Consider the following 57,671-nt stretch of genomic DNA (forward strand, 5'->3'; position numbering starts at 1 on the left):
GTAGTTCAGTTGGTTAGAATACCGGCCTGTCACGCCGGGGGTCGCGGGTTCGAGTCCCGTCCGCTCCGCCACTTATTCAGACAAAGTTAAGTCTTAAAAACAACTACAGGGGTGTAGCTCCAATTGGCAGAGCAGCGGATTCCAAATCCGCGTGTTGGGAGTTCGAATCTCTCCACCCCTGCCACTCTCGAAGCCTCAGCAGTAATGCTGGGGCTTTTTGCATTTGTAGTTTCTGCAATATTGGTTTTTCTGCTCTATATCAAGCAAAGTTCAGTTGATGGTTGAATACCTGAATTTAGGCTTGTTGCTTCCCTTATTTCTCGTTAGCATCCCTTCTTGTTGATGAACTGCCTTGTTCATGACGGGTGATGGAGTTCCACCTTTAACCGCTCTACCGAGATGATGACTCCTGCTGTAGTAGGATAGATCCGTCTATGGTAGGGGCTTAGGTCATTTGTCATAGCATCTATCCTGAAGATAACCTTGATAAAGATAGATAACTGGTATGGCACACCCATTAAGCGCTAACCCCAAAATATTTGTCCAGATCTTAAGATGGACGCTCCTTATTATTCCTGTTGCCGTAATTGTCGGCTCTCTTAACGCCTTTTTCCTGTGGAGCTTAAGCTTTGCCACAGAGACCCGAATTGATAACCCTTGGCTGCTGTATCTGCTACCGTTAGCTGGGATTGTCATTGTTTATTGCTACCGGAATCTGGGTAAAAACTCAGAGGGTGGTAATAATCTGATCATGGATGAAATCCATGAGCCGGGGGCTGGTATCCCAACTCGGATGGGGCCATTGGTGTTGATTACAACGGTTATTACTCACCTGTTTGGCGGCTCAGCTGGTCGCGAAGGAACTGCCGTGCAAATTGGTGGGGCAACAACTCATTGGTTGGCTAGATGCTTCAAGTTAAATGAAGCTGATACCCGTCTGATTTTGATTGCCGGTGTGGCTGCAGGTTTCGGGGCTGTATTTGGTACGCCGCTAACAGGGGCTATTTTTGCCCTCGAAGTGTTGGCTATCGGTCGTCTTCGCTATGATGCAATCATTCCTGCCTTGTTTGCCGCTATTCTTGCTGATGTCGTCTGTAGTGCCTGGGGCGCGCATCATACCCATTACCGAATTGACTTCCTTGAGACCATTACCCTGTTCGAACATGCGGTGAAGGTTGATATCCTGATGGTCGCGAAAATTGTTCTGGCGGCGGTTGCATTCGGCTTGGCTGGTTACCTGTTTGGTGAATTGACCCATGCGTTTAAAGATATCTTCAAGGCTACACTGAAGAACCCTTATCTGATTGTCGTGGTTGGTGGTTTGATTGTGATTGCTGCGGTTCATTTGATTGGTAACCATGACTATATTGGTCTTGGTGTTTATTCAAGCCGTGAAGGTGGTGTCAGCATTCTGAGTGCTTTCCAGGAAGGTGGTGCAGAGTGGTATAGCTGGTTGCTAAAACTACTGCTGACCGCTATTACTTTGGCTGCAGGTTATAAAGGTGGCGAGGTGACACCACTGTTTTTTGTCGGGGCGACATTGGGTAATACCATGGCCTGGATTTTAGGGGCGCCGGTAGATTTATTTGCGGCTTTGGGCTTTTTAGCTGTATTTGCGGCGGCGACCAACACTCCTCTTGCCTGTACTATCATGGGGGTGGAGCTATTTGGCGCGGATCATATGTTGTATTTTGCCATTGCCTGTTATACAGCTTATTACTTTAGTGGCCATACTGGGATCTATTCTTCACAGCGAGTGGCGGTTCCTAAGCTGTTCGACTTAGATGGGGCTCCGGCAATTACCCATAAGCTGGGTGAATTGCGAGAAACTCATTCATCTTTACTGAAAAGCTTAGCGAAGAAATTCATTAAATAACGGTCAGGCCGCACAAATGTGCGGCCTGATTTGTTTTGGTTCAAGTTTAAGAATTTCTGTCATTTACGCTTGCTGGCTACAGGTTGCTTACCTATACTCAGCTCTTAACTTGTCGGAGTGCCATTTGGCTGAGACCGCATTGCGGGATCCGTAGAACCTGATCGGGCTAATACCTGCGAAGGGAACAAGAGATAACTCATCTGTATAGCTGCGCCATAATTGTATAGTGGCCATAGCTGCGGTAACAGACGACGCTGCACACCCTACGTGCACGCCTCTTGTTTATGCACCAATCCGTCAAGCAACTTCCCTTTATAGAAACAAGGAAATTGCTATGTCGAGTCGCAAACAAGCGAGACTGGAAGCTAAACAATTTATCGATTCACTCACAGCCCAACCTTATCCCAACGCTCAAAAAGTGTATGTGGAAGGTAGTCGCCCTGATCTTCGGGTACCGATGCGTGAAATTACGTTATCGGATAGCCTGGTGGGTGGCACAAAATCCCACTCTATCTTTGAGCCGAATGAGCCCGTGCGGGTTTACGATACTTCCGGCTATTACACCGATCCGAATTGTGACATTGATATATACGCTGGCCTGCCATCAATAAGAAAAAGCTGGATTGTTGAGCGCGGAGATACCGAGTTGCTTGATGAGATGAGTTCGACGTTTTCGAAAGCCCGTTTGGCGGATGAGACGTTAGATGAACTTCGTTTTGGCGAGCTGGCTCGGATCCGCAGGGCGAAAGCTGACCGTTGTGTCACCCAGCTTCATTATGCTCGCCAGGGTATCATCACACCTGAGATGGAATTCGTTGCGATCCGTGAGAATATGGGGCGCGCCAAATACCGAGATCAAGTCCTGAACCAACAGCATCCGGGGATGAGTTTTGGTGCTCAATTACTTGAAGATATTACGCCGGAGTTTGTTCGCCAGGAGATAGCCGCTGGCCGGGCAATCCTTCCATCTAACATCAACCACCCTGAATCTGAGCCCATGATCATTGGCCGTAACTTCCTGGTTAAGGTCAATGCCAATATTGGCAATTCTGCCGTTAGCTCGTCTATTGAAGAAGAAGTCGAGAAGCTGGTGTGGTCGACCCGCTGGGGCGGCGATACAGTCATGGATTTGTCGACCGGGCGAAACATTCACGAAATCCGAGAATGGATCATCCGAAATAGTCCGGTTCCGATTGGTACTGTCCCTATGTATCAGGCGTTGGAGCAGGTTAACGGGATCGCAGAGAACCTTAACTGGGATGTTTTCCGCGATACTTTGATCGAACAAGCTGAGCAGGGTGTCGACTATTTTACTATCCATGCCGGTGTGTTGTTGCGTTATATCCCGATGACGGCAAAGAGGGTGACTGGAATTGTCTCGCGCGGTGGATCCATTATGGCCAAGTGGTGTCTGGCCCACCATCAGGAAAGCTTTCTTTATACTCATTTCCGTGAAATCTGCGAAATCTGTGCTCAGTACGATATCGCCCTTTCCTTGGGGGATGGCCTACGGCCGGGGTCGGTTGCTGATGCTAATGATGAAGCTCAATTTTGCGAATTACGAACCTTGGGAGAGCTGACTAAAATTGCTTGGGAATATGATGTTCAGGTCATGATTGAAGGTCCGGGGCATGTGCCGATGCACATGATTAAAGAAAACATGGAAGAGCAGCTCACACACTGTCATGAGGCTCCATTTTATACCCTGGGCCCACTAACGACCGATATAGCGCCGGGTTATGACCATATTACTTCAGGGATTGGGGCTGCCATGATCGGTTGGTATGGCTGCGCTATGCTCTGTTATGTTACACCGAAAGAACACTTGGGTTTGCCTAATAAAGAAGACGTAAAAGTGGGGCTGATCACGTACAAGTTATGTGCCCATGCGGCAGACTTGGCAAAAGGTCATCCAGGTGCGCAAGTTCGTGACAATGCATTATCAAAAGCACGCTTTGAATTTCGCTGGGAAGACCAATTTAATTTAGGTTTAGACCCGGACACGGCTCGAGCCTATCACGATGAAACTCTACCCCAGGAATCCGGCAAAGTGGCTCACTTCTGCTCTATGTGTGGACCAAAGTTCTGTTCGATGAAGATCTCGCAGGAGGTGCGAGATTATGCAAGTAATCTTGAGCAAGATAACGACCTGGCAATCAAGGTGCTGGATGACCCGTTGAAGGGGATGCAGCAGAAAGCCTCTGAATTCCGGGACCGGGGTAGTGAGTTGTACCACCCTACTCAAGAGGATAGTCAATGAGCTCTTTATGTTTGCCCGATAGCCTAACTCCGCTGCTGATGCATGTGGAACCTTTGCTGGCTGCCGCTGATAAGTATCAGTTGGGAGAGCAGGTCAGCGTCGGATGGAGCGATTCGGAAGCGGTCGACATTCAGTTTGAAGAGCGTCAGTTCAGTTTGGCCTTTAATCCGGATGGGGCTGATATTGAAGGATATAAGGTGCTGGATCAGTGGATAGCACCTTATCCGTCGTTAAGTGAAATGCAACAGAAAGTTGCCAGAAACCCATTGTTGATCGTCAGTGGCCTACCGACAGATAGAGGTTGTGTTGATATCTGGCATCACAATGGTGAGGCTCGGGCTGTGTATTGTCATCATGCCGGAGCTAACGAGCCGCAGCGGGCGATGTTATTGGCCGCTCTGGCATTGGATTACCCGCTGGAAGATGCGGTGACCCTGGCTCGCGCTCACGCTCGAGGATACTTGGAAACCCATGTCGATGGTTATGGTGAAATTGGCTGGCCGATGAACCGTGAGTTATTTCCCCGCCCGCTGACCGCGAATCACCCAGAATTAGACGAGCTGGGATGGATTAGTAAAGAGGTGGCTGTAGCGCCGTTTGCCGCAACTGATGTTGCGAAGTTGGCACTGTATCCGGTTGTCGATTCGGCTGTATGGGTTGAACGCCTGCTTGCCTTGGGGGTGATGACAACTCAGCTGCGGATCAAAAATTCTGAAGACCCGACATTGGAAGCGCAGGTCAGGCAGGTGATCGAGGTTGGTAAAGTGCATCAGGCGCAGGTTTATCTTAATGATCACTGGCCGCTGGCTATCCAGCACCACGCCTATGGTGTTCATTTGGGACAGGAAGATTTAGAAACGGCAGATTTGGCTGCCATTCAACGGGCAGGCTTGCGTTTAGGCTTGTCTACTCACGGTTATTACGAGATTTTGCGAGCTGCTGAATTTTCTCCGAGCTACATTGCTTTAGGACATATTTTCCCGACAACGACCAAAGAGATGCCGTCGAAGCCTCAAGGGGTGAATCGCTTGGCACTCTATCAGAAGTTAATTGGGGATGCGTTTCCGACAGTTGCGATTGGCGGTATCGATCTGTCCCGGGCTGAAAAGGTTTGGCGCACCGGTGTCAGTAGTGTTGCGGTGGTAAGGGCTATCACCCAGGCTGAAGATACTCAGGCAGCCGTTGATGCCTTTAACCAGTTGCTTGTTCGCCATGAGCCAGTCAAGGAAAGCTTAGATGCTCAGTGATCAGGACTTTCTACGTTATAACCGCCAGATCATGCTGCCTGAGATAGGGGAGCAGGGGCAGCTGTTGCTGGGGCAGGCTCAGGTATTGCTGGTCGGAGCCGGCGGACTGGGCTCGGCTGCCGCATTGTATCTGGCTGGAGCTGGTGTCGGGCACCTCATCATTGCCGATGATGATGAGGTGGATAGCTCTAACCTCCAGCGACAGGTGATATATCGCGATAGTCACCAGAGTCGGAGTAAGGCTTTGATGGCGGCTGAACAAGTGACAGCACTTAACCCTCATATCCGGGTTCGTTCGGTGCAGGCGCGGCTGGCTGGACAGAGGCTGGCGATGGAAGTGGCGTTGGCTGATGTGGTGCTCGATTGCTCGGATAATCTGGCTACCCGCCATGCTGTTAACCAAGCCTGCTTTATGGCCCAAAAGCCGTTGATTTCAGGAGCTGCCATTCGCTGGCAGGGGCAGCTGATGTCATTTGATTTCCGCCAAGGTAATGGCCCCTGTTACCACTGCCTGTTTCCGTTACAGTCGGATGCCCCGCAGGAGCCGCAAAATTGCAGTAGTGCGGGCATTGCCGGGCCTGTTGTAGGTGTGATGGGAACCATGCAGGCGTTGGAGTGTATCAAGCTGATTACCGGGGCAGGTGCGGTGGCATTTGGTGCGTTGCAGCAATTTGATGGCCTGACGATGGCTTGGCACCGATTTAACCTCGCTCAAGACAAACAGTGCCCGGTATGTAGTACAGGAGAATAGAATTGTTATGACTGCCACGACGACAGTGATTCAGGTGCAGGTGAACGACAAACCTGTCGAGTGCCCGCAAGGACAGAGCCTGATTGCGCTGCTAACTACACTGGACATGCCATTGCAGGCAACGGCGGTTGCCCTGAATGATGATATTGTTGCCCGCAGTGAGTGGGACAGCACCCAGATGAAAACAGGCGATCGAATTGCCATATTTCAAGCTATTGCCGGAGGCTAAATGCTCACTATTGCTGACAAGACTTTTTCATCTCATTTATTTACGGGAACTGGTAAGTATGCCAATAGCCAGGTAATGGCCGAATCGATTATTGCCTCGGGATCAGAGTTAGTCACGATGGCACTCAAGCGTGTCGATATTGAAAATCGAGATGATGACATTTTGGCTCCGTTGTTGAAGGCTGGGATGAATTTACTGCCGAATACCTCTGGGGCAAAAAATGCCAAAGAAGCCGTGTTTGCAGCTAAGCTGGCCCGTGAAGCTTTGGGAACTAATTGGCTGAAGCTGGAAATTCACCCAGATCCTAAGTATCTGATGCCGGACCCGATTGAAACGCTGGCAGCGGCACAAGAACTGGTACGTGAAGGGTTTATTGTTTTGCCTTATTGTCATGCCGATCCGGTACTGTGTAAGCGGTTGGAAGAGGTCGGTTGTGCTGCGGTGATGCCGTTGGGATCACCAATAGGTTCGAACAAGGGGCTGGCTTCCCGTGATTTCCTGGAAATTATTATTGATCAGGCGCGGGTGCCTGTAATTGTTGATGCCGGGATTGGTGCGCCGTCTCATGCCGCAGAGGCGATGGAAATGGGGGCGGATGCGGTACTGGTTAATACTGCGATTGCGGCTGCTGCCGATCCTGTCGCAATGGGGCGGGCATTTAAACTGGCGGTGGAAAGCGGACTGATGGCGTATGAAGCTGGCCTTGCCGGGACGGTAAATCATGCGATTGCTTCAAGTCCGCTGACGGCGTTTTTGGAGCAAACCGCATGAAGGGGCGCGCATGAGTTATGTTGATGTCTGGAAACAGCTTGACTGGGATGATATCCGGCTGTCTATCTACAGCAAAACTGCTGCTGATGTCGAGCGGGCATTGCGCAAGCCCAAGCGGGATCTGGAAGATTTTAAGGCGCTGATTTCTCCGGCTGCTGAATCTTATCTTGAGCAAATGGCCCAACAGTCAGCGGCTCTGACGCGTCGCCGTTTCGGTCATACGATTTCTTTTTATGTGCCGCTGTATTTGTCGAACCTGTGTGCCAATGCTTGTACTTATTGCGGTTTTTCAATGGAGAACCGGATCAAGCGCCGGACACTGGTTGTGCCGGAGATTGAACGTGAGTGCCAGGCTATCAAGGCGATGAATTTTGACAGCGTACTCCTGGTAACAGGCGAGCATGAGCGCAAGGTGGGAATGGATTATTTCCGTCAGGCTCTTCCTGCGGTCAAGGCGCAATTCAGCTACCTGGCGATGGAAGTCCAGCCCCTGGACCAGCATGAGTACACTGAGCTGAAAACCCTTGGGCTGGATGCCGTCATGGTGTATCAGGAGACCTACAGTGCTCCTACTTATGCAGAGCATCATTTGCGCGGCAATAAGATGGATTTCGAATACCGGCTGGAGACGCCGGATCGCCTGGCAAGAGCGGGGATCGACAAAATAGGCATTGGTGCCCTGATTGGCTTGGAAGAGTGGCGGACCGACTGTTTTTTTGTCGCCAGCCATCTGGATTACCTGGAGCGAACCTATTGGCAGACGCGTTACTCCATTTCGTTTCCGCGCCTGCGTCCTTGTGAAGGCGGACTACAACCTAAGTCGGTGATGACTGACCGTCAGCTGGTTCAGCTGATTTGTGCCTACCGTTTGCTGAATCCGGAAGTGGAGCTTTCCTTGTCGACTCGTGAATCGCCGCCGTTTCGGGATAATGTCCTGCCGCTGGGGATCACCAGTATGTCGGCGGGATCTAAAACCCAGCCCGGCGGTTACGCCGATAATGAACCCGAGCTGGAGCAGTTCTCGATTAGTGATGACCGTTCGGTGGCAGAGGTCGCTCAAGTTGTGAAGCAGCATGGGTTTGAGGTGGTGTGGAAAGACTGGCATCACGCCTATTCAGGCTAGAACTGTTGTTATTTGGTTCTAAAAAACGCCCGCATTGGTGAATGCGGGCGTTTTGCTTTTAGCTTGAAAGCGGTGATGAACTTAGCGGGTAAGCGGTGCGGTTGCCTGTTGTAGCCATGTCAGATCATCGCCTTCCAGTGATGGCCTGATAACATCGAATACGGTCTGGTGGTAGTTGTTCAGCCACGCCAGTTCGGTATCGGTCATCAGTGACAGGTCGACCAGACGGCGATCAATCGGAGCTCGTGTCAGTGATTCGAAGCCCAGTACGGTCATATCGCCTTGTGTTTCAATTTCTACCACTAACTCCAGGTTTTCAATACGGATACCAAAGGCATCGGCACGGTAGTAACCCGGTTCGTTAGAAAGCACCATGCCTGGTTGCAGGGCTGTCGGGTTGTAAACCTTGGAAATACGCTGCGGGCCTTCGTGGACACTCAGGAAGTGGCCGACACCGTGGCCGGTACCGTGGTCGAAGTCAAAGCCGTGCGCCCACAGGTGCTGGCGTGCCAGAGCATCAAGCTGTGAGCCGTTGGTGCCTTTTGCGAAGCGGGCTGAAGCAAGTGCAATATGGCCTTTCAGTACCAGAGTGAAGGTTTTCTTCACGTCGTCACCCGGCTGGCCAATGGCGATAGTACGGGTGATATCGGTGGTTCCGTCTGGGTACTGGCCGCCTGAATCTACAAGGTAAACATTATCCATTTCCAGTACGCTTGGCTCTGGTTGGTTCAGGTGGTTGTAGTGGCACATAGCCGCATTGCCGCCAGCGGCAGAAATGGTATCGAAGCTGACATCTGTGCAGCTTGGGTCTAGGCTGCGGATTTGCCATAGCTTGTCGGAGAGAGTGCCTTCATCCAACAGGTTACCGGCTGCAACTTGGCTATCTACCCATGCCAGGAATTTGCTGATCGCGACGCCGTCGCGGATGTGACTGGCTTTCATGCCGGCGATTTCAGTCGGGTTTTTCGCCGCTTTTGGTAACAGGCAAGGATCGGCTGCAGCGATCAGGCGAGCACCTGCAACGCTTAGTACCTGGCTGGCCCAGGCATTGCTGGTCGCCGGATCAATCAATACATCTTTTCCGCCAAGGGCTTGAAGGCCGGCTTCAAGTGCTTCTGGCTGGTGGATGCGAACGCCTTCACCGACATGAGCGGCGAATTCAGCAGGCAGACGAGCCGGGTCAATATAGAAGTCGACACTCTCGTCGGCGTGGATGATGGCTGTCGACAGCAGTACAGGCAGGCAAGGGATGTCGCTACCGCGGATATTGAGAAGCCAGGCAATGCTGTCGATTTGAGTCAACAGGGCAGCTTCCGCTTTTTGTTTTGTCAGAACGGCTGCGATTTCATGACGCTTGTCGGTGCTGCTCTTGCCGACAAAATCCAGGCTCATCAGTTTGGCGTTGGATAAGGTGGCTGCCGGGCGGTCGTGCCACAGGGTATCGATCGGGTTGGCAGTGATGCAGACCAGGGCCAGGCTATCGGCTAGTGTCTCGGTCATCTGGTCCAGCCAGGCACCGCTGTGAAGGCGTGGGTCGACGGCAACACGGCTGCCAGTTGCAAGATTTTCTTGTGCCCACTGCATCGGTGGTTCATCGATCAGGTGGCGGTATTCGAACACATCGCCCGGTACTTGCTTGCGAACCTGGACAACATAGCGGCCATCAACGAATACTGCGGCCTTGTCGCGGGTGATCACTGCCATACCTGCCGAGCCCGTGAAACCAGTGGCCCACTGAAGGCGTTCGTTGTGAGCTGGGATGTATTCGCCTAGGTATTCATCTTCATGAGGAATGAGCAGCGCATCGAGCTGGCTGTCAGCCAACCATTGGCGGATCTGCTCAACTCGTTGTGAGATAACAGCTTGCATGGTTTTTTCCTTTAAGTAAGTCACCGTCCTTGCTGACGGAAGAAGAAAAGAGCGGCCTCGAAAAGGTCCGATAATGCTGCAAGGCCGTTCGATGCAGTTACGTTAACGCGTTTGTTGTCGAGCTGCAATTAAGTGTCAGACAAATCACGACATCTTGTGATGATTAGCTCTTTCAACCAGCTATGCCCCGGGTCTTTTTCTTGATGTTTATGCCAAAACAGGGTGTAGGCCATAGCAGGAAGTTCTGATGGCAGAGGCACAACCACCAAGTCGAGCTGGGCTGCGATGTGCTTGGCAAAGTGGCTTGGTGCGGTAAAGATCAAATCGGTATGAGTGCATAGGCTGGCGGCACTGTTGAAATCCGGGACATAGATCGCAATGTCGCGCTGCAACCCCTGATCGGCGAGTTTGTAGTCGAGCAGCCAGCGATCGCTGCCATCGCATCGCACCTGAATGTGCCGCTGTTTCAGGTACGTTTCCTGATCCCAGCTTTGGTTCAGGATAGGGTGGCCTTTACGGACAATACAGCGCTGGGTATCCCGATAGAGCTCCTGCCAGATAATGTCCTTGGGCGGCATCAGGGTTAGCATCGCATCGCGCGGGTTGAGATCTTTGCCGGTGATACCAAAGTCGATTTCACCCCGCTGCAGGCGCTCGAAGGTATTGCTTTCCCAAGCTTGGGTATCAAAGGTGATGTTTGGGCCTTTGCTGAATATTTCGCCAAGGAACTGGGGCAGCAACAGAGGGTAGGCACTTTCGACCAGGGCCATTCGGAAATGACGCTCACTGGTGGCGGGAATGAACTCCGAAGGTGCTGTCATCTGCTCAACTTCCCGTAGCAGATGCTCAAGCGCTGGTTGCAGGGCTTGGGCGCGCGGAGTCGGTATCAGGCCATGAGCCGAGCGGGTAAACAGCGGATCGTCGAACTGCTCTCTGAGTCGCATCAGGCTCTTACTGACCGCCGATTGGCTGAGGTTCAGTCGCTTGGCTGCATGGGTGACATTGCATTCTTCCAGTAAGACATGGAGGAAAACCAGCAGGTTGAGATCGAGACGGGTTAGTTTTTCGAAAGACACTGCAAACACCTCAATGTGAGTGATATTCCTTATGGGAAATTCTGATTTGAATATAAACCATTTCTGTTCATATCACTAAAGGCTTAGACTGCCGCCATCAAAAGAAAGGAAAGTTACATGAAGCCTGAAACCTCACAAGCAGGAACAAGATTGGTTGCCTTGATGGTACTCCTTGTTCTCTTTAGCCCGCTGGCTATTGATATTTATTTGCCGGCACTGCCGGCGATGGCGGAAACCTATGCGGTCGATAATGCCCGAGTTCAGGATACTGTTACCTGGTTTATGTTTAGTCTCGGCCTTGGCCAGTTGCTGGCCGGCCCTTTGGCTGACCGTTTGGGGCGTCGCCCGATCGCCCTTGGCGGGGTGATGATTTATGGCCTGAGCGGAGCAATGGCCTACTGGGCTAAGACCTTGGATCTGTTGTTGGTGGCGCGCCTTCTTCAGGGATTTGGGGCCTGTGCGACATCGGTGGCGGCTTTTGCGGCGGTGCGTGATAGTTTTGGTCCGGAACGCAGTAGCCGGATGATCAGTTACCTGAACGGCGCTATTTGCTTTATTCCTGCGCTGGCACCGCTGGTGGGCTCCTGGCTGACCCATGAGTTCGGCTGGCGCTCTAACTTCAGTTTTATGACGGGTTTTGCGTTGGTAGCCGGTGTGATGCTGACCGTGTTCTTTAAGGAAACCCGTCCGGCGAATACCAAAACCGACGGCGCACTGATCAGTGTTGACCGTTACCTGTCGGTGCTGCGCGAGCCTGTGTTTCTGTTCCACGCGACCCTGTGCATGTTATCGATGGCCGTAATTCTGGCATATGTGACCTCGGCTCCGGTTTGGCTGATGGTGGAGATGGATCAGAGCATGGCGCAGTTTACAGTATGGTTTGGCGTTAACGCGGCACTCAATATCTTTGGTTGTATGGTTGCGCCGAAATATATGGATCGCTTTGGTACCCGCAACACTCTGAATCTGGGTTTATTGATTCTTGTTGGCTCGGGTGCTGTCATGCTGGTGCTGAGTGATATCCGCGAAGCCTGGGCGTTTATGGTGCCTATATTTATGGCTTCGGTTGGTTTTTCTTTTGTGCTTGGCTCTGCAGCTGGTAAGGCATTGGCTCCATTTGGTGACCGTGCCGGTACAGCCGCCGCGTTGTTGGGCTTGTTCCAGATGAGTGGCGCCGGGGTGATGGTTAGTATCACTCAGCGTCTGGATCTGACACCACCGATGTTGCTGACATTACAGATGTGGCTGTTGATCCCTGGTTTGTTTATTTTGTGGTCGAAGCTGGGACATCGCTGGCACGCGGCGATAGCCAGCAGTTAATGAATCTGAATTGATAATTAGACGCCTCCCCTTTAGGGCGCCGGGTCTCGACAACCCTTATTTTATTTGCCTGCCACTCATGTGGCAGGCTTTTTTCTTTTTGTGGCGGTTATTCTGCACATGAAGAGTTGGCTGTGCCGGTTTTCTTTCTTTTCCATTGCTGGACCAGCAGGCCACAGACAATCAGAACTAATCCGGCGAGTGTCGAGGAATGGATTTCTTCGCCGATAATGGTGGCGAGCAACATCAGTGAGATAAACGGTGAGATGAAAATCAGGTTACTGATCCGAGCGGTGTTGCGGGTCAGCCTCAGGGCATTGAGCCAGAGGACGAAGGTTACACCCATCTCAAACAGCCCGACATAGCTGACGGCTGCCCATCCTTGCCACGGTACTGTCTGCCAGGTGTCGCTATAGAGGCTGAGGCCGAATGAAAACGGCAGCGAGAGCAAAAAACCGAGCAGGACACCGAGAACCGGATCAGCCTGGTTTTTGGTATTGAGGATCCAGTACATCGCCCAGAGCAGGGTTGAAAGCAGGGCCAGTGCTACACCGGCCGGGTTATCGAATTGCAATGCCATGATGTCGCCTTTGGTTGCAATAACGATGACGCCAAGGTAGCCAAGAATACAGGCAGCCCAATCCTGTTTGCGGATTTTCTGGCCCAGGAATATGGCCGCCATCAGAGTCAGAGTAATGGCCCAACTGTAGTTCAGGGGCTGAGCTTGTGAAGCCGGTAGCAGGTCGTAAGCTTTGAACAGGACCAGGTAGTAAGCAAAGGGGTTGATTAGTCCAAGCAGCAGGTAATAGAGCGGGCGGGCCATAAAAGTACGGCCGAGCAGATGCAACTTGCCCTGATAAAATGCGATCGCTGATAGAGCTAGGGCTGAAACGAGGCTGGCGGTGACCATCATCTGGAGAGGGGTGAAATACTCGAGGGTGATTTTGAAAGCTGTGGCGACGGTTGACCACAGCAGCACTGCGGCTAATCCATATCCGAGCGCATAACGTTCGTTCATCTTCTTTCCATTCTCAAGTGGCTGTCCTGGAGGAGGGAGCAGCACGGGTTATTCGTCATACTAACGTCGGTCAGTCTATTCGATTGCCGGATCCCCGACCAGAACCTGCTTATCCAAGCTGTGACCGCCAGCCCAATCCGGTGCGAATTTCTTCTGCTGATAGTTCGGCGGATAACGCTTTCATGGCTGGACATTTATCCAGTATCCACTTAGCCTGTAGCCAATACCGAACCGAGAATGATCCCGCAAGAATGCGTTTAATTTGGGGTGATAGATCATGATAACCGAATGGCTTACCGGGCCTGGGCTTGCCGTCGTTGCGGCGTTGTCTGGCGCAACCATTGCCAGTGTGATCACGGCGCAATGGATGAAAGGCCGTTGGCAGCAGCAAGAACAACTACTTACCCAGCAGGCAGATGCGGAAAACCGACTGGCCCAGAGTAGAGAAGAGCAGTACCTGGCGCAGCTGGCTGAGCGTAACCAGGAGATCGACGAGTTGGATGTCGAGCGGGATCGCCTGTCTATGGAGCTGCGGCAGATGCATGCCCGGTTGGCGGCGGCTCTGGAGAAAATGCGCCATTTTGAAGCGTTGAAAAACGAGAAGCAGTATTTGTCTGAGCAGCTGGAGAATGCCCGTTCAGCCAATGCTGGGCTGGAAGCGGATCTGCGTGAGCAGGAAGCCCGTCATTTTGAAGAGCAGAAGGCGGCAGATGAGAAAATCACCCTATTGGAAACTGCCGAAGAAAGGCTGCGGGTTCAGTTTGAGAGTCTGGCTAATCGCTTGTTTGAGCAGAAGACCCGTACTGTTGATGAGCAAAATAAGCTGAGCCTAGAAAGTTTACTTAGTCCGCTCAAGGAGCAGCTGGAAGGCTTTAAGAAGCAGGTAACGGATAACTTCAGTCAGGAAGCCCGTGAGCGCCACACGCTGGTGCATGAAATCAACAACCTCAAGCAACTCAATGAGCAGATGGCCCAAGAGGCGGTCAACCTGACTCAGGCCCTAAAGGGTGATAACAAGGCTCAGGGTAATTGGGGGGAGGTGGTATTGGCGCGGGTGTTGAGCGAGTCCGGCTTGCGTGAAGGGCATGAGTACCAGACTCAGATCAGCCTGGAAAATGAGGATGGCAAGCGCTACCAGCCTGATGTGGTGGTTCACCTGCCACGGGATAAGGATGTGGTGATCGATGCCAAGATGTCCCTGATCGCCTACGAGCGTTTTTTCAATGGTGACACTATCGCCGAGCAGGAGCTGGCTCTGAGTGAGCATGTTGCTTCAGTACGTAGTCATATCCGCGGCTTGAGCCGTAAGGATTATCATCAGCTGCATGGGATCCAAAGCCTGGATTATGTTCTGATGTTTATTCCGGTGGAACCGGCCTTCCAGGCTGCCGTTGAAGCTGACCCGAGCCTGATCCGCGATGCGATGGATCAGAATATCATGTTGGTGAGCCCGACAACTTTGCTGGTGGCGCTGCGTACGATTAACAATCTATGGCGCAATGAGCGGCAGAATCAGAATGCCAAGCAGATTGCCGAACGGGCGAGCAAGCTTTATGACAAGCTCCGTCTGTTTGTTGCTGATATGGAAGCGGTGGGCGCTTCGCTCGATAAGGCAAACCAGAGCTATCAGGGTGCGATGAACAAGCTGGTGACCGGGCGCGGCAATGTGCTTCGTCAGGCTGAGAGTTTCAAGCTGCTCGGGGTTGAGGTTAAGCGGGATATTAGCCCGGTTTTGGCCGAGCGGGCTCAGGCCAGCCTGGAGGCACCTGCAGAAAATGTACAGCCGTCATCAGCGCCGGCTATTTCTGCTGTAAATGATTTACCGTAGTGCTTTGAGCAAACCGCGACCATCAAGTACACTAAGCCGGTAATTTATAGAGATATAGGATGATGGATATAGCATGACGGACACCACACAAGACACGACCCATTTTGGCTACCGTACCGTAGCTAAAGACGATAAGGCGGATTTGGTCGCGGAGGTTTTTCACTCCGTAGCAGCGAAGTACGACATCATGAATGATTTGATGTCGATGGGCATCCATCGGGTATGGAAACGCTTTACCATTGATTGCAGTGGTGTACGCCGAGGTCATCGTGTGTTGGACCTAGGTGGTGGTACTGGTGATCTGACAGCCAAGTTCTCGCGCATTGTGGGTGAAGATGGCCAGGTTGTCCTGGCGGATATCAATAACTCAATGCTTAAAGTTGGCCGTAGCAAGTTGCGTGACAACGGTATTGTTGGCAACGTGGCCTACGTTCAGGCCAATGCTGAGGAGCTGCCATTCCCGGATGATTACTTTGATTGTATTACCATCAGTTTCTGTCTGCGCAATGTGACTGACAAGGATAAGGCGCTGCGTTCGATGTTTCGGGTGCTGAAGCCGGGCGGTCGTCTGCTGGTATTGGAATTCTCCAAGCCGGTGCTGGAGCCGCTGTCGAAAATTTATGACGCCTATTCGTTCCACCTGCTGCCGAAGATGGGTGAGCTGATCGCCAATGATTCCGAAAGTTATCGTTATCTGGCTGAATCAATCCGCATGCACCCGGATCAAGACACCCTTGAGGGGATGATGAAGGACGCCGGCTTCGAGCAGACTCAATACTACAATATGACTGGTGGCATCGTTGCTTTGCACCGAGGCTACAAGTTCTGAGGACATTATGCCATTCGATGCTTTTGTGACCGGCGCGGTAGAAACCTCGCTTAATACGTTATTGAAAGACGACGCTGAAAGTCAGCGTCGGCTGGGACGTTTGCGCGGTAAGGTGATCAGCGTCACCATCAATGAGTTCGGCAAGACGCTCATTTTCGTTTTCAGTCAGCAGATTGATGTGCTGGCCGCCTATGAAGGTGATGTGGATTGTGAGTTAGCCTTGAACCTGACCGTGTTGCCGGAGCTACGCCAGCAAGCGAATCTGACTAAGCTGATTAAAGCTGACAAGCTGGCCATGGAAGGGGATATCCAGCTGGCGCAGCAATTTTCAGCACTACTGAGTGAGCTAAAGCCGGATGTCGAAGAGAAGCTGTCACAATATACCGGTGATATCGTTGCCCATACTTTAGTGGGTGGCCTGAAAAATGGCACGCAGTTGATTCGCAATGGTGTTGAACGCCGCCAACGCGATCTTGCTGAAGTGATCACTGAAGAGTGGAAACTGGCTCCGCAAGCACTGGAAATTGCCTACTTTGCTGATCAGGTTGATGATCTGAAATCCGATGTTGCTCGTTTTGAAGCTCGCCTTAACACTCTGCTAGGGCAATGCTAATCCATGATCACATCTTCGGAATTTAAACGCTTATACCAAATCACCACCGTTAAGTTGCGTTACGGATTGGATGAATTTCTGCCGGATGACCCTCGGGTGGAATTGCCGAAAATGGCACGCAAGTCGCTGTTCTGGGTTAAGAATGAGCATGCGGATAAGCCGTTGGGCGAGCGTCTGCGCTTAGCCCTGCAGGAATTGGGACCGGTGTGGATTAAGTTCGGCCAGATGATGTCGACCCGCCGCGACTTGTTTCCCCCGCATATCGCTGATCAGCTTGCCCTGCTGCAGGATCAGGTCGCCCCGTTTGACGGTAAGCTGGCCAAGCAACATATTGAAGCGTCGCTGGGTGGTCCGCTGGAAACCTGGTTTGATGATTTTGACGAAACCCCGCTGGCTTCAGCCTCGATTGCCCAGGTTCATACTGCAATCGTGAAGGAAAACGGCCGTGAGGTGGTACTGAAAGTGATCCGTCCGGATATCCTGCCGGTGATCCAGGCGGATATTAAGCTGATGTACCGGATGGCTCGGATTCTGTCACGTTTCTTGCCCGAAGCCCGCCGACTGCGCCCGGTCGAGGTGGTGCAGGAGTATGAGAAAACGTTGCTGGATGAGCTGAACCTGATGCGTGAAGCCGCCAATGGTATCCAGTTGCGCCGCAACTTCGAAGACAGCGACATGCTGTATGTACCAGAGGTGTTTACCGACCTTAGCAGTGAAAGTCTGTTGGTGATGGAGCGTATCTACGGGATCCAGGTTTCTGATGTCGATGCGCTGGTGGCAAATGGCACCGACATGAAGCTGTTGTCAGAAAATGCGGTGAATATCTTCTTCACTCAGGTATTTCGTGATAGTTTCTTCCATGCCGACATGCACCCTGGGAATATTTTTGTTGCCCGTGAAAATCCCGAGAATCCGCAGTGGATTGCTCTGGATTGTGGTATTGTCGGTACCTTGAACCGCGAAGATAAGCGTTATCTGGCGGAAAACCTGCTGGCATTTTTCAATCGTGACTACCGTAAGGTAGCCGAGTTGCATGTCGATTCCGGCTGGGTGCCGCAAGATACCAATGTTGATGACTTTGAGTTTGCCATCCGCACGGTTTGCGAGCCGATTTTCGAAAAGCCGTTGGCAGACATCTCTTTCGGCCATGTGTTGCTGAATCTGTTCAATACCGCGCGATGTTTCCATATGGAAGTTCAGCCGCAGTTGGTATTGCTGCAGAAAACCCTGCTGTATGTGGAAGGATTAGGTCGTCAACTCTATCCGCAGCTTGATCTGTGGGATACCGCCAAGCCGTTTCTGGAAGACTGGATGTCTCGCCAGGTTGGACCACAAGCGGTGATCGAAGGTGTTAAAAGTAGGGCGCCGTTCTGGGCAGAAAAATTGCCTGAGCTGCCGGAATTACTTTACGACAGTTTGCGTCAGAGCAATACGCTCAACCAGCGCATCGATACACTTTTCGAAAGTTTCATGGAAAGTCGGCGTTATCAGAGCCATGCAAGGTTCTATTTTGGCATTGGTGCAACCCTGGTTGTATGTTCTGCCATACTTTTTAGTAATCATATTGAAACTTATCCGGCGATTTCCGCCGCAATGGGGGGCACGTTTTGGTTACTTGGATGGCGTGCTTGCCGCAAATAGCAGGTAAAGTATGCTTCCAACACATATCGTTTTTGTTATCAACCACAATAAGCTGAGGTAAAACAAGCATGGGTGGTATTAGTATTTGGCAATTGCTAATCATTGCACTGATCATCGTTCTTCTTTTCGGAACCAAGAAACTGCGCACACTGGGCGGTGACCTGGGTTCGGCGGTGAAGGGCTTCAAGAAAGCAATCGGTGACGATGAGCCAGCAGCCAAGAAAGACGCAGATGCGGATTTCGACCAGAAGAAACTGGCTGACAACCAGCAAGACGAGCAGGCTCAGAAGAGCCAGAAAGACAAAGAGCAGGTTTAACGCGTGTTTGATATCGGGTTCTGGGAGTTAATATTGATCTCGGTGGTGGGATTGGTAGTACTGGGGCCGGAACGCCTTCCCGTCGCGATCCGTTCGGTATCGCGCTGGGTGGGTGCTGCTCGTAATATGGCTAACTCGGTCAAAGATGAAATCTCGCAGGAACTGAAGATTCAGGAATTGCAGGAAAATCTGAAAAAGGCCGAGCAAATGGGGATGCAGGATTTATCTCCTGATCTGAACAACTCTGTTGATGAGCTGAAAAAAGCCGCAGCAGAGGTGCAGCGTCCCTATGCTGAGAAAAACGAGCAAACCTCAGCAACGACTTCTCAAAAGCAGGATTAAATTACATCACTATGTCTACAGTCGAAGACACGCAACCATTATTCAGCCATTTGGTAGAGCTGCGTAATCGGCTGCTGCGTTCAATTTTGAGTGTAATAGTGGTTTTTCTTGGTTTGGTATGGTTTGCCAACGACATCTATGCATTTTTGTCGGCCCCACTGGTCGAGCGTCTCCCTGAAGGGGCGACGATGATTGCAACGGATGTGGCATCGCCTTTCTTCACACCAATAAAACTCACTTTGGTTACCTCAGTGTTTATTGCTGTGCCAATGATTTTGTACCAGGTCTGGGGGTTCATTGCTCCTGGTCTGTACAAGCATGAGCGTAAGCTGATCATGCCGCTGCTGTTCTCCAGCTCGCTGCTGTTCTACGCTGGTGTGTCATTTGCGTATTTTGTGGTCTTTCCGCTGGTATTTGGTTTCTTCACCGGTATTGCGCCTGAAGGGGTGCAGGTAGCGACCGATATTGCCAGTTATCTGGACTTTGTTCTGGCATTGTTCATGGCGTTCGGTATCGCGTTTGAGATCCCTGTTGCCATTATCCTGCTGTGTTGGACTGGGGCTACAGATCCGCAGAGCCTGAAGCAGAAGCGGCCATATATTGTTGTGGCAGCTTTTGTGGTGGGTATGTTGCTGACGCCGCCGGACATCATTTCGCAGACACTGCTGGCAATACCGATGTGCTTGCTGTTTGAGGTAGGCCTGTTCTTCTCCCGCTTCTATATCCGCGATGAGGAAGAAGAGGATGAAACTGAAACGGCTGGCCATGATGAGCACTAAGCCAAGCATATAACAGAAGAACCGGCCTCCAGGCCGGTTTTTTTATGAAATTGATAATATTGACACGGATAACAAGATGATCGATATCGGGGTGAATTTAACCAATAGTCGTTTTGACAAAGATCGCGATGAGGTAGTTGCTCGCGCTAAGGAAGCCGGGGTACAGGGGCTGATTTTGACTGGTACCAGTATTGAAGAGAGCTTGCAGGCGCAGGCCATGGCTAGCCAGTGGCCGCAATACTGTTACAGCACGGCCGGGGTTCACCCCCATGATGCCAAGACCGTTGACGATTTGGCCCTGCCTGCTATTCGGCGTTTGGCCGGTGAGCCGGAAGTGGTGGCGATTGGTGAATGCGGGTTGGATTTCAACCGCGACTTCTCGCCACGCCCTCAGCAAGAGGCGGTGTTTGAGGCGCAACTGGCTTTGGCTGCCGAGCTGAATATGCCCGTTTTTATGCACTGCCGTGATGCCCATGAGCGGTTTATGGCGATTTTAAAGCCGTGGCGCGACAAGCTGCCGGCGGCGGTTTTGCATTGCTTTACCGGAACCGAAGCTGAGCTGAGAGATTGCTTAGCGCTTGATTTGCATATTGGGATCACCGGCTGGGTTTGCGATGAGCGCCGTGGAACTGAACTTCGCGATATTGTTCGCTATATCCCGGAGAATCGGTTGATGATTGAGACGGATTGCCCGTATCTGCTACCGCGTGACTACCGGCCAAAACCGAAGTCCAGTCGCAATGAGCCGAAGTTCCTGCCGCATATTGCTTCGGTGATTGCCCAGTGCCGTGAGCAGGATCCGGCTGAGCTGATGGCGGCTTCTTATGCAACTACAAGGGCATTTTTTGCAATCGGGACACCCGCACTCTGACTGAGAGTGGTATTATCAGCAAAAAGCGAATCATCCCAACAAGGAGTATGCAGTGTCTGTATCTATCCAGGGCGCGTTTCCAGCACGCCGTATGCGTCGCATGCGTAAGCATGACTTTAGCCGCCGACTAATGGCAGAAAACCAGATTTCTGTGAATGATCTGATTTACCCGATGTTCATCCTTATGGGCAAGAATCGCCGCGAAACGGTTGACTCGATGCCAGGTATTGAACGCCTGTCTCTCGATCTCATGCTTAAAGAAGCTGAGTATCTGGCGAAGCTTGGCGTCCCGGCTATCGCGCTATTTCCGGTGATCTCCCAGGATTTCAAGAGTACTTGTGCAGCCGAGGCCTACAATCCGGAAGGGTTGGTTCAGCGCGCCGTTCGCCTGCTGAAAGAGCATGTGCCACAGATGGGTGTGATTACTGATGTGGCTCTTGATCCGTTCACGATTCACGGCCAGGACGGTATCATCGATGAGACCGGTTATGTGATGAATGATGTGACGACAGAAGTGTTGATCAAGCAAGCATTGTCACACGCTGAAGCGGGTGCGGATGTCGTTGCGCCGTCAGACATGATGGATGGCCGCATTGGCGCTATTCGCGAGGCGCTGGAAGAAGCCGGTCATATCCATACCCAGATCATGGCTTATTCAGCGAAATATGCTTCTAACTATTATGGCCCGTTCCGTGATGCCGTCGGCTCGTCGGGCAACCTGAAAGGCGGCGACAAGAAAACCTATCAGATGGATCCGGCCAACAGTGACGAAGCGCTGCATGAAGTGGCGATGGACGTTAACGAAGGTGCGGACATGGTAATGGTAAAACCGGGTATGCCATACCTGGATGTGGTTCGCCGGGTTAAGAGCGAGCTTCAGGTACCGACATTTGCTTACCAGGTATCTGGTGAGTATGCGATGCATATGGCGGCGATCCAGAATGGCTGGCTGAAAGAGCGCGAGACTGTTATGGAATCTCTGCTGTGCTTCAAGCGTGCCGGTGCTGATGGTGTCCTGACGTACTTTGCTAAGACGGTTGCCGAATGGTTGGCTGAAGAAGCTGCCGAGCGTAAGGCTGAGCTGGACAACCAAGCTGAGTAACCGATAGTCGCGATGATTAGACAAAAGCGAGGCCCTCTGAGCCTCGCTTTTTGCTTTTGTAGGCCTTGCTTTTGTTATATCTAGCTTTAAGGCTTCACATTGCGGTTGATCGGGTTCTGAAGGGAGATCAGGGTTTCGGTAGACTGGACTTCGTCAATGGCCTGTAGCTTGTCGATCAGGACATACTGCAGTTCTTCAATCGACTTACACATCAGTTTGACGAAAATATTGTAGGCCCCGGTGGTGTAGTAGGCCTCGACAACTTCTTCGAGCTCGTTCAGTTTGGCCAGCGCAGAGTGGTAATCACGTGCGGCATTTAAATTGATGCCGATAAAACAGCACACGTCATAGCCGAGTAGCTTCGGGTTCACGACCACTTCGGTTCCGGTAATGATTTCGGCGGCACGCATTTTTTCTACCCGGACATGCACTGTTGCCGGGCTGACGTTGAACAGCTTGGCCATTTCAGCATAGGGGATCCGGGCATCATTCATCAGGGCCTTGAGGATATCGCGGTCTAAATCATCCATCCGAGGTTGCTGGGTCATGGTTTTATTGATTCCCTTGTTTATAGTTCACTGTTCATATCTTATACTGAGCGCGCTCAAGTACCTAAAAAATAATGACCCACTCATAGCTGCAGGGAGCGGCGGTGCCGGCTGTCTGGCCGGAATTGCAGGGGGACATCAACGATAGGATCTTCTCGACGTTTTATGCGGTTTCTTGTTTTATTTCTTGCGCTGTTGGTCGCCCCTGTTTTTGCTCAGGTAAAAGACACTTTGGTCATCCACTCCTACCATCGTGGTATGAGCTGGACGGATGCTATGCAGGCCGGACTGGAATCAGCGATTGAGCATCATAATATCCCGTTCCATGTTAGTTACATGGATAGTAAACGCTACCAGTCAGAAAGTTACCTCAACGAGTTGCTTGATATTTATCGCACTAAGCTGGCCAATAAAAAGTACCGGGCCATTGTGGTGACTGATGACCATGCCTTGTGGCTGATCAACCAGTTGGCGGATGAGATTGGTGATACCCCTGTGGTGATGGCGGGCGTCAATAATTACTTACCAGATAAATATAATCGTCTGCGTCAGGTCGCCGGTGTACTCGATACCATGGATGCCTCCGATAATATTGAGCTGGCCCGCGAGCTCCAGCCGGATCTGGAGCACATCTATGTCATAGCTGATAAGACTTATACCGGTCAGGCTTTGTGGCTGGGGGTGGAGCGTTATATTGCGATGAACCCTTCCGGTGTTGTGTTTCACCGCTTGTCGCAGGGGAGCTTCCTGGAAGTTTACGACCAGGTTGCCCAACTGCCGGAAAATTCAGCTATTATCTTTTTGAGTTACTTCCAGGACGGTACTGGTAAGTATATGTCCAGCTCTGATTTTCTTGAATCCCTGACTGAGCGCGCCAATGCGCCTATATATGTTTCCTATCGTTTTATGCTTCAGCATGGCGTACTTGGCGGCGTGATGACGGACGGTTTTGAGACCGGGAGCCTGGCTGGCCAGTTGCTGGCGGCGATCATTAACGGCGGGATTAAGGAACTGCCGGTTTTTGTCCATACCCCAGGTGAAGAGATTTTCAATTACCAGGCCCTGCAACGTTGGGAAATGACCGTTAACGGCGATGATATTGTGGTTATGAATAAGCCCTTGAGTTGGCTCGATCGCTATCAGAAGGAGCTATGGGCACTGACGGTGGCGGTGGTGATCATGGGAGCGATAATTATCTTGCTCGGTTTTATTATCCGCCGCCTGCACAAGGGAGAGCAGAAGCTGCAGCGAAGCCGGGCGTTGTTTGAAGGGGTGTTTGATCAGAGTTTCCAATATATCGGGTTGCTGGATGACAGCGGTGTGCTGATCTCCGGGAACCTTGCCCTGCAAAACCTTGTCGGACGTGCGGTGATTAAATACGACCGTCCGCTGTGGCGTTGGTTGTGCTGGAATCAGGGAGCGACACTGTGCCTGAGCCAGGCATTTGAAGCTGCCTGGCAGGAGCAACGGGTACGGTTCGAAGTCGAGGTGAAAAGTAGTGATGATGGTTGGCGGGTACTGGATATTGCCATGAAGCGGATGCCAAGCTCGGTTGGTGATAAAGAGCAGTTACTGTTTGAGGCCCGTGATGTTACAACCCGTCATCAGATGGAAGAGAAGCTGCGCGAACGTGAAGTTAGCTACCGGGTGCTCTACGAGCAGCAGCCGGTGATCCTGTTGGCACTGGATAATAAGGCTCGAATTCAGTCGGTTAACCAATTTGCTGCCGATCTGCTCGGTTACGACAAGCGGCAGTTGTTGGGACACAAGGTGACGGAGTTTTATTTTGATGATGTTCCGGTGCCGCAGCAATTTATTTCCGGTGTTCGTGAGATCAACGAGCAGCAGGTCTGGCGCCGACAGGTCAGGTACCGGTGTGCTGATGGTCAGACGGTTTGGATTCGTGAGACCATTCGTCCGGCCCAGCTTAAGCAGCAGCTGTTACTGGTTGGGGAAGATGTGACGGCGACCCATGAACTTGAGGCCAAGTTGGAGTACCAGGCCAGCCACGATTTCCTGACGGATTTGTATAACCGGAATTACTTTGAGCAGCAGCTTGAGACCGTACTGTGTGAGGCCCGGGAGCAGGGCGCGCGCCATGCCATGTTTTATATCGACCTTGATCAGTTCAAGGTGATCAATGATACCGCTGGCCATGAGGCCGGTGACGAAGCTTTGAAGCAAGTGGCATTGCTTTTGCGGGGGATCACCCCGAGCCAGGCGACCCTGGCGCGACTTGGTGGTGACGAGTTTGCTGTTATTTTGCGTCATTGCAGTCAGGCGGAAGCGGTGAAGTTTGCAACTGAAGTTCTGCTTGTGCTGGAAGAGGCGGAGTTTTACTGGCAGACCACTCGTTTTAACTTCAGTGGTTCGATTGGACTCAGGCTGATTGATGATACGGCGGGCTCGCCGCAACAGGTTCATGCTCAGGCCGATACTGCTTGTTATGCCGCTAAAGATGAAGGGCGAAATCGTCTGCACCTGTATCACCCCGATGATGAAGAGCTCAAGCGTCGTGAGCTGGAAATGGAATGTGTCAACTTGATCCACGAGGCTCTGGCCGAGCGGAGACTGGAGTTGTATGCCCAGCAAATTGCACCGCTGACAGTAACCAGCCGCAAGCAACATTATGAAATTCTGGTCCGGATCCGAGACCGTGATGGCTCGGTTATCTCGCCGGGGCTGTTTATGCCAGCGGCGGAGCGTTATAACCTGGCTCACCTGATTGACCGCTATGTGATAAATGAGGTTATTGACTGGCTGGTCGCTCACCCTGAGGCTGTCGAACAGCTTGAATTGTGTGCAATAAACCTGTCGGGACAATCGATGGGCAATCGGGATTTTGTTTACTTTCTGGTGGATAAAATCCGTCGTTCCGGTCTGCCAACCCGTAAGCTGTGCCTGGAAATTACTGAGACTGCCGCTATCGGTAATCTGAGTGAGGCCATTATGCTGTTTACTCAGCTTAGGCAATTGGGCTGCCTGGTTTCCTTAGATGATTTTGGCTCGGGCTTGTCCTCGTTCGGTTACCTGAAACGAATGCCGGTCGATATCATTAAGATTGACGGGATGTTTGTACGGGGCATTGCTGAAGATGAAATGGACTTTGCTATGGTTAAGGCTATCAATGACCTAGCCAAGAAAATGGGCAAGAAAACAGTAGCTGAGTTTGTAGAGAGTGAGGCTATTTTGCAGCGGCTTAATGCCCTTGGGGTCGATTATGCCCAGGGGTATTTGTATGGTCGCCCCCGTCCGCTGGCTGAGCTGGTGACTGAGTTGCGCCAGGAGCCCGAGGCGGTGCTATAATCCGCCTTCATACGCTGCTGCTGTGAAGTGGCGGCGCTTGTTGTTTTTGAACCGGAGAATCCTGTGCAACTCGCCCTAATTTGTGACATTCCCGAACGCCAGCATGAGCTGGATGAACTGGCCCTGCGCTGGGGACTCAGCCATGATGAAGATAGTACGTTTGCTTTGGAGCTTACGGCCGAAAGGTTAGAGCTGCGTAAGCGTGACGAGCCTAAACTGGGAGCGGTATATGTCGATTTGGCTGGCGGAGCGGTGGCTCACCGACGCAAATTCGGCGGTGGCCGGGGGCAAGCGATAGCCAAGGCTGTCGGGCTTAAGGGCGGGGTGACGCCAACGGTTGTCGATGCGACTGCTGGATTGGGTCGCGATGCTTTTGTGCTGGCATCGTTGGGTTGCAAGGTTCAGATGGTGGAGCGCCATCCGGTTGTGGCGGCCTTGCTGGATGACGGTTTGCGCCGGGCCCGGCAGGATCCGGATATTGGGGATTGGATCAGTGAGCGACTGACCTTGCTGCATGCATCGAGCCATGATGCACTTGATAAATTGGCGGCGGATCCGGATTTTACCGCGCCGGATGTGGTGTACCTGGATCCTATGTATCCCCATAAGAAAAAATCGGCACTGGTGAAAAAAGAGATGCGGGTATTTCAGACCCTGGTCGGTGCCGATAACGATGCTGATAGCCTGCTGACACCGGCAATGGCCTTGGCGACCAAACGTGTAGTGGTCAAGCGTCCGGATTATGCTGAATTTTTGGATCAGCAAAAGCCGTCGATGGCGATTGAAACAAAGAAAAATCGCTTTGATGTTTATGTTATTGCAGCAATGAAATAGCAAGCCGCTGATATCGTGTTACGGTTTAAGGATAGTAAAGCGGGCTGTTCCTAAAGGAGTCGTGGGAGATGGCAAAGTCTTTGTGTAAGTACAGTCGGGTTGAGATCGCTGATAAATTCGCGATCATCAGCAAGATTGTCAGTGAGCCACGGTTTGTGTGCAGTAGCTGCGCCCGTGCGGCAAGTGATAAAGCGTATTTGTGTAAGCCCAGTGCTTTGAGAGTGAAGGCGATGAATAAGGCTGAGTCGGCTGTAGCACCAGATAAACAAAAGCATAAGCTGGGCGAACATGTTGTGATAACGCCCGCTGCTCAGGCGCATCTGGCTGCGATTGATGTGATCGAACATGAAGATGTCGTGTCAAAGCCGACGGTGACGAAGAAGCAGGCCAAGCAGCTGAAGAAACTCGCTAAGAAGAAGCTTAAACGACTGAAGAAAGCGGCTAAAGCAGTACAGCGTTACGATGAGGCATTACAGAAGGCTAAAAATGCGCTGCGACTGTAATGGAATCTATAGATCGCAAAAGCCTCCATTATGGAGGCTTTTTTTTATGGCTTATGATTCTTTGATCAGTACCGCTGTCATTAAGCAGGTGATCACGGAAACAACAATGCCAGAAACGATTAGCCAAGGAAGCATATCCATTGTCTGTTATCCATCTATTATCAGCGACTAGAAGCGGTATTGAACACCTTCTCTTATATGCTATCAATGGTATAGATACAAGATGAAATGACTGTTAACACTTAGAAACAAATGAATAAGTTTTTGCGTGTAAGCTAATGATGTGGCTCACAAAAAAGCACCCGTGAAGGTGCTTTTTTGTTTAGCGGATAATGTTGTTATGACATTAGCTCTTGGCTGGAAGTGCCAGAGTCAGGGCCTGGCGGGATAAATCGGCAGCCGCTTTGTTGTCATTGAGTTTCTCCATTACATCGACTAAGTAGCCGTAGTCGGTCATGTTCGGGTGGATCTCAATGGCTTTTTCAAGGTGTTGTTTGGCATCTTCCCATTTCTCTTCACGCATGAACAGCTGGCCAAGGGCACTGTGGGTGCTTGGATTGTTGCTGTCATAGCGCAGCAGATCCTGCAGGCGGACAATTGCTGGGTGGTAGTCCGGCAGGTTCAGGGCTGGTACCAGCTCGATCAGTGCTTCGTCGTTGTTTTTCTTCAGCGCATCGCGCAGCACGGTATAGGCTTCGCTATCGGCATTGCGGCTGCTCATTAGCTTGACGAAACAGGCAATCAGCTCAGGTTGCTGCTTGGCTTTGCGGCTCAGGCTGTTCCAGTGGCCCATCAGACCGTCGCTGCCGTTTTGTTGGGTGATATGAGTCATCAGACCGCATTCGGCTTTTACATATAGCTCGGCGTTTTCATCTGCGTTGACCACACCTAGTTTTGTCAGTTGAGGTAGCATTGCCAGCAATGGTTTCCAGTCTTCCAGTTTCAGGTAGCAGTCTTTCAGCAGTGCAAGCAATATCGGGTTGCGGCTGTGGTCTTGCTTGATTCCTTGCAGGGTGGCAACGGCCTGTTCGTACTGCTGCTGGCGGAACAGAAGCTTGGCACGGGTTAAAGCAACGGCAAGGCTTTGGTCGTCGATGTTGGCAGCCAGTTTCAGGTACTCGTCGCGCTGAGTTGTATCGCCTTGGCCTTGTGCAGCCTCTGCGGCAGCTAAGTAGTTCAGCAGCGGTGTGTCACTGTGTTTGGCTGCTTTGATAACCAGCTTTTCAGCCTGCTTCCAGTCACCTTCAAGTACTTTTACCAGGCCGTTTGAGGTTTGCAGGCGTGCTTTGCGTGCTTTACGGCCGGAGAACCATCCTCGGGTTGTGCTGCTCAGTGACAGCAGGCGCTTGACGATGTTTTCCAGCAGGAAGAAGGCACCTAATAGGATAATCACCAGCAGGAGCAAAGTGGTCAGGCTCATTTCCAGAGTCTGATTGGCGACAGAGATCAGGACATAGCCTTGGTTGCCCGCCAGCTTCGGCCCGGCAACGATACCGGCGATCAGCGCAGCGACCAGCAATAGAAGTTTAATCATGCTGGGTTCTCCTCTGTGCTAAGTGGTTTCACTTGTTGGCGAAGGCGTTCGCTGATGGCATCGTTGAGCAGCGGCTGGGACTTCAGTGTATTCGGATAACTGGCTTCGATATCTTCCTTGGCCAGCTTATCTAGGGTCTGGATAAAGCTTTGTGCTGCCGGATCTTCCATGTCGTAGAATTGCTCGGCCCATTCTTTGGCCATTAGCAGCGACTTGTTGTAAAGCTCACCCTGCTCGCGATAGACCGATTTGATCGCGGTTTCCAGCTTCGACTTGATGTTTTCCTGCAGGTAGAAGTCTTGTTTCGGCGATAGTAGCGGGATCACGCTGCCGTCGCGGGTGCGATAGGTAACAAAGTGCTCGCTGAAGTTCTTCAGTGAGGTCATCAGGTTTTCTTTCCAGTCTTTGACCGATGACGATACTGCGGCTTCTTTAACTGCTTCAGCTTCCGGTACGATGGCATTCGCCAGTGGAAGTGTTGCAATGGTTTCTTGCAGGCTGGTCAATCGCAGTACCAGGCCGTCACGGTCAATACGGGCAACGGCTTTGAGTGCGGTAATATCGCTGTGCATAGCTTCACGGATCGGTGTCAGGCTCGGATCGTTAAGCTCGGCGATACGGTGGTCGGCAGATTCCAGTAGCACGGTTGCACTGACGGTATCATGCTCCAGCCACAACTTGCGTCCAGCCATTTTAACCAGATAGTCGGCTTCAGCCAGTAGCCAGTCGTTTGGACGGCGGCCTTTCATTTCAGCCAGAGCCATTTGCAGGCCGGTAATGGATTTTTCCTGTTGGGAAAGGGAAACATCAGTGCGCTGAAGGTTTGTCTCGACCTGATTAAGGGTTTCTTGCTTGCTTGCCTCTAGTTGCCCCTGCATGCTTTCCAGTTGCTGCTGAAGTGTTGCCATCTTGGCATTCTGGTCCTGCGTTTGCTGGTGGCCATGGAAGTAAAGGCCCGCACCAAGCGCTATGACCAGGGCAATGGCAATTGCGCCAGTCTTGTTGCCGTTTTTATTTTCGGCTGGCTGGGGAGCGGGTTTAGTTTGGCTGGCCTCAGTGCGGTCTGCCGGCTTCTTTGGGGCTGTGGAGGCTTCAGGTGCTTGCGCTTTGGCACTAGATTGACCTGGCTTATCCGTAGCTTTTGACGCTGCCGATTGCTTGTTATCTGCAGGAGTTTCATTATTGGTTTTTTTGTCAGTCATCCGATTATCCCATCGTGCCTATTTTGCTTAGGGTAGTGAAAAGAGCGCCGTTGGCGGCACTTCCCACGGTGGAAATAGTACGGAAACCAAGCATACGAGCCTGGTCCGCGATTCGTTGGCTTGGTACGAAAAGGTGGCATTGAAAAAACCAAGCCTTATTACTTTCAGGAACTAAACTGCTCAGGTGTGCCAGTTGCTCGCCGCTGGTCACCACCAGAGATGAAACATGTTGAGTCTGCCAGGTTTGGCTTAGCTGCTCGCCGTCCAGTGCAATCCAGCTGCGCTGATAGGTTTCGCAGTAGCTGATCTCAGCTCCGCGTTGCTGCAAGGCCTGGTAGATCAGTTCTCGCCCGCCGTTGCCACGTAAGATCAGGACTCGATGGCCCTGTATTTGTGCCAGGATGGGTAATGCCAGTAACCCTTCACTGTCACATCGAGACTGGGGGGACAGGACGTCACAATCGGTGCATTTTGTTAATGCTGCCGCGGTTTTGTGCCCAACGGCTATATAATGCACGTTTTTTGGCCAGCTGGCACCTTGTGACATCAAGTAATTGTGCGCTAAGTTCACTGCATGAACACTGACTGCAATCAGAAAATCATCAGGTTGCAGACGATTTAGCTGGGAAATGAGGGTGGGGAGTTGCTGCCCCGGCTGGATTTCCAGCAGGGGCTGGGCAATAGTACTGATCCCCGCAGCATTCAGCTGCCGGGCAAGTTGGTGGCACTCTGGAGCTGGGCGGGTGATCAGTATTGTCATCAGGCGTCGCCGTACAGTTTATCCAGGATAATTTTGGCACCGTCGTCGAGTAGTTGTTCAGCCAGCTGGGTACCGAGCGTTTCGGCATCGGCTATCGGGCCGCTGATCTCGCCAGAGACAATTTTGCTGCCGTCAGGCTCGCCAACGAGGGCGCGTAGCCAGATATTATCGCCCTGAATTTCAGAGTAACTGCCAATCGGTACCTGACAGCCGCCCTGTAAGCGGTTGTTCATGGCTCGCTCGCACAGGACGCGGGTGGCAGTTTCCTGGTGGTTTAATGCTTCAAGCAGGCTTCGGACACGTTGGTCATCCAAGCGGCACTCGATACCGACGGCACCCTGACCGACTGCTGGCAGGCTGGTTTTTGGCTCGATGGCACAGCGGATGCGGTCTTCCATCTTCAGGCGCTTAAGGCCGGCACACGCCAGAATAATGGCATCGTATTCGCCTTCGTCCAGTTTGCGCAGGCGAGTATTGACGTTACCGCGCAGGTCTTTGACGATCAGGTCAGGACGTTGGGCTCGTAGCTGGCACTGACGGCGCAGGCTGGAAGTACCGACTACGGCACCGGCTGGTAGTTCGTCAATGTTGTTGTAGGTATTGGACACGAAGGCATCACGTGGGTCTTCGCGCTCACAAATGGTGACTAGGCCAAGGCCTTCCGGGAACTCAACCGGGACATCTTTCATCGAGTGAACGGCAATATCCGCACGGTCTTCGAGCATTGCTACTTCCAGCTCTTTTACAAACAGGCCCTTACCACCAACTTTGGCCAGTGGTGTATCAAGGATGACATCGCCCTTGGTGACCATTGGGACCAGTTCGACGGCCAGGCCTGGGTGCGCTTGCTCCAGGGCATTTTTTACAAATTCTGCTTGCCACATTGCCAGCGGGCTCTTGCGGGTGGCAATGCGGATCGGTTTATCGGTCATAGAATCAGGTCCATAAATCACTTGCTTTTATACAGTAATCGTACCACTCCTACGCCCTGATGGTAATTCACTTGTTGTCCTCAGTGCGATGAAGCAGTATTGTCTTGATACAGGTTGTCATTAATGTGATATTTCTCACATAACCTTTAGGTGACGAGTTTATTACAATACTGCAGTTGGCAGTTTGATGCGTTTGGACAGCTTTGAGCGACATCGCTCAAAGGATAGGCTATCGTGTGTCTTTGTGTTTCATTCATAAACTGTCATAAGTCGTCATTAACTTTACGCTCGGTGCAGAAACTGTTACATTGATCACGTTTTTGCTCGCGTGTAGGGCACTGTCTACACTAACCATGACACTTTTGGGGCCGCTATAAGCTGGCAGCTCTTGGAAGAGTAATTTGCAGAATTATATCGAGACGCTTAGAAATAGACTGGACCAGCTCAACCAGCTTCGGTTGGAGCGCGCCCGTGCAGCCATGAATGCACAGTCTGAGCAGGTCTTCAACCTGTTAACTGTCTTACTTCACTACAATCATCCGTCAGTACCCGGCTACCTGGATCAGGTGGTTCCGGTGGGTATTGCTGCCTTTACTCTTTCTGAACAACAGCAGCAGTTCATTAATGACTGCGCGCTGACTACCCAGTCTATTATTTCCCCACCTTCGCTGACCGATGCTCAGAGCCCGATTCTGGGTTTGTATGCGATGGGGAGTACTTCTTCGTTGGGCCAGAGTCTGACCAGCGATCTCGATATCTGGGTTTGTATCCGGACCGACATGGCGGCCGATGAGCGTAAGGCGCTCGAGAGCAAGTGTTCCCTGGTTTCTGACTGGGCGATGTCACAAGGGGTCGAAGCCAACTTTTTCCTGATCGACGAAAATCGTTTCCGCGAGAATTTTTCTGAGCAGATGACCGGTGAGAACTGTGGTTCAAGCCAGCACTTGTTGTTGCTTGATGAGTTCTACCGTTCGGCGGTTCAGCTTGCTGGCCTGCGCCTGCTATGGTTCATGGTGCCGCCGGAGATGGAAGAGTGTTACGACGAATATATCAATTACCTCAATGCTAGTGGGTATATCCGTCGTGAAGAATGGATCGACTTTGGCGGTCTGATCCGGATCCCGGCCGAGGAATATTTCGGCTCAAGCCTTTGGCAACTTTATAAAAGTATCGATTCACCGTATAAGTCGGTGCTCAAGGCGATCCTGCTGGAAGCCTATTCCTGGGAGTACCCGCATACCCAACTGCTCAGCGTTGATGCTAAGCGCCGTTTCTTCTCGGAAGATCGCACCGAATATTGTATGGATGCCTATTTCCTGATGCTGGAAAAGGTCACCCGTTATCTGGAGCGTATTGACGATCACCGCCGCCTTGACTTGGTGCGCCGCTGTTTTTATCTCAAAACCCATGAAAAGCTGACCCGGGAGCCCGCTTCTGGCTCGGTGCCTTGGCGACGTAAGGTATTGGAGAAACTGACGTCGGACTGGCAATGGCCACAGGAAGTATTGCTGGAGCTGGATGGCCGTCGTGACTGGAAAGTCGAGGAGGTTAAGGAAGCTCACAATGAGCTGCTTGATGCGTTGATGCTCAGCTACCGTAACCTGATCCGTTTTGCCCGCCGTAATAACATTACCTCGGCAATCAGCCCTGAAGACATCAGTATCCTGGCGCGTAAGCTGTATGCGGCTTTTGAGGTGCTGCCGGGCAAAGTGACCTTGCTGAACCCGCAAATATCGCCGGATTTGCACGAACCCGATTTGGCGTTGATCCAGGTGCCCGACGGGCGTACCAATGCTTCCGGCTGGTATCTGTATAAGCACTCGCTTGACCCTTATGCCATTATCGGCCGCCCGGCGCTGGACCATAACCGCTACCTCAGCAAGCTGGTGGCATGGGCCTATTTTAATGGTCTGCTGACGGAGTCAACCTGTCTGCATACCGTCGTCCGTGATGCGGCGATGGATATTGATAAGCTCTACCAGCTGGTCAGCGATATTCGTAACACGTTCCCGATCCGTCGCCCGCAGCCGAGCCTGCAGGCGTTGTCGAGCCCGTGCGAGATCCGTCAGCTTGGTTTATTTATCAATCTGGAAAATGATCCGACGACTGAGCTGAAGAACCGCTCGGTGCGGTTTGATTTCAAAAATACCGATATTTTTAGTTACGGACCGGATCAGAAGTGTCTGGTTGGTAGTGTTGACCTGGTTTACCGCAATTCCTGGAATGAGGTGCGTACCCTGAATTTCAGCGGTCAAAATGCCATGCTGGATGCCCTGAAGACGATTTTGGGTAAGATGCACCAGGACGCAATCCCGCCAGAATCTGTCGATGTGTTCTGTTACAGCAAGCACATGCGTGGTCTGATTCGTAATCTGGTTTATCAGTTGGTAGCCGAGTGTATCGAGATGCGTCTGAAGCCGGTTGAACAGGAAAAACGCCGTCGTTTCAAAGCAATTAGTATCGGTGAGCAGACTCACGGTTTGTTTTTCGAGCGTCGTGGGGTTTCGGTACAGAAGCTGGAAAACTCGGTTGATTTCTACAGCTGTATCTCGACCAACAAGCTGAATGGCTCGGCTAACCTGGTGATGGGCAAGACTGATGAGCCGCACCCGCCGGAAATTGTTGATTCCTACGCCAGTGAAGGCCTGATCCAGTTCTTCTTTGAGGACTGTGATGCAGGGTTCAATATTTATATTCTGGATGAGGCGAACCGGATTGAAGTGTATCGTCAGTGCAGTGGTGACAAAGATGAAATGGTACACGGGGTGAATCGTTTCTACACTTCTGCTCATGACCGTTTCAGCTACAGTGTGAACTTTATTAACTTCAACCTGCCGCAGTTCTATGACATTGTGCATACTGAAGATGGTGAGCTGCAGGTGATTCCATTTAAGAGCGGTCAGCAGATCCCGCGCCGTCCGATAGCAGAAACGGCCAATACAATGTCGATCTCACCGCGCTGACAGTGAAAAGATAAAACAAAAAAGCTAGCCACAGGCTAGCTTTTTTGATCATGGCGAACGTGAAATGTCCGTCTTGAGACGATTACCAGTTGACCGGCTCATCGGCATGTAGTGAGCATTCTTGCTTTACTAGGGCAATCAGCTCGGCACCACTGCGGGTACATCGCCATTCGCCGTTTTGGTACTTGAAGTGGTAGCCGCCAGATTTGGAAGCCAGCCAGATTTCATGTAGGGGTTCCTGGCGGTTAATAACGATCTGGCTGCGGTTTTCAAACTCTAGTGTCAGTACGTTACCGGTGGTCTCATATTCGATGTCGGCACCGGATTCGTCGATGCCTTCCTCGATGCTCATCAGGACCTCATCGGCCAACTTATGAAATTCTGTATCATTCATCCCATTGCGTCCTATTGCTTTTCGTTTTCTTGGTGCGATTATAGAGGGCAATCAAATGATAATCACTGGCTTTAAAAATGCGTAAAGGTTTATTAGCAATTTTAGTTCTGGGTGTGTTGGCACTCACGGGTTGTGGTCAGAGCGGACCGCTATATATGCCGGACGACTCTGAGCAACAACAGCAACAGTAACGACGGCGAACGGACAGGGAAGAGAGAACATTGGATTATTTTAATTACCAGCAAGACGGTCGGTTATGGGCCGAAGATATTGCACTTACTGAGCTCGCGGAACGTTATGGCACGCCATTGTATGTGTATTCACGGGCGACCCTGGAACGCCATTGGCGTGCATTTGATCAGGCGGTGGCTAATCACCCTCACCTGATTTGTTATGCGGTGAAGGCTAACTCTAATATCGGAGTGCTGAACGTATTGGCGCGTCTGGGTTCCGGCTTTGACATTGTGTCGCAGGGCGAGCTGGAGCGGGTGATTGCTGCTGGTGGCGATCCGGCTAAGGTCGTTTTCTCCGGAGTCGGCAAGACTGCGGCAGAAATGAAACGGGCGTTGGATCTGGGTATTAAGTGTTTCAATGTTGAATCTGAGCCTGAGCTGGAGCGCCTGAACGAAGTGGCAGCCGAGTTGGGCAAGGTGGCGCCGATTTCGCTTCGGATCAACCCGGATGTCGATGCCAAGACCCATCCATATATATCTACCGGCCTGCGGGATAACAAGTTTGGCATTGCTTTTGACCGTGCTCCTGAGGTTTATCGTTTGGCGCAAAGCCTGTCTAACCTGAAGATTACGGGTATTGATTGCCATATCGGCTCTCAGTTAACCGAGCTAGGCCCGTTTGTCGATGCCACGGATCGCTTGTTGGCGCTGATTGACATTCTCAAAGCCGAAGGTATTGAAATTGAACATTTGGATGTTGGTGGTGGTCTGGGGGTGACGTACAGTGACGAGCAGCCGCCACAGCCTTCTGAATATGCGACCGAGCTGCTGGCTCGCCTGAAAAATCATGCCGAGCTGGAATTGGTGTTCGAGCCTGGCCGGGCCATTGCAGCCAATGCTGGTGTGATGCTGACACGGGTTGAGTACCTTAAGCATACCGAGTACAAGAATTTTGCCATTGTTGATGCGGCGATGAACGATCTGATCCGCCCGACGTTGTATCAGGCCTGGCAGGAAATAATTCCGGTTGTGCCACGCAAGGGGGAAGCAATCACCTATGACTTTGTCGGGCCGATTTGTGAAACCGGCGATTTCATTGGTAAAGAGCGCGCATTGTGCCTGGAACAGGGCGACCTGTTGGCCGTACGCTCGGCAGGTGCCTATGGTTTCGTGATGGCATCGAACTATAATACCCGGGTGCGGGCTGCTGAAATCATGGTCGACGGCCAGTGTGCCCATGTGGTGCGAGAGCGTGAAGCGCTGGAGCAGCTGTGGCAGTCTGAGCACGTATTGCCAGAATAACAATAAGGGACATCATGCAGATAAACTTTTCGAAAATGCATGGCTTGGGCAATGATTTCATGGTGGTGGACTGCGTAACACAAAATGTGTTCTTTTCGCCGGACGCCATCAGGCGGTTGGCCGATCGCCATCGTGGGATCGGCTTTGACCAGCTGTTGGTGGTAGAGCCACCTTATGATCCGGAAACGGATTTTCACTACCGGATTTTTAATGCTGACGGTAGTGAGGTGGAGCAATGCGGTAATGGTGCTCGTTGCTTTGCCCGCTTTGTCTGGATGAAGGGGCTGACTAACAAATACCATATTTCGGTCAGTACCAAGGCCGGTAAGATGGTATTGAAGCTGGAAAATGATAATCAGGTTACCGTCAATATGGGGGTACCTGAATTTGAGCCAAGTAAAATCCCGTTTAGGGCTAAACAGAGCGAGAAAACTTATATATTACGTGCTGGCGATAAAACCTTGTTCTGCGGGGCAGTCAGCATGGGGAATCCTCATTGTGTGACCGTGGTCGATGATGTCGACACCGCCGATGTGGAAACCCTGGGGCCGTTGTTAGAATCCCACGAACGTTTTCCGGATCGGGTCAATGCCGGCTTTATGCAGGTGCTAAGCCGTAGCGAGATCAGGCTGCGCGTCTATGAGCGAGGAGCCGGGGAAACCCAGGCCTGTGGTAGCGGTGCTTGTGCCGCAGTGGCGGTAGGCCGGCGTCAGGGCGTGCTGGATGACAATGTGAAAGTGACCCTGCCGGGTGGCGACCTCCATATTCGCTGGGCTGGTGAAGGCAAACCTTTGTACATGACCGGCCCGGTAGCACATGTCTTTGATGGACAGATAGTATTATGACAGATGTATCCCAACTGGATGAGCTGCCGATGATGGCAGACACCCCGTTGACCGATCAGGATGTAGCCGAGTATTTGCTTAATAATCCTGATTTTTTTAATCGCCAGTCTGATTTGCTGAATCAGCTGCATGTTTCCCACTCTGAACGTGGTGTGGTGTCCCTGGTCGAAATCCAGTTGGATAGACTTCGCCACCGAGTGCGCGAGCTGGAAGGTGAAATCAGTTCCCTGATCAGTGCGGCAGGGAAAAACAGTGAGTTGTTTGAGATTTTTGCCCGCGCTCAGCAGAAGATGTTCCAGACTCACAATATTTACCAGGCACTGGTGATCCTTGAGGAGCTTAGTAGCCAGCTCGGACTGGACTTTAGTGTCCGCCTGTTTGATAGCCTGGATGACAACCTTTTCCTGAAACGCAAAGCCTTCGAAACCTTCCGTGTTGCCCATCTTGGCAATCGTTCGGTGTATCTGGGACGATTGCGCAAGCAGGAAAGTGAGTTACTGTTCCATGAGCCGCCACATCTGGGGTCATTTGTGGTGTTGCCGCTGGGTATTGACCGTCCGATTGGGGTATTGAGTTTTGCCAGTCATGACGGAGGGCATTTCCAGCCGTCGATGGATACCCTGTTTGTTGAACAGCTGGCCCTGGTGCTGACCCGTTTGATTGATCACTGGGAATATACCCATGAGGTGATTGATTGAGCCAGTTGCCATCCGGGCTGGAAAAGCCGTTACTGCGCTTTTACGAATACTTGCGCAGCGAGCGTGAGTTGAGCCTGCATACCCAGCAAAACTACAAGCGTCAGTTGACCACAATGGCTGAGCAGCTGGTGGATCTGGGGGTGACTGACTGGCGGGTTGTTGATGCCGGTTGGGTACGCCAGCTGGCTAGTAAAGGGATGCGTGATGGTTTGAAGGCCAGCAGTTTGTCGATGCGCTTGTCGGCCTTGCGTAGCTTTTTTGATTACCTGGTTCACCAGGGGCTCCTTAAAGCCAATTCGGCCAAGGGGGTCTCCGCGCCGCGCAAGGCCCGGCCGCTGCCGAAAAATTTAGATGTCGACGAGATGGATCGGCTGCTCAGTGTTGACGAAGACGATCCACTGTCGATCCGCGATCGGGCAATGATGGAACTGATGTACGGTGCCGGTTTACGTTTGTCGGAGCTGGTTAACCTTAATGTCCGAGATATAAGCTTGAGTAAGGGCGATATCCGGGTTATCGGTAAAGGTGACAAGGAGCGTATCGTTCCGTTTGCCGGCTTGGCCCGGGAGTGGGTTGGTCATTGGTTAAAGGTTCGCGGGCAGCTGGCTGCCGGTGGTGAGCCGGGGCTGTTTGTCTCTAAATTGGGGCAGCGGATCTCCAACCGGAATGTCCAGAAAAGGATGGCCGAATGGGGACAGAAGCAGGCAGTATCGAGCCATATCAATCCGCACAAACTGCGCCATAGCTTTGCAACTCACATGCTCGAGTCAAGCGGTGATCTGCGGGCGGTGCAGGAATTGCTTGGTCATGCTAACCTATCGACAACCCAAATCTATACCCACCTCGATTTCCAACATCTGGCACAGGTATATGATGAGGCTCACCCGAGAGCGAAGCGGGGCAAGCGCTAGCCCGTAATGCACCCGATGCAGACGTAACAGAGGACTGCCATGCAGTTTTATCGCAATCTTCAGCCGCCGAAAGCGCTGACTTTTGATTTGGATGACACCTTGTATGATAACCGGCCGGTGATCCGCCGGGCCGAGCAAGCGATGCATGACTGGCTGGCCGAGCATCACCCATGCAGCCATACGGTAGAGCGGGCAGACTGGCAACGCCTGAAAATGGCATTGGCGGCAGAGAACCCGATGTTGCGCCATGATGTTACCCGCTGGCGTTATGAAGTGCTGAAAGCTGGGTTGATGCAACTGGGGTATCCCCGAGAGAAAGCCGAGCAGGCAGCCGATGAAGGCGTTGCGCGGGTATTAGTTGTTCGTAATCAGGTTGATGTTCCTGATGAGACCCACAGAGTACTCGCCACTCTGGCGGAAAAACTGCCTTTGCTGGCGATCACCAACGGTAATGTCGATGCCGATAAGATCGGCCTTGGCGGCTATTTTAGCCGGGTGCTGGTTGCGGGGCGTGACGGTCTGTCTAAGCCGGAGCCGGATATGTTTGAGCAGGCGGCGACCTTGCTGGGATTACCGACGCAGGACATTCTTCATGTCGGTGATCACCTGGTGACTGATGTCGGCGGGGCCAAGCAAAATGGTTTTCAGGCTTGCTGGTTCAATGATCAGCAGCGCGAGCTGCGCCGTGAGCCAAAGGCGAAGTGGTTGCCGGATGTAGAAATCCACACCCTCTCGCAGTTACTGGCGTTGGTTTAATTCAGGCGATAGAACAATAAAAAAGGCGATCGGTGATCGCCTTTTTTGATCGCGGGTGGTTATAAGCCAGGCGGTTTATTCCAGCAGGCTTTGTTTGGGTTCGTTGTTGATCAGTTTATCGATGGAGATCAGGCCAGCTCCCCAGAACACGTTGGTCAGCATCATCATCCCCCAGAGCTGGTGGTCGAAGAATCCTTTTTCCCACAAGAGCGGGTAGGAGATCACGGCAATAATGTTGAAAACGAATAGGGCCAATGCCATCGGTCGGGTAAACAGGCCAAGGGTCAGGAATACTGGTAGGATCAGCTCGGCAGCTGTACCAGCATAGGCGGCGATCTGCCATGGGATCAGTGGTACCTGGTATTCGTATTCAAACAGGTACAGGGTGCTGTCCCAGCTGGTGTACTTCACCATACCGGATCTGAAGAATACCCAGGCGACCCAGAGCCGGGTGAATAACAGCAGGAAGGGTATCAGCGGGTCGGTGATCCGCTGGGCAAGTCCGTCAACTTGTTTGATGAAATTCAGCATGCTCATTCTCCCTGTGGCAAACCATGGATATCGGAAAAAAATTGTTGTTGCACCAGCTCGCTGAGCATCGTCAGCATCGCATCGGAGGCTTCGCCCAGGCTTCCTTGTTGCTGGCTAAGCCGAATGAGTGCGGTAGCACTTGGTTTGGTCACCCAGACGACCATTTGATCTGGCCGACGTTGGATCACTGCGGATTCTGCTTGGTTCAGGTCGATAGCTTCGATGTGGTCGTCGGTGATCATCTGCCAGATACTGATGACCGGATAGCGGGAGTCGAGGCAGAATGTCGGCTCCGGAACTTCCAGGCTCAGCTGGGGCAGGGTGGCTTCGGTTAGCTGTGTCAGTTTGTTGAACGGAAACGGTTGGTCGATGGCCGGGGCATGGGCAGCACAGTCGATATACCATTCCAGGCGAGCCAGATCTGCCAGGTAGGGGACTGCCTCGGCTAATTCTGGCTGGCTGTCAATGGTGTTACACAGGCCTTCGCCGTAGTGGCTGACATCTCCTTGCTGCAAGGGCCGGGTCAGAACATGTTGACGGGCCAGCTGGCTGAAGCATTCCTCACCGACCACGGCTTTGACGCAGGGATACACCACTTCGAGAATTTCTGACAGGCTGATGATGAAATTATTCCGGTAGATTTGGATCAGCTGTTCTGCCGGAAACAGGCCGTCGGCGATGTCTGCCGATATCGGGCTGGGCTGATAGTGCAACGCAGCGGCAAAGTTTTGCTGGAGCTGGTGCAGTGTACGGTCACGGGGTAGTGATTTGCCCATTTGCTGCCTCCTGCATAATGATCGTGGTTGCCTTGTCGGCTTCGGCAAGCAGGACAGGCAGTTCCGGAATATCTAAATCCCACTCTATCAGCGTCGGTGTGCGGCCATGTTGCTGAACCCAGCGGCGGTAGAGTTGCCAGACCGGCTCGCTGACCGGCTTGCTGTGGGTATCAATCCAGATTTCACCATCATCAAATTGTTTGACGGTAAATCCGGCGAGGTGGATTTCTTTGACGGCGGACGCATCCAGTGTCGCGATATATTGGTCACAGTTAAAGCCGTGGTTAAAGGCACTGACGTAAATATTATTGAGGTCGAGCAGCAGGGCGCAGCCGGTGCGTTGCTGGACCTGATGAATAAACTCCCATTCGGGGATCGCCGAGTGGGAGAAGCTCAGGTAGCTTGACGGGTTTTCGATGAGCATCTGTCGGCCGAGAAATTCCTGTACCTGGTCAACCTTGCGGCAGAAATGGGTCAGGGCTTCCTCGGTATAGGGAAGCGGTAGCAGGTCATTGAAAAACTGGCCATCAACCGAACTCCAGCTTAGGTGGTCTGAAACCGCAAAGGGGTCGATTTCATCAACCAGCTGTTTTAGTTGGGTTAGATGCCGACGATCCGGTGGATCGGCGGAGCCGAGGGACAGGCCGGTACCATGGCAGCTGATCGGGTAGTGCTCGGCAAGCTGTCGCAGTTGCTGCCGAGCGCTGGAAGTAGGAATGAAATAGTTTTCACTGTGCACTTCCAGCCAGCCAATATCCGGCTTTTGTTCGAGAACCTGGGTGATATGGGGGGAGCGCAGCCCCACCCCAACCATCCGGTGTTGTACCGGGCCGCTCATTATTTCGCCTCGGCAGAGCCGCCAGCCAGACGGTCACATAAGCCTTTAGGCATCATGATAAAGGCATCTTTCTGACCATCGGTTTTCGCGGTACCGGCACATGAGCTGGTCTTGGTCGCACAGTCATTCTTACCGGCCTTGGCCACGCCGTAGCACTTCTCTTTGGCTTCGGCTGCAACGGCTGTCGAGCTCGTCATGGACGTACCGGCAAGAGCAATCAGGCCGGTAACCGCAGAGGCGAGAGCGATGTTGGTCTTTTTCATAATGATTCCTTCCATTGAGCGCATTGTATGGTGAGGCTGGGGGTTAAGATGAAGATGTCGAGCCACCGGCTAGGCGGTCACACAAGCCTTTAGGTACCATGATGAAGGCGTCTTTCTGGCCATCGGTTTTTGCTGTGCCGGCACATGAGCTGGTCTTTGTTGCACAGTCATTCTTACCGGCCTTAGCCACGCCGTAGCACTTTTCTTTAGCATCTGCTGCAACCGCGGTGGAGGTGGTCATGGCGGTACCTGCTAGTGCGAGCAGGCCCGTTACTGCAGTGGCTAGGGCGATATTGGTTGTCTTTTTCATAATCATTCCTCTTTGATAAGCTGACTGTTGCGATTACCGCAACGTTTCCCTTTGTGTTATGGGTGGCACCTGTTGGTGCTCTCGGAACATAAGAAAGGGCGAACTAGGTTTATATTTCACCTTTTTTTAACTTTTTTGGTTGTCTGGTAACATTTCGCCTTTCCAAGCATAGATCAAATAATCTGGGGCAAGAGGTTGAATATGGTGAATTTATAGACAATGAGGTAAACCCATAGGAGAGAGCCTGAATCGCTGAACAGCAGATGAAGTTCTCGAAACATTCTTTATGGGAGCTGGTATAATCATCAGCATTGTATAAATAACCAGTAGGTAACGATGGACGCTTCACTTCTGTTAGATGGCCTGAATGACAAGCAACGAGAGGCGGTGGCTGCACCGTTAGGTAATCACCTGGTCCTGGCGGGAGCGGGTAGTGGTAAAACCCGGGTATTGGTCCATCGTATTGCCTGGCTGATGCAGATTGAGCAGGCTTCGCCATACTCGATCATGTCGGTGACCTTTACTAACAAGGCGGCTGCCGAAATGCGCGGCCGGATCAATGAGCTGATGCAGGGCTCCAGTGCCGGCATGTGGAATGGCACTTTCCATGGCCTGTGCCATCGTATGCTGCGGGCGCATTATCTGGATGCCGCTTTGCCGGAAGACTTCAATATCCTCGATTCTGAGGATCAGATGCGTCTGCTGCGCCGATTGATCAAGGCCCAGAATCTGGACGAGAAGCAGTGGCCTGCGCGCCAGGCTGCCTGGTATATCAATGCCAAGAAGGATGAGGGGCTGCGTCCGGCTCATATCGAAACGTTCAACGATCCGGTTGAGCAAACCTGGCAGCGGATCTATACCGCCTATCAGGAAGCTTGTGATCGTGCCGGGCTGGTTGATTTTGCCGAGCTGCTGCTACGTGCATTTGAGTTGTTGCAACGCAGCAAGCATATTCGCGAGCACTACCAGGCTCGTTTCAAGCACATCCTGGTTGACGAGTTCCAGGACACCAACAACATTCAGTTTGCCTGGTTACGTCTGATGGCGGGGCCGGACTGTAACGTGATGATTGTTGGTGATGACGATCAGTCTATCTATGGCTGGCGTGGTGCGCAGGTTGAAAACATTCAGCGTTTCTTGCGAGATTTCACTAATGCGTCATCGATTTTTCTTGAGCAGAATTACCGTTCCACTGGCAATATTCTGAATGCTGCCAACGAACTGATTGCCAATAACAATGAACGGATGGGCAAGAACCTCTGGACCGAAGGTGCCGAGGGTGAGCTGATTTCATTGTACTCGGCATTCAATGAATTGGATGAGGCGCGTTTTGCGGTCGGTAAGATCAAAGAGTGGCGTGAGCAGGGCGGAACCCTGAATGATACGGCGTTCCTCTACCGCAGCAATGCCCAGTCGCGGGTATTGGAAGAGGCGTTGATTCAAGCCGGGCTGCCTTACCGTATCTACGGCGGGATGCGTTTCTTCGAACGCCAGGAAATCAAAGATGCCTTGTCTTACCTGCGCCTGATGGCGAACCGTAATGATGACGCGTCTTTCGAGCGGGTGGTCAATACTCCGGCTCGTGGTTTGGGTGACCGTACCCTGGAAACGATTCGCATGGCAGCCCGCGATCGCGGTGCGACTATGTGGCAGGCCAGTGTGGCGCTTTTGGAAGAGCAGGTGCTGGCTGGCCGGGCGGCCAATTCACTGCGCCGTTTTATTGAGCTGATTAATGCGCTGGAAGATGACACCCGTGAGTTGCCGCTGTTCCAGCAGACGGATGAGGTGATCCGAAACTCCGGGCTGCGTGCTATGTACGAGCAGGAGAAAGGCGAGAAGGCGCAGGCGCGGATTGAAAACCTGGAAGAGCTGGTAACGGCAACCCGCCAGTTCGAAGTACCGGAAGAAGCTGAAGAGATGAGTCCGTTGTCGGCGTTTCTGTCTCATGCAGCACTGGAAGCTGGTGAAGGCCAGGCCGATGATTTTGAAGATGCGGTGCAGTTGATGACAATGCACAGTGCTAAGGGGCTGGAGTTTCCGGTGGTCTTCATGGTTGGTGTTGAAGAGGGTATGTTCCCGAGCTCACGGACTACTGAAGAAGTGGGACGACTGGAGGAAGAGCGTCGCCTTTGCTACGTGGGTATGACCCGTGCGATGCAGAAGTTGTACATCACCTATGCCGAGATGCGCCGCCTGTACGGTAAGGATAACTTCCACAAGCCATCGCGCTTTATCCGCGAAATCCCGACTGAATATGTCGAGGAGGTTCGGATGAAAGCGCAGGTGTCGCGTCCGGCCAGCAGCGGTCGCTTCAGCCAGACGCAGGTGAATGATAACTTTAACCAGACCGGTTTCAGTTTGGGGCAGCGTGTTATGCATCCGAAGTTTGGTGAAGGAACTATCATCAACTTTGAAGGCAGTGGTGCCCAGAGCCGTGTGCAGGTTGCATTTAACGGAGAAGGCATCAAGTGGCTGGTAACTCAGTACGCCAAGCTTCAGCCTATGTAATACTAATCAGCCTGATTGCTTCACAGTAAGAGAAAAGCCCGCCAGGCAAATCCATGGCGGGCTTTTTGGTATTGGTCGCCGTGCGTTGGTGTAGTGACCTGACTTACTGGGCTATAACTTTGCCTTCCCGGCGCTGATCGGCAGCCCCTGTGAGTTGTCTGCCGTCAATTTTGATGGCCTGGATCCCAGAGTTGAGATCTTTGACTTTGACCTCGAAGCCAATCTGCTCAAGTTTCAGTGCCCACTGTTCGGCAGCAGTGCCTTTTTCCAGCTCGAAAGCCCCGAAGCGGTTATTCATGTTGGGCAGGTTGATTGCCTGCTGCAGGTCGAGGTTCCAGTCAAGGTGGCCGATTAAGGTTTTGGCTACGTAGCCGATGATGTGGCTGCCCCCCGGCGAGCCGATAGCCAGATAAGGGCTGTTATCGCGCATGACGATCGTCGGGGCCATGGATGAGCGCGGACGTTTACCCGGTTCGAGGCGGTTGGCTATGGGACGCCCGTCAATGTGGGTGCGGAACGAGAAGTCGGTCAGTTCGTTGTTGAGCAAGAAGCCGCGGACCATCAGGCGAGAGCCGAAGCCGTTCTCAATCGTGGTGGTGAGGGAAACGACATTGCGGTCCCGGTCGACAATTGAAAAGTGGCTGGTGGATGGTAGCTCCAGTGATTCATCAGCAGCGTAGTTCATCGCATGGGACCAGATCGGCTGTCCTGGTTCGACACTGGTCAGAGCCTTGTCTTTTTTGAGCAGGGCTGCCCGATGCTCGAGGTAGCTGGCAGCCAGTAGGCCGGCAGTAGGCATCGGAACATAATCACTGTCAGCCATGTAATGGCTGCGATCGGCGAAGGCCAGGCGCGAGGCATCACCGAGCAGGCGCCAGCTGTTGATATTGTCGTGGCCCATTTTGCCGATTGGGAAGTGGCTGAGTATCCCCATGATCTGACCTAAGGTCAGCGCTCCTGAGCTTGGCGGTCCCATGCCGCAGATTTCGAACTGGCGGTAGGGGGCACAGACAGGCTCCCGTTCTTTGATTTGGTAGGTTGCCAGATCCATAGCGCTGAGCACACCGGGGTTCCCTTCGGCGTTGCGTACTGTATTGACGATATCTTTGGCTATATCACCGTGGTAAAACGCGCTGGCACCGTGCTCGGCAATCTGAGTTAGGGTGTCGGCGTAGGTCGGGTTAGTCAGGCTTTGTCCTGCCCGGAGCGGACTGCCGTCATCATTGAAGAAATAAGCAGCGGTTGCTTTCCAGCGTTGTAGGTTTTCCTGATCCTCCGCAATGAGTGCTGCCAATCGCGGGCTGACGATAAATCCTTGTTTGGCAAGCCGGATGGCCGGAGTGAATAGATCGCGCCATGGCAGTTTTCCGTAGCGTTGGTGAGTGCGCCACATCAGCTTAACGGTACCGGGCGTACCGACAGAGCGGCCGCCGACAACAGCATCGAAAAAGGCCAGCGGTTGACCCTTTTTATCTTGGAACAGGCGTGGTGTTGCAGCGAAAGGTGCGGTTTCCCGGCCGTCGAAGGTGGTAAGTTTGTCATTTTCGGCGTCCCAATAGACGAGAAATGCCCCGCCGCCGATACCAGATGATTGCGGCTCGGTCAGCCCGAGCACCAACTGGATCGCGACCATGGCATCAATGGCATTTCCTCCCTGGCGCAATATGGTTGCGCCTGCCTCACTGGCATACGGATTGGCGGCGGCTACCATCCACTCTTTCCCGCGGACCAGCGTTTGCGAGCCAATTCCGGTTGCCGCCTCAGGGGCTATGTCATCGGCGGTCTGCTTGCGGGCTTCTTGATGGCTTTCCTTGCTGATCACCGGAGAGATAAACAGGGAGGTGGCCAGTAGTGCCATTACCAGCTGGGATATTTTCCGCTCCATGGCTGTTCCTCTTATGCAACTAGGGCTAACAAAGCGTAAGAGCGGAAATCAGGGCTGTCTAATTATGGCGCTGTTTTTTGTGGCCGCAATCAAGAATTTACTTTTGCTTCCTAGGCCACAAGGTCAGCTGGTGCAAGCCAGTTTCCTGGCGTGGCGGTGCCCTTTGATACCGTCGAAGCTAAAGAGCAGCAGAGCTCCCCAGATAAAGGCAAAAGTGTAGCCTTTGTCGAGTGTAAAACTTTCGCCGTAGACGGTGACGGCCAGCAGAAACATCAGGCTCGGGCCAATGTACTGGAAAAAACCGAGGGTAGAGAGTTTGAGCTTGGTGGCTGCCCCGGTAAAACACAGCAGAGGGACGGTGGTGACAATACCGGCGGCCATGAGCAGCAGGTTGGTGCTCATCGGGTTGACACTCCAGTCAGACGTCGGGCTGTCGGCAATCAACAGAACATAGCAAGCCGCCATCGGTAGCAGCAGGCAAGTCTCCATGAACAGGCCGGTTTGAGCATCGAGGCGGATTTTTTTGCGCATCAAGCCATAAAAGCCGAAGCTGGTTGCCAGCGCCAGGGCAATCCACGGAAGAGAACCGAACTGGATCAGCTGAACACCAACCCCGCAAGCGGCCAGTGCCACGGCGAACCATTGCAGCGGGCGTAGTCGTTCGCCCAGAAAGATCATCCCCAGCATCACGTTGAGCAGTGGGTTAATGTAATAGCCCAGGCTAGCATCTAGCATGTAGTTATTGTTGACTGCCCAGATGAAGATCAGCCAGTTACCGCCGACCAGCAGTGAAGTCGCAACCAGGAGCAGGAGGGTTTTCGGCTGGCGCAGTACGGCACGGACTTTGCCCCAGCTTTTGCTGACCCAGATGATGGCGGCGATAAAGAAGAATGACCAGATCACCCGGTGGCTGAGAATTTCCAGCGGGCTCACGGCCTGGAGTGTCTTGAAATAAATCGGGGCAATGCCCCACATAGTATAGGCGGATAGGGCAAGGATAACTCCGCGCTGGGTTTCTTGGCTTTGCTCGTTCATTGAATCTCTTGTTGTTAATACCCATCAGCAACGACTTATGCTGATGGGGATGCGTCGGATATGAATTGCATGTTTTTTCATAAGAATATGCAAAGTCAGTATAAAACGCGTTCGATAGCGCTGTCACCTGCGATGATCGACTGGGTTGCATGATGGATGTGGTGTTATTGAGGTTATCGGATGGCTGTGAAGGGAGGGATGCTCCCATCACTGATCTGATTGGTATAGAATACCTAGCTCATTAATGAAAGAGTCGATTTATGTCATCTAGCAGCGTCGCCGTTTGTCAGTCCGTCTCCCTCCCGGCCAGTGAGCAAATTTTGCAGGATGTGTTTGGTTACCAGACATTTCGTACCGGCCAGCAAGAGGTGATTGAGGCGGTAGCCGAAGGCCGTGACTGCCTAGTGATCATGCCGACCGGCGGCGGAAAGTCGCTGTGCTACCAGATCCCGGCCCTGATGCGTGACGGGCTGACGCTGGTAGTTTCTCCCTTGATATCCTTGATGAAAGATCAGGTTGACCAGCTTAATGCCAATGGCGTGGCGGCGGCTTGCCTTAATTCGACGATGTCCCGCGATGCGATGCAGGATACTTACCGCGCGATGCTGGATGGTGACGTGAAGCTGGTTTATGTTTCACCGGAGCGGGTCATGACTCGCGATTTCCTTGACCGTTTGCGTGATATGCCGCTGAGTCTGGTGGCGGTGGATGAGGCGCACTGTATTTCACAGTGGGGGCATGATTTTCGTCCGGAGTATGCTGCGTTGGGTACCCTGAAGCAGCATTTTGCCCAGCTGCCGATCATGGCTCTGACGGCAACGGCAGACGAAACGACCCGCCAGGATATCCTTTCTCGCCTGAGCCTGACGGAGCCGCATATTTACCTTGGCAGCTTCGACCGGCCGAATATCCGTTATACCTTGCAGGAAAAGTACAAGCCGATGTCCCAGCTGATCAAGTACCTTGGTGGGGTACGGGGTCAGTGCGGGATTGTTTATTGCAACAGCCGTAAGCGGGTTGAACAAATTACTGAAAAACTTTGTGATAGCGGGATCCGGGCAGCGGCCTACCATGCCGGTCTGGAGTACGATGAGCGAACCCGGGTACAGGAAGGTTTTCAGCGGGATGATATTCATATCGTAGTGGCGACGGTGGCTTTCGGAATGGGGATCAACAAGCCCAATGTCCGTTTTGTGGTGCATTACGATATTCCCCGTAATATTGAATCTTACTATCAGGAGACTGGCCGGGCCGGGCGTGATGGCCTGCCCGCTGAGGCGGTGATGTTTTATGACCCGTCGGATTTGGCCTGGTTACGCCGCTGCCTTGATGAGAAAGAAGAGGGGCCGCAGAAACTGGTGGAGAGCCATAAGCTTAATGCTATGGGCGCATTTGCCGAAGCTCAGACTTGTCGCCGTCAAGTATTGCTCAATTACTTCGGGGAGTACCGTGAGGAGCCGTGCGGCAACTGTGATATTTGCCTTGATCCGCCGAAGCGTTTTTCAGCTGTTGAAGTGGCGCAAATGGCTCTCTCTTGTGTCTATCGGGTGAATCAGTGTTTTGGTATCAACCACGTTGTTGATGTTCTGCGTGGTATGCAGAACCAACGTATCCGTGAGCATGGCCATGATAAATTGAGCACCTACGGGATCGGCCGTGAGCATAATCATGAGTTCTGGGTGAGTATCTTGCGTCAGCTGGTTCATCGCGGCTACCTGACTCAGAATATTGTCCGCAGTTCAACGTTGCAGCTGACCGAGAAGGCTCGCGGTGTGCTGCGTGCCGAAGTGGAGCTGGAATTGGCGGTTCCGCGATTAGATATTGCAGCCCGCAGTGCCAAGAATGACAAACTGGCCAACCGGCATTATGACAAGAAGTTGTTTGCCAAGTTGCGTAAGCTCCGCAAGGCGATTGCTGATGAGGAAGAACTGCCGCCTTACGTGGTGTTTAACGATGCCAGTTTGATGGAAATGGCGGAAATGTTGCCGACTTCAGCGGGAGAGCTGCTGGCAGTGAACGGCGTTGGCCACCGTAAGCTGGAAAAATATGGGAATGTGTTCCTGACTGTGATTGAAGATCACTTAATGGCGGGCATTGACGAATAAAAAAAAACGGACTGCCTGAGTCCGGTTGAAATGCGTTAAAGAAACATACTGAGTATGTCTAGTTCGCTACAAAACAGCTTGCGTATTTGGTGAGAATGTTTGTTTCACCTGCTGTCCGGAAGAAGGGAAAGGACGGATGCGTTTTCTCGCAGCCGGACAACAGGGCCAATGAGACCATGAAGAGCGCGTGGCTGGCTATAGCTTCTTTATTGCTTGATACTCATAGAAACAATTGGTTACAGGAAACTCGCCCGCTTAGGATGTGGTTGGCTGATTGCGTGGATAAAAGGAGCAGGTAATGCCGGACATTTTAATTTCTTCCTCTGTTTTTACTTGCCGGGATCTCGACCTGGAGCAAGGCTTGCTGGTCATTGATGGTCCTGATTTTGATTTCGACAGCTTTCCTGCGGTCGCCAAACAGCTGGTTGGGATAATTGGTGCCAAGGTGTTCGAACAGGAAGTGAATGCAGATCTGCATGTCTGGCTGATTGATTTCGAAGGTTGCCGGCTGATGCTTAAAGGCGAGCACTATGCGTCAGTCCTGTGGCTGGAATGGTTGTCGCCTGATGGGCATGAAACGCTGACATTCTTGGCCCGGTTGCTGGGAAAACGGATTTGATCTCGGGTTAAAATAACGGCAGGCTGGCTGTAATCGGTTGCTTTCTTGAACAGATCTTTTTGGGGCTAGGCAACGTAAGTGGTTAATGTATAATCGCCGCTTCGGTTGCTGCTGTCTGGTGTGAGAGCCTGGCGGCAGTGTTTTGGGTTCCCTCTCCCCCAATGACAAAAAGGTCTTATCATGACTGCATCTCAATTTTCATTAGCGCAACAGCGCAAGGCCCTTTCGTTTCTGGTTGTCTTTCACCTGCTGATCATTGCCTCGAGCAATTATCTGGTGCAACTACCGTTTACCATCTTTGGCTTTCATACTACCTGGGGCGCGTTTACTTTCCCGTTTATTTTTCTGGCAACGGATCTGACCGTTCGGATTTTTGGTGCTGGTATGGCCCGTAAAATTATCTTACGGGTGATGTTGCCTGCTCTGGGGATCTCCTATGTGCTGTCAGTGCTGTTCTACCAGGGGGATTATCAAGGTTGGTCACACCTGGGTGAGTTTAACTTATTTGTTGCCCGGATCGCGGCTGCCAGTTTTATGGCTTATTTGCTTGGCCAGATCATGGATGTTTCGGTGTTTAACCATCTGCGTCAGACCAAGCAGTGGTGGGTGGCGCCGAGTTGTTCGACCCTTTTCGGTAATGCGCTCGATACCATCGCTTTTTTTGCAATTGCCTTTTACCAGAGTCCGGATCCTTTTATGGCAGAAAACTGGGTGGAAATTGCGCTGGTGGATTACAGCTTTAAATTGATCATTAGCCTTGGCTTGTTTGTGCCGATGTATGGGGTTCTGCTGAACTACCTGATCAAGCGCCTGACGACCATCAATCCTCAACTTGAGACTCAACAGGGGCTTAGACCCACTGAACAATGATCTGCCCCTGATTATTATATGGTTTGGTATTACCCAGAGAAGCCGGCATTGAGCCGGCTTTTTTATGCTGACAGGAACAGGGAGGAGAGTGATGAAAATACGTCAGGCAAGTGTCGCTGAGGCTGTGACTGTGTTGACTCGCATTCAGGAATTTGCCAATCCGGCTGATGCAGTAGGCTTAGAACTGAGGTTGAAAGGCCGACAGCCGTTGATCCTGGTGGCAGAAAAAGAAGGTCTGTTAGTGGGAGTTAAGATTGGTTACCGTCTTTCGGAAACATGTTTTTATAGTTGGCTGGGCGGTGTTGCTCCTGAAGGTCGATGTAATGGCGTGGCACAGGCACTGCTTGAGGCACAAGAGGGGTGGGCTGCGGAGCTGGACTATGAAGAATTGCGGGTGAAATCTCGGAATCGTTTTCCGGCTATGCTTCGTTTGTTGCTAAGGAATGGCTATCAGATTGAACATATGGAGAAAAAAGACGGAATTGAGGACTATCGGTTGCATTTTGTGAAGTCGCTGGCAATTAAATGACAATTATTCGCAATAAAATACTTGCCTTCTAAGTGAGAATGGTTATTATTAACTGGCACTCGGCGAGGGAGGAAAGCAAAACGGCTCCCTTGTTTGAAGGCACGACATTGCTCACATTGCTTCCAGTGTACTTCAGCTATGGTCTGTGTTTTTAGTGTAGGGCTGAAAACGAACACCAATTCTGCTGAGCGGCGCTCCCCAAAGTAGCGCCGCTTTTTCTTTATCTGCCATTTGTAAATATCTATTACGCCAGCTTTACTAATTCTTTCACCAGCTTGCTGATCCCGCTTGCCGCTTCTGAAATGCTACTTGCCAGCATGTAGGCCGGGGTGGTTAAGATCCGGCGTTTCTGATCCAGCACATAGTCATCGACAGGGCAGTTAATATGCTCACCCCCCATTCTGTTAAACGCGATGGCTGTATCTGCATCATAGCCGATGGTTCCCTTCGCACCTGGGCCATAGATAGCTGGGATCAGGGTAGGGGCGATACACAGAAAGCCTGCTGGCTTATCTTCTTTCGCAAACTCCTGGCAGGCTCTTTTTACTTCCGGGTTAATTTCACAGCCTGCGCCAGCGAAGGCAAAGTCAGACAGGTTTTTGGCCGCGCCGAAGCCACCAGGTAGTAACAGGCCATCAAAGTTTGCCGCTTTGAGGTTTTCGATAGGCTCGATGTTACCACGGGCGATGCGGGCCGCTTCAATCAGTACATTGCGTTGCTCATCCATTTCCTCGCCAGTCAGATGGTTGATGACATGATGCTGGGGGATATTCGGGGCAAAACAGTGCCAGCTCGCCCCTTCCTGCTCAATGGCGTGGAGGGCGAGAACCGCTTCGTGAATTTCTGTTCCGTCAAAAACTCCCGAGCCGCTCAAAATAACCGCAATCTTCTTCATATTGGCTTCCTTTATGGTCAGAAATGTCTAATTTCACCTTCATTACAGCTTATTTCAGATCGGTCTGTTAACTTTTTCCACAATTAATGATCATTTTAGGATCGAGGATCCATTTTTGCACCTAATCTTAAGTTATTGATTGGTATGGCTTTGATTGGAAATTGATTGTTTTTTATGAATTTTGATCAACTGCTTGATTTTAAATACTAACAAAGTTATCCACAGATATTGGCTTGTTAGTGGAAAACATCAGTTAACAGTTGCCGGTTGTCATGGCATCCTAGTGCCTTAACTCTTTCATCCCCTGGATATAAGAATATCTTTATGGCAACTATCCCAGAAAATCCACTTATCCTGATTGACGGATCATCCTACCTCTACCGCGCCTATCATGCTGCGCCAAACTTTACCAATTCCGACGGTGAGCCGACGGGGGCCGTATACGGTGTGGTTAATATGCTGCGCAGTATGTTGCGCCAGTATGCGACCGAGCATATTGCGGTGATCTTTGATGCTAAAGGCAAAACCTTCCGAGATGAGATATACCCGGAATATAAGGCGCACCGCCCGCCGATGCCGGATGATCTTCGTGGCCAGATCGAACCGTTGCATGCGGTGATCAAGGCGATGGGGCTGCCATTGATCTCGATTTCCGGGGTAGAGGCGGATGATGTGATTGGTACCTTGGCAACCCAAGCGTCGAAAGCGGGTATGCCTGTGCTGATCAGTACCGGTGATAAAGATATGGCTCAGCTGGTAGATAAGAATATCACGCTGATCAACACCATGACTGATGTGGTGATGGATCCTGCCGGGGTTGTTGATAAGTTCGGTATCGGCCCTGAGCTGATCATCGATTACTTGGCTCTGATGGGCGATAAGGTCGATAACATTCCGGGCGTACCGGGTGTCGGTGAGAAAACGGCCAAGGCGTTGTTGACGGGTATCGGTGGTTTGGATGCTTTATATGCCGATCTTGATTCGATTCCGCCATTGGGGTTCCGCGGTTCGAAAACCATGCCTAAGAAGCTAGAAGAGCACAAAGACGCTGCATACCTTTCTTACGAGCTGGCAACCATTAAGCTTGATGTCGAGCTGGATGTAACTCCGGATCAGTTGCGCAAGGGCGAGCCGGATACCGATGAGCTGACTAAGCTGTTCGGTAAACTGCAATTCCGCCGTTGGCTGACTGAAATGCTTGATGGTAGCGACGGTAAGATTGTTGCTGATGAGAAGGCTGCATCTGTGGCGGTTGAGAAAAAGCCGGTAGCACCAGTGATTGACCGTAGCGGTTATGAAACAGTATTGGATGAAGCTTCATTCAATGCTTGGTTGGAGAAGCTGAAAGCCGCTGATGTTATTGCCTTTGATACCGAAACGGATGGCCTTGATTATATGACGGCGAACCTGATTGGGGTGTCGTTTGCTGTTGAGGAAGGTAAGGCGGCTTATGTCCCTGTTGCCCATGACTATTTGGATGCCCCGGCCCAGCTGGAGCGTGATTGGGTGCTGGCTCAGCTTAAACCGCTGCTGGAAGACCCTACACAGGACAAGGTTGGTCAGAATCTGAAATTCGATGCCAGCATCCTGGCTCGTTACGATATTACGATGCAGGGTATTAAGTATGACACCATGCTTGAATCGTATGTGTTCAACAGCGTGGTCGGCCGTCATGATATGGATAGCCTGGCGCTGCGTTATCTGGAACACAAGACTATCAGCTTTGAAGAGATTGCCGGTAAGGGTAAAAAGCAGCTGACTTTCAACCAAATTGACCTGGAGCAGGCGGGCCCTTATGCGGCTGAAGATGCTGATATTACCCTGCGTCTGCACAATCAGTTGATTGAGAAGGTGAATGCAGACGAGAAGCTGAAATCGGTCTTTGAAGATATTGAGATGCCATTGGTACCAGTGCTCTCTCGCATGGAGCGTACCGGGGTATTGATCGATAGCATGCAGTTGAGTTCTCAGTCAGCGGAACTTGCTGTTCGTCTTGCTGAGCTGGAGAAGAAAGCTTTTGAGATTGCCGGTGAGGAGTTTAACCTGAGCTCGCCGAAGCAGCTTCAGGCCATCCTGTTTGAAAAGATGGAACTGCCAATACTGAAGAAAACACCGTCAGGGGCGCCGTCGACTAATGAAGAAGTCTTGCAGGAGCTGGCACTGGACTACCCGCTGCCGAAGCTGATCCTGGAATACCGTAGCCTGGCGAAGCTAAAGTCTACCTATACCGACAAGCTGCCGAAGATGGTGAACCCGGCGACAGGGCGTGTACATACTTCTTACCACCAGGCTGTGACAGCGACCGGTCGTTTGTCATCAAGTGATCCGAACCTGCAGAATATCCCTGTTCGTAATGAAGAAGGCCGCCGTATTCGTCAGGCCTTCATCGCCCCGACGGGTTATAAGGTATTGGCTGTCGACTACTCGCAGATTGAGCTGCGGATCATGGCTCACCTTTCTGGGGACAAGGCCCTGCTGGATGCGTTTAAGCATGGTAAGGATATCCATGCCGCGACTGCTGCTGAAATCCTTGGTCTGCCGATTGAATCTGTAACCAATGAACAGCGCCGCCGCGCGAAAGCGATCAACTTCGGTTTGATTTATGGTATGAGTGCCTTTGGCTTGGCCAAGCAGCTGGATATGGGACGCAATGAGGCTCAGGACTATATGAATGTCTACTTTGAGCGTTATCCGGGTGTACTGGAATACATGGAGAGTACCCGAACGGCTGCCAGCGAACAGGGTTATGTGGAAACGTTATATGGTCGCCGTTTGTACCTGCCGGATATCAAGTCACGTAATGGTATGCGCCGCAAGGCTGCGGAACGAGCTGCGATCAATGCGCCTATGCAGGGGACGGCTGCTGACATCATTAAGCGCGCAATGGTAATGGTTGATCAGTGGGTTGAGCAGCAGGAACCAGGACGCGTTCGCCTACTTATGCAAGTTCATGACGAACTTGTTTTTGAAGTACAGGAATCCGAGCTTGAGAGTGTGTCTGCGGAAGTTCGCCGTTTGATGGAATCGGCGGCTGAATTGGATGTGCCTTTGATTGCTGATGCAGGTACTGGTGATAATTGGGACCAGGCTCACTAATCCTCCAAAGCCTTTGGTAAATACAGAGTTTCAATCAATAGCCAGCCTCGTGCTGGCTATTTTTTTATGAGAAATAAATACTAGTAAAATTACTGTTTGTATAATTGAGTTACGAGAAAATGAAAAAAAACTACAAAAATGTCTTTTCAAAACTGTGCATTTGATATACAGTTATCGGCGTAGGGTACAGAGGTAAGATGTTCTATCTTTCAGACCTTTTGTTTCACGTTATTGGATTTGGCTGATTCAGCCGCCCTGGTCGATTGACCAGGGCGTTTTTTATTTCAGCGCTAAAAAATCTCTCCTTGCTCCATTTTCTTTTTATTTCCTTCGTTATTTTTGCTGCTTTGACCTGTATGTCTGCTCACATTGGCGATAGAAATGCAACTGGTTTCTCTTTGGGCTAATTGGGACATTTTTATCTTATCCCCCGCAATAAGGCCTGCAATTTGTAGTCTGGGTCACCCTTTGTTGTTCGTTTAGAGTAATTACTTTAATTGTTATTATGAGATGGGTATAATTATTCATGCTTCTTGTTCATATTTGTTATTGGTAGCGGGTTCTCAAGCCGGCTAGCCAACAAATCCATGAAATAGCCACTCCCGGTTTGGGGTGGCTTTTTTTTCATCTGCCAAATCTCATCGCTGTAATTAAATTTCAATAATCACGCTAAAAGCGAACATCGGTTAGAACTTATTTTGCATGGGAAAACAATTGGATGCGATTTTGTGGCCAAAGCACTAAAAGCCGATGTTTTGTGGTGATAAAAGCGGGCAGGGAGCTGAAACTGGTGATGAAAAAACAAACAAAAGCGGTATAAAAAACTTGCGTTGGTCTGGGAAATCATTGATCCTTTCTAGACTAAAATAAAAACCTCCTATTTCTCTCCCGTTGCCCCACCTGGAAGGTGGGGAATTTTTATGGCCCTGTCCATAGAGCCATATTTTCTGCATCTCAGCGGTTATTCCGCATCGTCACCAGAGTGTTGCTCTAGCAACTCATCATCGCTTTCCAGCAGTGCTTGCTGACGTTTCAGCTCCGGAGCAAACCAGCTATCCAGCTTGCGGCGAACCTGGTCGACACCAATCCCTTTCAGTGATGAGAAGACTTCGACTTGGACATCACCGCCAAAGGCTAGTGACGTTTCACGCACTTTCATGAGTTGCTGTTTGCGGGCACCGCTTTTTAGCTTGTCGGCTTTGGTTAGTAGTACCAGCACCGGCAAGCGACTTTCAACGGCCCAGCTGACCATTTGCTGGTCAAGATCTTTCATCGGGTGGCGGATATCCATCAGCACGACAAGGCCTTGTAGACATTCTCGCTTCTGTAGGTACTCACCCAATGATTTCTGCCATTTAAGCTTCATTTCTAGCGGAACTTGGGCAAAGCCGTAGCCCGGCAGGTCAATTACGTTACAACCGTTAACAACTTCAAACATGTTAATCAGCTGGGTACGACCCGGTGTTTTTGAGGTTCGTGCCAGGCTTTTCTGATCGGTAATACGGTTCAGGGCACTGGACTTCCCTGCGTTGGAGCGGCCAGCAAATGCGATCTCAACGCCGGTGTCGTTTGGCAAGTGGCGGATATCCGGTGCACTTGTGATGAATCTTGTGTTTCTATAGTTGAGAGGTTGATTCACTGTTAACTCCGTCAAGTCTTCATGTAGTCGACTGATTACTTTTTTGTGAAAATGTGTAAAATATAAGAAAATCGAGCTTGGTTTGTGGTCGCATTGTATACCATGTAACTAAGCATTACTTGTGGTACTGGAAGCTCAATAATTATAAACGGAATGTCATGAAGAAATTAGCACTGATATTAACTCTTCTTGCCAGTTGCTCAACCTGGGCCCAAGGAGATGCAGAAGCTGGAAAAGCAAAAGCCGCAA

Annotated in this window: 53 protein-coding genes, 1 tRNA gene and 2 riboswitches (1 of these 56 running past the window's edge); of the genes, 36 read left to right on the forward strand and 18 right to left on the reverse strand. The window is 51.6% G+C overall.

Going from position 1 to position 57,671, the window contains the following annotated elements:
- The first annotated feature begins 107 nt into the window (after positions 1-107).
- From Q0852_RS16695 to thiH, 8 genes are all read left to right on the forward strand, one after another.
- A tRNA-Trp gene (locus Q0852_RS16695) sits at positions 108-184 on the forward strand.
- Between the two features lie 171 nt (positions 185-355).
- Positions 356-419, forward strand: a riboswitch (Fluoride riboswitch).
- Positions 420-505: 86 nt separating this feature from the next.
- A complete protein-coding gene (locus tag Q0852_RS16700) occupies positions 506-1,876 on the forward strand; it encodes a voltage-gated chloride channel family protein (protein WP_299019846.1) in 1,371 nt (456 codons plus the stop codon).
- Between the two features lie 103 nt (positions 1,877-1,979).
- A riboswitch (TPP riboswitch) is annotated at positions 1,980-2,077 on the forward strand.
- 133 nt (positions 2,078-2,210) lie between these two features.
- A complete protein-coding gene (gene thiC / locus Q0852_RS16705; protein WP_299019848.1) occupies positions 2,211-4,136 on the forward strand; it encodes a phosphomethylpyrimidine synthase ThiC in 1,926 nt (641 codons plus the stop codon).
- Positions 4,133-5,383 carry a thiamine phosphate synthase gene (gene thiE, locus Q0852_RS16710; protein ID WP_299019850.1) on the forward strand — a complete coding sequence of 417 codons (1,251 nt, stop codon included), beginning with the start codon at positions 4,133-4,135 and terminating at the stop codon, positions 5,381-5,383. The genes thiC and thiE overlap by 4 nt, the downstream gene beginning before the upstream one ends.
- Complete coding sequence (locus Q0852_RS16715; RefSeq protein WP_299019852.1) at positions 5,373-6,134, forward strand: HesA/MoeB/ThiF family protein; 762 nt, start codon at positions 5,373-5,375, stop codon at positions 6,132-6,134. The genes thiE and Q0852_RS16715 overlap by 11 nt, the downstream gene beginning before the upstream one ends.
- 7 nt (positions 6,135-6,141) lie before the next feature.
- Positions 6,142-6,363 carry a sulfur carrier protein ThiS gene (gene thiS / locus Q0852_RS16720; RefSeq protein ID WP_299019854.1) on the forward strand — a complete coding sequence of 74 codons (222 nt, stop codon included), beginning with the start codon at positions 6,142-6,144 and terminating at the stop codon, positions 6,361-6,363.
- Positions 6,364-7,134, forward strand: a complete 771-nt coding sequence (locus Q0852_RS16725) for a thiazole synthase (RefSeq protein ID WP_299019856.1) — start codon at positions 6,364-6,366, stop codon at positions 7,132-7,134.
- Positions 7,135-7,144: 10 nt separating this feature from the next.
- Positions 7,145-8,257, forward strand: coding sequence for a 2-iminoacetate synthase ThiH (gene thiH / locus Q0852_RS16730; protein WP_299019858.1), 1,113 nt, complete (start codon positions 7,145-7,147; stop codon positions 8,255-8,257).
- A gap of 81 nt (positions 8,258-8,338) precedes the next feature.
- Here thiH and Q0852_RS16735 read toward each other — a convergent pair whose 3' ends face one another.
- Together Q0852_RS16735 and Q0852_RS16740 are read right to left on the reverse strand one after the other, a co-directional pair.
- Positions 8,339-10,126, reverse strand: coding sequence for an aminopeptidase P family protein (locus Q0852_RS16735; RefSeq protein ID WP_299019860.1), 1,788 nt, complete (start codon positions 10,124-10,126; stop codon positions 8,339-8,341).
- 128 nt (positions 10,127-10,254) lie between these two features.
- Positions 10,255-11,202, reverse strand: a complete 948-nt coding sequence (locus Q0852_RS16740) for a LysR substrate-binding domain-containing protein (RefSeq protein WP_299019862.1) — start codon at positions 11,200-11,202, stop codon at positions 10,255-10,257.
- Positions 11,203-11,319: 117 nt separating this feature from the next.
- On the opposite strand from Q0852_RS16740, the gene Q0852_RS16745 reads away from it, so the two are divergent.
- Complete coding sequence (locus Q0852_RS16745) at positions 11,320-12,522, forward strand: multidrug effflux MFS transporter (protein WP_299019864.1); 1,203 nt, start codon at positions 11,320-11,322, stop codon at positions 12,520-12,522.
- 109 nt (positions 12,523-12,631) lie between these two features.
- Here Q0852_RS16745 and Q0852_RS16750 read toward each other — a convergent pair whose 3' ends face one another.
- Positions 12,632-13,540 (reverse strand): DMT family transporter, encoded by a 909-nt coding sequence (locus Q0852_RS16750; protein WP_299019866.1) that lies wholly within the window; start codon positions 13,538-13,540, stop codon positions 12,632-12,634.
- A gap of 277 nt (positions 13,541-13,817) precedes the next feature.
- Between Q0852_RS16750 and rmuC the strand changes: the two genes are divergently transcribed.
- From rmuC to hemB, 9 genes are all read left to right on the forward strand, one after another.
- Positions 13,818-15,368, forward strand: coding sequence for a DNA recombination protein RmuC (gene rmuC, locus Q0852_RS16755; protein ID WP_299019867.1), 1,551 nt, complete (start codon positions 13,818-13,820; stop codon positions 15,366-15,368).
- Between the two features lie 73 nt (positions 15,369-15,441).
- Positions 15,442-16,197, forward strand: a complete 756-nt coding sequence (ubiE, locus tag Q0852_RS16760) for a bifunctional demethylmenaquinone methyltransferase/2-methoxy-6-polyprenyl-1,4-benzoquinol methylase UbiE (protein ID WP_299019869.1) — start codon at positions 15,442-15,444, stop codon at positions 16,195-16,197.
- A 7-nt stretch (positions 16,198-16,204) separates the two neighbouring features.
- Positions 16,205-16,810, forward strand: coding sequence for an SCP2 domain-containing protein (locus tag Q0852_RS16765; protein WP_299019871.1), 606 nt, complete (start codon positions 16,205-16,207; stop codon positions 16,808-16,810).
- Between the two features lie 3 nt (positions 16,811-16,813).
- Entirely contained in the window at positions 16,814-18,451 is a 1,638-nt protein-coding gene (gene ubiB, locus Q0852_RS16770) for a ubiquinone biosynthesis regulatory protein kinase UbiB (RefSeq protein ID WP_299019872.1), read from the forward strand.
- 68 nt (positions 18,452-18,519) lie between these two features.
- Positions 18,520-18,768: a Sec-independent protein translocase subunit TatA gene (tatA, locus tag Q0852_RS16775; protein WP_299019873.1), complete on the forward strand. Its 249-nt coding sequence runs from the start codon at positions 18,520-18,522 to the stop codon at positions 18,766-18,768.
- Positions 18,769-18,771: 3 nt separating this feature from the next.
- Complete coding sequence (gene tatB, locus Q0852_RS16780) at positions 18,772-19,110, forward strand: Sec-independent protein translocase protein TatB (protein WP_299019874.1); 339 nt, start codon at positions 18,772-18,774, stop codon at positions 19,108-19,110.
- Between the two features lie 11 nt (positions 19,111-19,121).
- A complete protein-coding gene (gene tatC, locus Q0852_RS16785; protein WP_299019875.1) occupies positions 19,122-19,889 on the forward strand; it encodes a Sec-independent protein translocase subunit TatC in 768 nt (255 codons plus the stop codon).
- A 76-nt stretch (positions 19,890-19,965) separates the two neighbouring features.
- A complete protein-coding gene (gene tatD, locus Q0852_RS16790) occupies positions 19,966-20,760 on the forward strand; it encodes a 3'-5' ssDNA/RNA exonuclease TatD (protein WP_299019876.1) in 795 nt (264 codons plus the stop codon).
- 52 nt (positions 20,761-20,812) lie between these two features.
- Positions 20,813-21,862 carry a porphobilinogen synthase gene (gene hemB / locus Q0852_RS16795; RefSeq protein ID WP_299019878.1) on the forward strand — a complete coding sequence of 350 codons (1,050 nt, stop codon included), beginning with the start codon at positions 20,813-20,815 and terminating at the stop codon, positions 21,860-21,862.
- A gap of 86 nt (positions 21,863-21,948) precedes the next feature.
- Here hemB and asnC read toward each other — a convergent pair whose 3' ends face one another.
- A complete protein-coding gene (gene asnC, locus Q0852_RS16800; RefSeq protein WP_299019880.1) occupies positions 21,949-22,410 on the reverse strand; it encodes a transcriptional regulator AsnC in 462 nt (153 codons plus the stop codon).
- Between the two features lie 165 nt (positions 22,411-22,575).
- Between asnC and Q0852_RS16805 the strand changes: the two genes are divergently transcribed.
- The 4 genes from Q0852_RS16805 to Q0852_RS16820 all read left to right on the forward strand — a co-directional run bounded on the left by Q0852_RS16805 (position 22,576) and on the right by Q0852_RS16820 (position 27,225).
- Positions 22,576-25,716: an ABC transporter substrate binding protein gene (locus Q0852_RS16805; RefSeq protein ID WP_299019882.1), complete on the forward strand. Its 3,141-nt coding sequence runs from the start codon at positions 22,576-22,578 to the stop codon at positions 25,714-25,716.
- A gap of 63 nt (positions 25,717-25,779) precedes the next feature.
- Positions 25,780-26,550, forward strand: coding sequence for a class I SAM-dependent methyltransferase (locus Q0852_RS16810; protein WP_299019884.1), 771 nt, complete (start codon positions 25,780-25,782; stop codon positions 26,548-26,550).
- A 68-nt stretch (positions 26,551-26,618) separates the two neighbouring features.
- A complete protein-coding gene (locus tag Q0852_RS16815; RefSeq protein WP_299019885.1) occupies positions 26,619-27,053 on the forward strand; it encodes a hypothetical protein in 435 nt (144 codons plus the stop codon).
- Positions 27,054-27,099: 46 nt separating this feature from the next.
- The gene (locus tag Q0852_RS16820) at positions 27,100-27,225 is read left to right on the forward strand and encodes a hypothetical protein (protein ID WP_299019887.1); all 126 of its coding nucleotides are present in this window, start codon (positions 27,100-27,102) and stop codon (positions 27,223-27,225) included.
- A gap of 174 nt (positions 27,226-27,399) precedes the next feature.
- On the opposite strand, the gene Q0852_RS16825 is transcribed toward Q0852_RS16820, so the two are convergent.
- The 4 genes from Q0852_RS16825 to hemC are packed head-to-tail and all read right to left on the reverse strand — an operon-like array spanning position 27,400 to position 31,481.
- Complete coding sequence (locus tag Q0852_RS16825; protein ID WP_299019889.1) at positions 27,400-28,587, reverse strand: heme biosynthesis HemY N-terminal domain-containing protein; 1,188 nt, start codon at positions 28,585-28,587, stop codon at positions 27,400-27,402.
- Positions 28,584-29,789, reverse strand: coding sequence for a uroporphyrinogen-III C-methyltransferase (gene hemX / locus Q0852_RS16830; protein ID WP_299019891.1), 1,206 nt, complete (start codon positions 29,787-29,789; stop codon positions 28,584-28,586). The genes Q0852_RS16825 and hemX overlap by 4 nt, the downstream gene beginning before the upstream one ends.
- 4 nt (positions 29,790-29,793) lie before the next feature.
- Entirely contained in the window at positions 29,794-30,549 is a 756-nt protein-coding gene (locus Q0852_RS16835) for a uroporphyrinogen-III synthase (protein ID WP_299019893.1), read from the reverse strand.
- Positions 30,549-31,481, reverse strand: coding sequence for a hydroxymethylbilane synthase (hemC, locus tag Q0852_RS16840; RefSeq protein ID WP_299019895.1), 933 nt, complete (start codon positions 31,479-31,481; stop codon positions 30,549-30,551). Before hemC ends, Q0852_RS16835 begins: the two co-directional genes overlap by 1 nt.
- A 401-nt stretch (positions 31,482-31,882) precedes the next feature.
- Here hemC and Q0852_RS16845 point away from each other — a divergent pair, with 401 nt between their 5' ends.
- Positions 31,883-34,444, forward strand: coding sequence for a class I adenylate cyclase (locus Q0852_RS16845; RefSeq protein WP_299019897.1), 2,562 nt, complete (start codon positions 31,883-31,885; stop codon positions 34,442-34,444).
- An 82-nt stretch (positions 34,445-34,526) separates the two neighbouring features.
- Here Q0852_RS16845 and cyaY read toward each other — a convergent pair whose 3' ends face one another.
- Complete coding sequence (gene cyaY, locus Q0852_RS16850; protein WP_299019899.1) at positions 34,527-34,838, reverse strand: iron donor protein CyaY; 312 nt, start codon at positions 34,836-34,838, stop codon at positions 34,527-34,529.
- A gap of 77 nt (positions 34,839-34,915) precedes the next feature.
- Here cyaY and Q0852_RS16855 point away from each other — a divergent pair, with 77 nt between their 5' ends.
- The 6 genes from Q0852_RS16855 to yigB are packed head-to-tail and all read left to right on the forward strand — an operon-like array spanning position 34,916 to position 39,523.
- On the forward strand, positions 34,916-35,029 hold the full coding sequence (locus Q0852_RS16855; RefSeq protein ID WP_299019901.1) for a lipoprotein: 114 nt from the start codon (positions 34,916-34,918) through the stop codon (positions 35,027-35,029).
- Positions 35,030-35,059: 30 nt separating this feature from the next.
- On the forward strand, positions 35,060-36,313 hold the full coding sequence (gene lysA, locus Q0852_RS16860; protein WP_299019902.1) for a diaminopimelate decarboxylase: 1,254 nt from the start codon (positions 35,060-35,062) through the stop codon (positions 36,311-36,313).
- A gap of 14 nt (positions 36,314-36,327) precedes the next feature.
- The gene (gene dapF / locus Q0852_RS16865; protein WP_299019904.1) at positions 36,328-37,158 is read left to right on the forward strand and encodes a diaminopimelate epimerase; all 831 of its coding nucleotides are present in this window, start codon (positions 36,328-36,330) and stop codon (positions 37,156-37,158) included.
- On the forward strand, positions 37,155-37,856 hold the full coding sequence (locus Q0852_RS16870) for a DUF484 family protein (protein WP_299019905.1): 702 nt from the start codon (positions 37,155-37,157) through the stop codon (positions 37,854-37,856). The genes dapF and Q0852_RS16870 overlap by 4 nt, the downstream gene beginning before the upstream one ends.
- Complete coding sequence (gene xerC / locus Q0852_RS16875; protein WP_299019906.1) at positions 37,853-38,767, forward strand: tyrosine recombinase XerC; 915 nt, start codon at positions 37,853-37,855, stop codon at positions 38,765-38,767. The genes Q0852_RS16870 and xerC overlap by 4 nt, the downstream gene beginning before the upstream one ends.
- 39 nt (positions 38,768-38,806) lie before the next feature.
- Entirely contained in the window at positions 38,807-39,523 is a 717-nt protein-coding gene (gene yigB / locus Q0852_RS16880) for a 5-amino-6-(5-phospho-D-ribitylamino)uracil phosphatase YigB (RefSeq protein ID WP_299019907.1), read from the forward strand.
- A gap of 75 nt (positions 39,524-39,598) precedes the next feature.
- Here the strand turns inward: yigB and Q0852_RS16885 are convergent, their stop codons facing one another.
- Genes Q0852_RS16885 through Q0852_RS16905 form a run of 5 tightly spaced genes read right to left on the reverse strand, consistent with a single transcriptional unit; the run spans position 39,599 to position 42,241 of the window.
- On the reverse strand, positions 39,599-40,054 hold the full coding sequence (locus tag Q0852_RS16885) for a DoxX family protein (RefSeq protein ID WP_299019908.1): 456 nt from the start codon (positions 40,052-40,054) through the stop codon (positions 39,599-39,601).
- Between the two features lie 2 nt (positions 40,055-40,056).
- Positions 40,057-40,830 carry a DNA-binding domain-containing protein gene (locus Q0852_RS16890; RefSeq protein WP_299019910.1) on the reverse strand — a complete coding sequence of 258 codons (774 nt, stop codon included), beginning with the start codon at positions 40,828-40,830 and terminating at the stop codon, positions 40,057-40,059.
- Positions 40,808-41,668, reverse strand: coding sequence for a DUF692 domain-containing protein (locus Q0852_RS16895; protein ID WP_299019912.1), 861 nt, complete (start codon positions 41,666-41,668; stop codon positions 40,808-40,810). The genes Q0852_RS16890 and Q0852_RS16895 overlap by 23 nt, the downstream gene beginning before the upstream one ends.
- Positions 41,668-41,931 carry a DUF2282 domain-containing protein gene (locus Q0852_RS16900; protein ID WP_299019914.1) on the reverse strand — a complete coding sequence of 88 codons (264 nt, stop codon included), beginning with the start codon at positions 41,929-41,931 and terminating at the stop codon, positions 41,668-41,670. The genes Q0852_RS16895 and Q0852_RS16900 overlap by 1 nt, the downstream gene beginning before the upstream one ends.
- A gap of 43 nt (positions 41,932-41,974) precedes the next feature.
- Positions 41,975-42,241, reverse strand: a complete 267-nt coding sequence (locus tag Q0852_RS16905) for a DUF2282 domain-containing protein (protein ID WP_299019915.1) — start codon at positions 42,239-42,241, stop codon at positions 41,975-41,977.
- Positions 42,242-42,577: 336 nt separating this feature from the next.
- Here Q0852_RS16905 and uvrD point away from each other — a divergent pair, with 336 nt between their 5' ends.
- Positions 42,578-44,749 (forward strand): DNA helicase II, encoded by a 2,172-nt coding sequence (gene uvrD / locus Q0852_RS16910; protein WP_299019917.1) that lies wholly within the window; start codon positions 42,578-42,580, stop codon positions 44,747-44,749.
- A 103-nt stretch (positions 44,750-44,852) separates the two neighbouring features.
- Here the strand turns inward: uvrD and ggt are convergent, their stop codons facing one another.
- Together ggt and rarD are read right to left on the reverse strand one after the other, a co-directional pair.
- On the reverse strand, positions 44,853-46,634 hold the full coding sequence (gene ggt, locus Q0852_RS16915) for a gamma-glutamyltransferase (protein WP_299019919.1): 1,782 nt from the start codon (positions 46,632-46,634) through the stop codon (positions 44,853-44,855).
- Positions 46,635-46,757: 123 nt separating this feature from the next.
- Complete coding sequence (gene rarD / locus Q0852_RS16920; protein ID WP_299019921.1) at positions 46,758-47,669, reverse strand: EamA family transporter RarD; 912 nt, start codon at positions 47,667-47,669, stop codon at positions 46,758-46,760.
- A 260-nt stretch (positions 47,670-47,929) separates the two neighbouring features.
- Here rarD and recQ point away from each other — a divergent pair, with 260 nt between their 5' ends.
- The 4 genes from recQ (at position 47,930) to Q0852_RS16940 (ending at position 51,792) form a co-directional block, all read left to right on the forward strand.
- Positions 47,930-49,774 carry an ATP-dependent DNA helicase RecQ gene (gene recQ, locus Q0852_RS16925; RefSeq protein WP_299019923.1) on the forward strand — a complete coding sequence of 615 codons (1,845 nt, stop codon included), beginning with the start codon at positions 47,930-47,932 and terminating at the stop codon, positions 49,772-49,774.
- Between the two features lie 298 nt (positions 49,775-50,072).
- Positions 50,073-50,393: a DUF3630 family protein gene (locus Q0852_RS16930; protein ID WP_299019924.1), complete on the forward strand. Its 321-nt coding sequence runs from the start codon at positions 50,073-50,075 to the stop codon at positions 50,391-50,393.
- 180 nt (positions 50,394-50,573) lie between these two features.
- Positions 50,574-51,263, forward strand: coding sequence for a 7-cyano-7-deazaguanine/7-aminomethyl-7-deazaguanine transporter (locus Q0852_RS16935; protein ID WP_299019926.1), 690 nt, complete (start codon positions 50,574-50,576; stop codon positions 51,261-51,263).
- Positions 51,264-51,354: 91 nt separating this feature from the next.
- A complete protein-coding gene (locus tag Q0852_RS16940; RefSeq protein WP_299019928.1) occupies positions 51,355-51,792 on the forward strand; it encodes a GNAT family N-acetyltransferase in 438 nt (145 codons plus the stop codon).
- Between the two features lie 244 nt (positions 51,793-52,036).
- Here Q0852_RS16940 and elbB read toward each other — a convergent pair whose 3' ends face one another.
- Positions 52,037-52,687, reverse strand: coding sequence for an isoprenoid biosynthesis glyoxalase ElbB (elbB, locus tag Q0852_RS16945; RefSeq protein ID WP_299019929.1), 651 nt, complete (start codon positions 52,685-52,687; stop codon positions 52,037-52,039).
- A 324-nt stretch (positions 52,688-53,011) separates the two neighbouring features.
- Between elbB and polA the strand changes: the two genes are divergently transcribed.
- Positions 53,012-55,783, forward strand: coding sequence for a DNA polymerase I (gene polA, locus Q0852_RS16950; RefSeq protein ID WP_299019931.1), 2,772 nt, complete (start codon positions 53,012-53,014; stop codon positions 55,781-55,783).
- Positions 55,784-56,744: 961 nt separating this feature from the next.
- Here polA and yihA read toward each other — a convergent pair.
- Positions 56,745-57,422 (reverse strand): ribosome biogenesis GTP-binding protein YihA/YsxC, encoded by a 678-nt coding sequence (gene yihA, locus Q0852_RS16955; protein ID WP_299019933.1) that lies wholly within the window; start codon positions 57,420-57,422, stop codon positions 56,745-56,747.
- Positions 57,423-57,580: 158 nt separating this feature from the next.
- Here yihA and Q0852_RS16960 point away from each other — a divergent pair, with 158 nt between their 5' ends.
- A protein-coding gene (locus Q0852_RS16960; RefSeq protein WP_299019934.1) for a c-type cytochrome crosses the window boundary here: on the forward strand, positions 57,581-57,671 show its 5' portion. The gene runs 527 nt beyond the window's last position; the window shows 91 of its 618 coding nt (coding positions 1-91); it begins with the start codon at positions 57,581-57,583; its stop codon lies off the right edge, out of view.

This window comes from uncultured Photobacterium sp. (genome assembly GCF_947502415.1).
Lineage (GTDB): Bacteria > Pseudomonadota > Gammaproteobacteria > Enterobacterales > Vibrionaceae > Photobacterium.

Coding starts and splice junctions, on each gene's coding strand:
- Q0852_RS16700 (WP_299019846.1), top strand. CDS start 506: ATGGCACACCCATTAAGCGCTAACCCCAAAATATTTGTCCAGATCTTA.
- thiC (WP_299019848.1), top strand. CDS start 2,211: ATGTCGAGTCGCAAACAAGCGAGACTGGAAGCTAAACAATTTATCGAT.
- thiE (WP_299019850.1), top strand. CDS start 4,133: ATGAGCTCTTTATGTTTGCCCGATAGCCTAACTCCGCTGCTGATGCAT.
- Q0852_RS16715 (WP_299019852.1), top strand. CDS start 5,373: ATGCTCAGTGATCAGGACTTTCTACGTTATAACCGCCAGATCATGCTG.
- thiS (WP_299019854.1), top strand. CDS start 6,142: ATGACTGCCACGACGACAGTGATTCAGGTGCAGGTGAACGACAAACCT.
- Q0852_RS16725 (WP_299019856.1), top strand. CDS start 6,364: ATGCTCACTATTGCTGACAAGACTTTTTCATCTCATTTATTTACGGGA.
- thiH (WP_299019858.1), top strand. CDS start 7,145: ATGAGTTATGTTGATGTCTGGAAACAGCTTGACTGGGATGATATCCGG.
- Q0852_RS16735 (WP_299019860.1), bottom strand. CDS start 10,126: ATGCAAGCTGTTATCTCACAACGAGTTGAGCAGATCCGCCAATGGTTG.
- Q0852_RS16745 (WP_299019864.1), top strand. CDS start 11,320: ATGAAGCCTGAAACCTCACAAGCAGGAACAAGATTGGTTGCCTTGATG.
- Q0852_RS16750 (WP_299019866.1), bottom strand. CDS start 13,540: ATGAACGAACGTTATGCGCTCGGATATGGATTAGCCGCAGTGCTGCTG.
- rmuC (WP_299019867.1), top strand. CDS start 13,818: ATGATAACCGAATGGCTTACCGGGCCTGGGCTTGCCGTCGTTGCGGCG.
- ubiE (WP_299019869.1), top strand. CDS start 15,442: ATGACGGACACCACACAAGACACGACCCATTTTGGCTACCGTACCGTA.
- Q0852_RS16765 (WP_299019871.1), top strand. CDS start 16,205: ATGCCATTCGATGCTTTTGTGACCGGCGCGGTAGAAACCTCGCTTAAT.
- ubiB (WP_299019872.1), top strand. CDS start 16,814: ATGATCACATCTTCGGAATTTAAACGCTTATACCAAATCACCACCGTT.
- tatA (WP_299019873.1), top strand. CDS start 18,520: ATGGGTGGTATTAGTATTTGGCAATTGCTAATCATTGCACTGATCATC.
- tatC (WP_299019875.1), top strand. CDS start 19,122: ATGTCTACAGTCGAAGACACGCAACCATTATTCAGCCATTTGGTAGAG.
- tatD (WP_299019876.1), top strand. CDS start 19,966: ATGATCGATATCGGGGTGAATTTAACCAATAGTCGTTTTGACAAAGAT.
- asnC (WP_299019880.1), bottom strand. CDS start 22,410: ATGACCCAGCAACCTCGGATGGATGATTTAGACCGCGATATCCTCAAG.
- Q0852_RS16805 (WP_299019882.1), top strand. CDS start 22,576: ATGCGGTTTCTTGTTTTATTTCTTGCGCTGTTGGTCGCCCCTGTTTTT.
- Q0852_RS16815 (WP_299019885.1), top strand. CDS start 26,619: ATGGCAAAGTCTTTGTGTAAGTACAGTCGGGTTGAGATCGCTGATAAA.
- Q0852_RS16820 (WP_299019887.1), top strand. CDS start 27,100: ATGGCTTATGATTCTTTGATCAGTACCGCTGTCATTAAGCAGGTGATC.
- Q0852_RS16825 (WP_299019889.1), bottom strand. CDS start 28,587: ATGATTAAACTTCTATTGCTGGTCGCTGCGCTGATCGCCGGTATCGTT.
- hemX (WP_299019891.1), bottom strand. CDS start 29,789: ATGACTGACAAAAAAACCAATAATGAAACTCCTGCAGATAACAAGCAA.
- Q0852_RS16835 (WP_299019893.1), bottom strand. CDS start 30,549: ATGACAATACTGATCACCCGCCCAGCTCCAGAGTGCCACCAACTTGCC.
- hemC (WP_299019895.1), bottom strand. CDS start 31,481: ATGACCGATAAACCGATCCGCATTGCCACCCGCAAGAGCCCGCTGGCA.
- cyaY (WP_299019899.1), bottom strand. CDS start 34,838: ATGAATGATACAGAATTTCATAAGTTGGCCGATGAGGTCCTGATGAGC.
- Q0852_RS16855 (WP_299019901.1), top strand. CDS start 34,916: ATGCGTAAAGGTTTATTAGCAATTTTAGTTCTGGGTGTGTTGGCACTC.
- dapF (WP_299019904.1), top strand. CDS start 36,328: ATGCAGATAAACTTTTCGAAAATGCATGGCTTGGGCAATGATTTCATG.
- Q0852_RS16870 (WP_299019905.1), top strand. CDS start 37,155: ATGACAGATGTATCCCAACTGGATGAGCTGCCGATGATGGCAGACACC.
- yigB (WP_299019907.1), top strand. CDS start 38,807: ATGCAGTTTTATCGCAATCTTCAGCCGCCGAAAGCGCTGACTTTTGAT.
- Q0852_RS16885 (WP_299019908.1), bottom strand. CDS start 40,054: ATGCTGAATTTCATCAAACAAGTTGACGGACTTGCCCAGCGGATCACC.
- Q0852_RS16890 (WP_299019910.1), bottom strand. CDS start 40,830: ATGGGCAAATCACTACCCCGTGACCGTACACTGCACCAGCTCCAGCAA.
- Q0852_RS16895 (WP_299019912.1), bottom strand. CDS start 41,668: ATGAGCGGCCCGGTACAACACCGGATGGTTGGGGTGGGGCTGCGCTCC.
- Q0852_RS16900 (WP_299019914.1), bottom strand. CDS start 41,931: ATGAAAAAGACCAACATCGCTCTCGCCTCTGCGGTTACCGGCCTGATT.
- Q0852_RS16905 (WP_299019915.1), bottom strand. CDS start 42,241: ATGAAAAAGACAACCAATATCGCCCTAGCCACTGCAGTAACGGGCCTG.
- uvrD (WP_299019917.1), top strand. CDS start 42,578: ATGGACGCTTCACTTCTGTTAGATGGCCTGAATGACAAGCAACGAGAG.
- ggt (WP_299019919.1), bottom strand. CDS start 46,634: ATGGAGCGGAAAATATCCCAGCTGGTAATGGCACTACTGGCCACCTCC.
- rarD (WP_299019921.1), bottom strand. CDS start 47,669: ATGAACGAGCAAAGCCAAGAAACCCAGCGCGGAGTTATCCTTGCCCTA.
- recQ (WP_299019923.1), top strand. CDS start 47,930: ATGTCATCTAGCAGCGTCGCCGTTTGTCAGTCCGTCTCCCTCCCGGCC.
- Q0852_RS16930 (WP_299019924.1), top strand. CDS start 50,073: ATGCCGGACATTTTAATTTCTTCCTCTGTTTTTACTTGCCGGGATCTC.
- Q0852_RS16935 (WP_299019926.1), top strand. CDS start 50,574: ATGACTGCATCTCAATTTTCATTAGCGCAACAGCGCAAGGCCCTTTCG.
- Q0852_RS16940 (WP_299019928.1), top strand. CDS start 51,355: ATGAAAATACGTCAGGCAAGTGTCGCTGAGGCTGTGACTGTGTTGACT.
- elbB (WP_299019929.1), bottom strand. CDS start 52,687: ATGAAGAAGATTGCGGTTATTTTGAGCGGCTCGGGAGTTTTTGACGGA.
- polA (WP_299019931.1), top strand. CDS start 53,012: ATGGCAACTATCCCAGAAAATCCACTTATCCTGATTGACGGATCATCC.